49 protein-coding genes and 2 riboswitches (1 of these 51 cut by a window edge) are annotated in these 56203 nt (G+C 64.3%); of the genes, 16 read left to right on the forward strand and 33 right to left on the reverse strand.

Translation table 11 applies throughout. The annotated features are described in order from the left end of the window. Positions 1 to 178: 178 nt before the first annotated feature. The 10 genes from AC1DXX_RS17440 to AC1DXX_RS17485 all read right to left on the reverse strand — a co-directional run bounded on the left by AC1DXX_RS17440 (position 179) and on the right by AC1DXX_RS17485 (position 10861). The gene (locus AC1DXX_RS17440; protein WP_478135463.1) at positions 179 to 928 is read right to left on the reverse strand and encodes an SDR family oxidoreductase; all 750 of its coding nucleotides are present in this window, start codon (positions 926 to 928) and stop codon (positions 179 to 181) included. A gap of 2 nt (positions 929 to 930) precedes the next feature. Beyond that, positions 931 to 1767 (reverse strand): acyl-CoA thioesterase, encoded by an 837-nt coding sequence (locus tag AC1DXX_RS17445; protein WP_478135464.1) that lies wholly within the window; start codon positions 1765 to 1767, stop codon positions 931 to 933. Positions 1768 to 1799: 32 nt separating this feature from the next. Then, positions 1800 to 2696 (reverse strand): alpha/beta hydrolase family protein, encoded by an 897-nt coding sequence (locus AC1DXX_RS17450; protein WP_478135465.1) that lies wholly within the window; start codon positions 2694 to 2696, stop codon positions 1800 to 1802. 130 nt (positions 2697 to 2826) lie between these two features. After that, on the reverse strand, positions 2827 to 4023 hold the full coding sequence (locus tag AC1DXX_RS17455; RefSeq protein ID WP_478135466.1) for an acetyl-CoA C-acyltransferase: 1197 nt from the start codon (positions 4021 to 4023) through the stop codon (positions 2827 to 2829). Next, a complete protein-coding gene (locus AC1DXX_RS17460; protein WP_478135467.1) occupies positions 4020 to 4469 on the reverse strand; it encodes an endonuclease domain-containing protein in 450 nt (149 codons plus the stop codon). The genes AC1DXX_RS17455 and AC1DXX_RS17460 overlap by 4 nt, the downstream gene beginning before the upstream one ends. 13 nt (positions 4470 to 4482) lie before the next feature. Next, positions 4483 to 6894, reverse strand: a complete 2412-nt coding sequence (locus AC1DXX_RS17465) for a 3-hydroxyacyl-CoA dehydrogenase/enoyl-CoA hydratase family protein (protein WP_478135468.1) — start codon at positions 6892 to 6894, stop codon at positions 4483 to 4485. 36 nt (positions 6895 to 6930) lie between these two features. After that, positions 6931 to 7374, reverse strand: a complete 444-nt coding sequence (locus AC1DXX_RS17470; RefSeq protein WP_478135469.1) for a DUF2147 domain-containing protein — start codon at positions 7372 to 7374, stop codon at positions 6931 to 6933. 39 nt (positions 7375 to 7413) lie between these two features. Continuing rightward, on the reverse strand, positions 7414 to 9210 hold the full coding sequence (locus AC1DXX_RS17475) for an acyl-CoA dehydrogenase C-terminal domain-containing protein (RefSeq protein WP_478135470.1): 1797 nt from the start codon (positions 9208 to 9210) through the stop codon (positions 7414 to 7416). 71 nt (positions 9211 to 9281) lie between these two features. Beyond that, positions 9282 to 9974, reverse strand: a complete 693-nt coding sequence (locus AC1DXX_RS17480) for a TetR/AcrR family transcriptional regulator (RefSeq protein WP_478135471.1) — start codon at positions 9972 to 9974, stop codon at positions 9282 to 9284. A 128-nt stretch (positions 9975 to 10102) separates the two neighbouring features. Further along, entirely contained in the window at positions 10103 to 10861 is a 759-nt protein-coding gene (locus AC1DXX_RS17485; RefSeq protein ID WP_478135472.1) for an SDR family oxidoreductase, read from the reverse strand. 131 nt (positions 10862 to 10992) lie between these two features. On the opposite strand from AC1DXX_RS17485, the gene AC1DXX_RS17490 reads away from it, so the two are divergent. Beyond that, entirely contained in the window at positions 10993 to 11880 is an 888-nt protein-coding gene (locus AC1DXX_RS17490) for a LysR substrate-binding domain-containing protein (RefSeq protein ID WP_478135473.1), read from the forward strand. Between the two features lie 17 nt (positions 11881 to 11897). Here the strand turns inward: AC1DXX_RS17490 and AC1DXX_RS17495 are convergent, their stop codons facing one another. The 4 genes from AC1DXX_RS17495 to AC1DXX_RS17510 are packed head-to-tail and all read right to left on the reverse strand — an operon-like array spanning position 11898 to position 15107. Further along, positions 11898 to 12731, reverse strand: a complete 834-nt coding sequence (locus tag AC1DXX_RS17495; protein WP_478135474.1) for a helix-turn-helix domain-containing protein — start codon at positions 12729 to 12731, stop codon at positions 11898 to 11900. A gap of 27 nt (positions 12732 to 12758) precedes the next feature. Continuing rightward, on the reverse strand, positions 12759 to 13607 hold the full coding sequence (locus AC1DXX_RS17500) for a fumarylacetoacetate hydrolase family protein (RefSeq protein ID WP_478135475.1): 849 nt from the start codon (positions 13605 to 13607) through the stop codon (positions 12759 to 12761). Positions 13608 to 13629: 22 nt separating this feature from the next. Further along, positions 13630 to 14376: an SDR family NAD(P)-dependent oxidoreductase gene (locus tag AC1DXX_RS17505; RefSeq protein ID WP_478135476.1), complete on the reverse strand. Its 747-nt coding sequence runs from the start codon at positions 14374 to 14376 to the stop codon at positions 13630 to 13632. Beyond that, on the reverse strand, positions 14373 to 15107 hold the full coding sequence (locus AC1DXX_RS17510; protein WP_478135477.1) for an SDR family oxidoreductase: 735 nt from the start codon (positions 15105 to 15107) through the stop codon (positions 14373 to 14375). Before AC1DXX_RS17510 ends, AC1DXX_RS17505 begins: the two co-directional genes overlap by 4 nt. Before the next feature lie 151 nt (positions 15108 to 15258). On the opposite strand from AC1DXX_RS17510, the gene AC1DXX_RS17515 reads away from it, so the two are divergent. From AC1DXX_RS17515 to AC1DXX_RS17530, 4 genes are read left to right on the forward strand one after another with little or no spacing between them, the layout of a single operon-like run. Next, entirely contained in the window at positions 15259 to 15966 is a 708-nt protein-coding gene (locus tag AC1DXX_RS17515) for a FadR/GntR family transcriptional regulator (protein WP_478135478.1), read from the forward strand. Between the two features lie 24 nt (positions 15967 to 15990). Continuing rightward, the gene (locus tag AC1DXX_RS17520) at positions 15991 to 17517 is read left to right on the forward strand and encodes a UxaA family hydrolase (protein WP_478135479.1); all 1527 of its coding nucleotides are present in this window, start codon (positions 15991 to 15993) and stop codon (positions 17515 to 17517) included. A gap of 17 nt (positions 17518 to 17534) precedes the next feature. Then, positions 17535 to 18467 carry an SMP-30/gluconolactonase/LRE family protein gene (locus AC1DXX_RS17525; RefSeq protein ID WP_478135480.1) on the forward strand — a complete coding sequence of 311 codons (933 nt, stop codon included), beginning with the start codon at positions 17535 to 17537 and terminating at the stop codon, positions 18465 to 18467. 3 nt (positions 18468 to 18470) lie between these two features. Continuing rightward, positions 18471 to 19529, forward strand: coding sequence for a malate/lactate/ureidoglycolate dehydrogenase (locus AC1DXX_RS17530; RefSeq protein WP_478135481.1), 1059 nt, complete (start codon positions 18471 to 18473; stop codon positions 19527 to 19529). Between the two features lie 14 nt (positions 19530 to 19543). On the opposite strand, the gene AC1DXX_RS17535 is transcribed toward AC1DXX_RS17530, so the two are convergent. From AC1DXX_RS17535 to slmA, 4 genes are all read right to left on the reverse strand, one after another. Then, a complete protein-coding gene (locus tag AC1DXX_RS17535; RefSeq protein ID WP_478135482.1) occupies positions 19544 to 20419 on the reverse strand; it encodes a DMT family transporter in 876 nt (291 codons plus the stop codon). Further along, a complete protein-coding gene (locus AC1DXX_RS17540) occupies positions 20412 to 21227 on the reverse strand; it encodes a DUF2182 domain-containing protein (RefSeq protein ID WP_478135483.1) in 816 nt (271 codons plus the stop codon). Before AC1DXX_RS17540 ends, AC1DXX_RS17535 begins: the two co-directional genes overlap by 8 nt. Beyond that, a complete protein-coding gene (locus AC1DXX_RS17545) occupies positions 21224 to 21826 on the reverse strand; it encodes a DUF1326 domain-containing protein (RefSeq protein ID WP_478135484.1) in 603 nt (200 codons plus the stop codon). The genes AC1DXX_RS17540 and AC1DXX_RS17545 overlap by 4 nt, the downstream gene beginning before the upstream one ends. A 226-nt stretch (positions 21827 to 22052) precedes the next feature. Then, positions 22053 to 22700 (reverse strand): nucleoid occlusion factor SlmA, encoded by a 648-nt coding sequence (gene slmA / locus AC1DXX_RS17550; RefSeq protein WP_478135485.1) that lies wholly within the window; start codon positions 22698 to 22700, stop codon positions 22053 to 22055. Positions 22701 to 22821: 121 nt separating this feature from the next. On the opposite strand from slmA, the gene galE reads away from it, so the two are divergent. Next, a complete protein-coding gene (gene galE, locus AC1DXX_RS17555) occupies positions 22822 to 23838 on the forward strand; it encodes a UDP-glucose 4-epimerase GalE (protein WP_478135486.1) in 1017 nt (338 codons plus the stop codon). Between the two features lie 9 nt (positions 23839 to 23847). Here galE and argB read toward each other — a convergent pair whose 3' ends face one another. Together argB and AC1DXX_RS17565 are read right to left on the reverse strand one after the other, a co-directional pair. Continuing rightward, on the reverse strand, positions 23848 to 24741 hold the full coding sequence (argB, locus tag AC1DXX_RS17560) for an acetylglutamate kinase (RefSeq protein ID WP_478135487.1): 894 nt from the start codon (positions 24739 to 24741) through the stop codon (positions 23848 to 23850). A gap of 50 nt (positions 24742 to 24791) precedes the next feature. After that, positions 24792 to 25889 (reverse strand): glycosyltransferase family 4 protein, encoded by a 1098-nt coding sequence (locus AC1DXX_RS17565; RefSeq protein ID WP_478135488.1) that lies wholly within the window; start codon positions 25887 to 25889, stop codon positions 24792 to 24794. 45 nt (positions 25890 to 25934) lie between these two features. On the opposite strand from AC1DXX_RS17565, the gene AC1DXX_RS17570 reads away from it, so the two are divergent. After that, positions 25935 to 26693 carry a glycosyltransferase family 2 protein gene (locus AC1DXX_RS17570; RefSeq protein WP_478135489.1) on the forward strand — a complete coding sequence of 253 codons (759 nt, stop codon included), beginning with the start codon at positions 25935 to 25937 and terminating at the stop codon, positions 26691 to 26693. 67 nt (positions 26694 to 26760) lie between these two features. Next, positions 26761 to 28800: an acyltransferase family protein gene (locus tag AC1DXX_RS17575; RefSeq protein WP_478135490.1), complete on the forward strand. Its 2040-nt coding sequence runs from the start codon at positions 26761 to 26763 to the stop codon at positions 28798 to 28800. On the opposite strand, the gene AC1DXX_RS17580 is transcribed toward AC1DXX_RS17575, so the two are convergent. Genes AC1DXX_RS17580 through AC1DXX_RS17590 form a run of 3 tightly spaced genes read right to left on the reverse strand, consistent with a single transcriptional unit; the run spans position 28797 to position 32660 of the window. Further along, a complete protein-coding gene (locus tag AC1DXX_RS17580) occupies positions 28797 to 29849 on the reverse strand; it encodes a glycosyltransferase family 2 protein (RefSeq protein WP_478135491.1) in 1053 nt (350 codons plus the stop codon). The genes AC1DXX_RS17575 and AC1DXX_RS17580 overlap by 4 nt on opposite strands. A gap of 25 nt (positions 29850 to 29874) precedes the next feature. Continuing rightward, positions 29875 to 30879 carry a glycosyltransferase family 2 protein gene (locus tag AC1DXX_RS17585; protein ID WP_478135492.1) on the reverse strand — a complete coding sequence of 335 codons (1005 nt, stop codon included), beginning with the start codon at positions 30877 to 30879 and terminating at the stop codon, positions 29875 to 29877. After that, positions 30876 to 32660, reverse strand: a complete 1785-nt coding sequence (locus tag AC1DXX_RS17590) for a glycosyltransferase family 2 protein (RefSeq protein ID WP_478135493.1) — start codon at positions 32658 to 32660, stop codon at positions 30876 to 30878. Before AC1DXX_RS17590 ends, AC1DXX_RS17585 begins: the two co-directional genes overlap by 4 nt. A 238-nt stretch (positions 32661 to 32898) precedes the next feature. On the opposite strand from AC1DXX_RS17590, the gene AC1DXX_RS17595 reads away from it, so the two are divergent. The 3 genes from AC1DXX_RS17595 to AC1DXX_RS17605 are packed head-to-tail and all read left to right on the forward strand — an operon-like array spanning position 32899 to position 35825. After that, the gene (locus AC1DXX_RS17595; protein ID WP_478135520.1) at positions 32899 to 34320 is read left to right on the forward strand and encodes a mannose-1-phosphate guanylyltransferase/mannose-6-phosphate isomerase; all 1422 of its coding nucleotides are present in this window, start codon (positions 32899 to 32901) and stop codon (positions 34318 to 34320) included. Further along, on the forward strand, positions 34317 to 35120 hold the full coding sequence (locus tag AC1DXX_RS17600) for an ABC transporter permease (RefSeq protein ID WP_478135494.1): 804 nt from the start codon (positions 34317 to 34319) through the stop codon (positions 35118 to 35120). Before AC1DXX_RS17595 ends, AC1DXX_RS17600 begins: the two co-directional genes overlap by 4 nt. 3 nt (positions 35121 to 35123) lie before the next feature. After that, on the forward strand, positions 35124 to 35825 hold the full coding sequence (locus AC1DXX_RS17605; protein WP_478135495.1) for an ABC transporter ATP-binding protein: 702 nt from the start codon (positions 35124 to 35126) through the stop codon (positions 35823 to 35825). Positions 35826 to 35846: 21 nt separating this feature from the next. On the opposite strand, the gene AC1DXX_RS17610 is transcribed toward AC1DXX_RS17605, so the two are convergent. Beyond that, positions 35847 to 36610 (reverse strand): IS5 family transposase gene (locus tag AC1DXX_RS17610; protein WP_478135496.1). Its coding sequence is split into 2 segments (ribosomal slippage): positions 35847 to 36295 and positions 36295 to 36610, totalling 765 coding nucleotides; the frame shifts between segments, so codons are not numbered across the junction. Positions 36611 to 36813: 203 nt separating this feature from the next. Here AC1DXX_RS17610 and AC1DXX_RS17615 point away from each other — a divergent pair. After that, positions 36814 to 37701, forward strand: coding sequence for a YadA-like family protein (locus AC1DXX_RS17615; RefSeq protein ID WP_478135497.1), 888 nt, complete (start codon positions 36814 to 36816; stop codon positions 37699 to 37701). A gap of 162 nt (positions 37702 to 37863) precedes the next feature. On the opposite strand, the gene AC1DXX_RS17620 is transcribed toward AC1DXX_RS17615, so the two are convergent. Beyond that, the gene (locus tag AC1DXX_RS17620) at positions 37864 to 42693 is read right to left on the reverse strand and encodes an FkbM family methyltransferase (RefSeq protein ID WP_478135498.1); all 4830 of its coding nucleotides are present in this window, start codon (positions 42691 to 42693) and stop codon (positions 37864 to 37866) included. Positions 42694 to 42955: 262 nt separating this feature from the next. On the opposite strand from AC1DXX_RS17620, the gene gmd reads away from it, so the two are divergent. Continuing rightward, on the forward strand, positions 42956 to 43993 hold the full coding sequence (gene gmd / locus AC1DXX_RS17625; RefSeq protein ID WP_478135499.1) for a GDP-mannose 4,6-dehydratase: 1038 nt from the start codon (positions 42956 to 42958) through the stop codon (positions 43991 to 43993). Beyond that, on the forward strand, positions 43990 to 44877 hold the full coding sequence (locus AC1DXX_RS17630) for a GDP-mannose 4,6-dehydratase (RefSeq protein ID WP_478135500.1): 888 nt from the start codon (positions 43990 to 43992) through the stop codon (positions 44875 to 44877). Before gmd ends, AC1DXX_RS17630 begins: the two co-directional genes overlap by 4 nt. Here the strand turns inward: AC1DXX_RS17630 and rfbC are convergent. From rfbC to rfbB, 4 genes are read right to left on the reverse strand one after another with little or no spacing between them, the layout of a single operon-like run. Further along, the gene (gene rfbC / locus AC1DXX_RS17635; RefSeq protein WP_478135501.1) at positions 44870 to 45418 is read right to left on the reverse strand and encodes a dTDP-4-dehydrorhamnose 3,5-epimerase; all 549 of its coding nucleotides are present in this window, start codon (positions 45416 to 45418) and stop codon (positions 44870 to 44872) included. The two genes, AC1DXX_RS17630 and rfbC, sit on opposite strands and share 8 nt — an antisense overlap. Further along, on the reverse strand, positions 45415 to 46305 hold the full coding sequence (gene rfbA, locus AC1DXX_RS17640) for a glucose-1-phosphate thymidylyltransferase RfbA (protein ID WP_478135502.1): 891 nt from the start codon (positions 46303 to 46305) through the stop codon (positions 45415 to 45417). Before rfbA ends, rfbC begins: the two co-directional genes overlap by 4 nt. A 22-nt stretch (positions 46306 to 46327) precedes the next feature. After that, complete coding sequence (rfbD, locus tag AC1DXX_RS17645; RefSeq protein WP_478135503.1) at positions 46328 to 47218, reverse strand: dTDP-4-dehydrorhamnose reductase; 891 nt, start codon at positions 47216 to 47218, stop codon at positions 46328 to 46330. Beyond that, on the reverse strand, positions 47215 to 48294 hold the full coding sequence (gene rfbB, locus AC1DXX_RS17650; protein WP_478135504.1) for a dTDP-glucose 4,6-dehydratase: 1080 nt from the start codon (positions 48292 to 48294) through the stop codon (positions 47215 to 47217). Before rfbB ends, rfbD begins: the two co-directional genes overlap by 4 nt. Positions 48295 to 48409: 115 nt before the next feature. Next, positions 48410 to 48502: riboswitch (glycine riboswitch) on the forward strand. Between the two features lie 11 nt (positions 48503 to 48513). Beyond that, positions 48514 to 48631: riboswitch (glycine riboswitch) on the forward strand. Positions 48632 to 48722: 91 nt separating this feature from the next. On the opposite strand from rfbB, the gene AC1DXX_RS17655 reads away from it, so the two are divergent. Continuing rightward, positions 48723 to 50042 (forward strand): D-amino acid dehydrogenase, encoded by a 1320-nt coding sequence (locus AC1DXX_RS17655; RefSeq protein WP_478135505.1) that lies wholly within the window; start codon positions 48723 to 48725, stop codon positions 50040 to 50042. A 51-nt stretch (positions 50043 to 50093) separates the two neighbouring features. Here AC1DXX_RS17655 and AC1DXX_RS17660 read toward each other — a convergent pair whose 3' ends face one another. From AC1DXX_RS17660 to AC1DXX_RS17675, 4 genes are all read right to left on the reverse strand, one after another. Next, entirely contained in the window at positions 50094 to 51725 is a 1632-nt protein-coding gene (locus tag AC1DXX_RS17660; RefSeq protein ID WP_478135506.1) for a hypothetical protein, read from the reverse strand. Between the two features lie 408 nt (positions 51726 to 52133). Next, entirely contained in the window at positions 52134 to 53414 is a 1281-nt protein-coding gene (locus AC1DXX_RS17665; protein ID WP_478135507.1) for an FIST signal transduction protein, read from the reverse strand. Between the two features lie 46 nt (positions 53415 to 53460). Beyond that, on the reverse strand, positions 53461 to 54198 hold the full coding sequence (locus AC1DXX_RS17670; protein WP_478135508.1) for a PhaM family polyhydroxyalkanoate granule multifunctional regulatory protein: 738 nt from the start codon (positions 54196 to 54198) through the stop codon (positions 53461 to 53463). Positions 54199 to 54289: 91 nt separating this feature from the next. Then, the gene (locus AC1DXX_RS17675; RefSeq protein WP_478135509.1) at positions 54290 to 55708 is read right to left on the reverse strand and encodes an aminotransferase-like domain-containing protein; all 1419 of its coding nucleotides are present in this window, start codon (positions 55706 to 55708) and stop codon (positions 54290 to 54292) included. 110 nt (positions 55709 to 55818) lie between these two features. On the opposite strand from AC1DXX_RS17675, the gene AC1DXX_RS17680 reads away from it, so the two are divergent. Beyond that, positions 55819 to 56203: the 5' portion of a LysE family translocator gene (locus AC1DXX_RS17680; RefSeq protein WP_478135510.1), read on the forward strand. The gene runs 215 nt beyond the window's last position; 385 of the gene's 600 nt are visible here — the first part of the coding sequence; the start codon lies at positions 55819 to 55821; its stop codon lies off the right edge, out of view.

Here is a 56203-nt window from a genome sequence, read left to right on the forward strand (position 1 = left end):
GTGCTGGCCGATCAACCGCTGCGCTGAGCGATCACGCCGATGGTGTGCTCTGCGCAGCGAAATAAAGGAGGAGGCCCGCGGCCCTAGGCCGCGCCGGGGGACATTCGCGGAGCAGAGCACACCGTCGGCGTGAGCGCGCCCTGAACAGCGAACGTCACACACAACACAAGGCTTCATTTCAGAATTTCTCGGACCAGGGACGCAAGTCGAGCTCGTGCGTCCAGGCATCGCGCGGCTGCGAATGCAGCATCCAATAGCTGTCCGCGATGTGCTCGGGGTTCAGGATCCCGTCGCTCTCCTTCAGTGCATAGCGCTCTGGAAAATTGCTGCGGATGAACTCGGTGTCGATCGCGCCGTCGACCACCACATGCGCCACGTGGATGCCCTGCGGCCCGAGCTCGCGCGCCATCGATTGGGCCAATGCGCGCAGTGCCATCTTCGCGCCCGAGAAGGCGCCGAAGCTGGCCGCGCCGCGCAGCGAAGCCGTCGCACCGGTGAAGATGATCGTGCCGCGATGCCCGCCCTTCGGCAGCTCGCGCGCCACCATCCGCCTGGCCACTTCGCGCCCGTTGAGAAAGCCCGAGAAACAGGCCATCTCCCACACCTTGAAGTACTTGCGCGCGGTCTCGGTCAGGATGCTCTCGGGCACGTTGGCGCCGATGTTGAACACCATCACCTCGATCGGGCCGATGGTCGATTCGATCTGCTCGACGAGCGCGACCACTTCCTCTTCCTTGCGCGCATCGCAGGCAAAGGCATGGGCGCGGCCGCCATCGGCCTCGATCTGCGCGACCAGCGGCTGCAGCTTGTCGAGGCTGCGCCGCGTGACGCAGGTGGCATAGCCCTCGCGTGCGAAGCGGCGGGCAATGGCGCCGCCAGTGGCGTCGCCGGCACCGACGATGAGTGCGGCTTTCTGCAAGGCGGTCATGTTCATTCCTTGTAGTAGACGATCTGGTTCGAGGTGGCGAGCAGTACGCCCTTCTCGCTCCACAGATGCGCTGCCTGGTCGAAGAAGCCGTTGAAGAACTGCTGCCCCGCCGCACGGCCCAGCAGGTAGCCCGTGCCGACCTCGGCCAGCTGCGCCGGCCCGGCATGGAAGTAGGTGGTGATCGACACCGTGCCCGCCGGCACGTGCTTGGCGCGGCGCAGCCAGACGCGCGGATAGAACATGTCGCTCATCGCGGCGAGCGAGGCGAAGTCGAGCGGCCGCGCCTGCGCGTCGCGCAGCCAGATCCGGGTTTCGCTGTGCTGCAGGCTGTGGTCCCACTTCGGGGGAATGCCACCGCTGAACGGACGCATCTCGTACTGCTGGATCCAGGCCACGCCGGACGGGCCGATGCTCATGCGATCGACCGTCTCGGGCTTCGGCGCCTCGGGCATCGGCATGTCGCTCTCGCCCCAGGTGTCGCGGCGCGTGGCCGTCAACACGGTGGCCGTGGTCGTCATGTTCGGCGCGCCGCTGGGGCCGGCCTGCGTGATCTGCACCGTCCAATGTTGCGTCGAGCGGTTGGTGCGCACGGCCGTGGCCTGGATGTCGAAGGCGCCGGCTTCGAGCGCGGCCGCGTAGTTGACGGTCAACGCGATCGGCGTGCCGAGCACGTCGGGATGCTGCATCACCGACTGCAGCGCAAGGGCCGCGGTCGTGCCGCCGAACGGGCCGACCATGTTCCAGTAGTCGGGGCTGGTCATGCCGGTGAAGTGCCCCACGCGGATGTCGCTGTGGTGCAGTGCCAGGGCTTTGTCGAAGGGGTGTTGCGTGCTGCTCATGGTGATCGGCAGTGTGCCTCCGGTGGATGGCCTCACGCAGTCGTGTGCGGGACGTTGGCTTGCTGCACCGCAGTAAGCGCGGCCAGCCGGTGCAGCTTGTCGACCGTGCTCGGCCACAGGCTCTGGCTGAATTGTTCGCGGAAGAAACCGAAGTGGCCGATGCGCCGCGCCTGCACGTCGGCCGGCGCGATGCGCTCCACCGCGCTCGGCGCGCCCGCGTAGAAGCTCACGAGGCTCTCGGTGCCGGCCAAGGTCATGAGTTCGTCGTCGGTGATCGACAGCGCGAGCACCGGAAAGCGCACGCGCCCGTAGCTGCGCACGGCCAGCTCGCCTTCGGCGCCGAGGCTGTAGCGCGGGTTCAGGCACCAGCGCCGCCATTGCAGGATCACGCCGCGCGGCAGGTCGCCGACCTTCTTGAGCCGGCGGCCCGGAAAGTAGCCGCACAGCCGCGTGACCAGCGGCACGAGCACGAACCAGAAATAGAGGATGCTGCGCTTGAGCTTTGGCGCGTTCTCCCGCCAATAGCCGCTGCCGGCCGCAATGCTGACGAGGCCGTCGACCTGCTCGGGGCGTTGCAGGAAGCCCGGCAGTTGGGCGCCGAGGCTGTGGCCCAGGAGATAGAGCGGGCCGTCCGGAAGTTCGGCCTTGGCCGCGTCGATGACCGCTTCATAGTCGCGCGCCCAATCGAACAGGTCGGCCTTGAAGCCGCGCAGCGGTGCATCGCCGCGCGAGTCGCCCGAGCCGCGGTAGTCGAAGGTCCAGACGCGCAGGCCCTGCTGGGCCAGCCACTGCGCGAAGGGTTCGTAGAACGACTGGCGCACGCCCATCGCACCGCCGATCACGATGCTGGCGCGCGGCGCGCCGGCGGGCTCGTAGCGGCGCACCGCCAGTTGCATGTCGCCGTCGACTTGCAGAACCTTCTGTTGCATGCCCGTCTCCTCGATACAGTGACAGCCCCTTCGCGAGACACCGCGGAACCGGCTTTGCCGGGCCGCAGGTGTCGCCCCCTGCAACGGGGTTGGCGAAGCGACACGAAGTGCGCGAAGCCTGGGGGTTGGCTCAAACCCTTTCGAAAATCCCGGCGGCCCCTTGGCCCATGCCCACGCACATCGTGACCATGCCGTATTTCAGGTTCTCGCGGCGCAGCGCGTGCACCACAGTGGCCGCGCGGATCGCGCCGGTGGCGCCGAGCGGATGGCCCAGCGCAATCGCGCCGCCCATCGGATTGACCTTCGACGGATCGAGCCCCAGCGTGTTGATCACCGCGAGCGATTGCGCGGCGAAGGCTTCGTTGAGCTCGAACCAGTCGATGTCCTCGTGCTTGAGCCCCGCATAGCGCAGCGCGGCCGGAATGGCTTCGATCGGACCGATGCCCATGATGTGCGGCGGCACGCCCTTGCTCGCGAAGCTCACGAAGCGCGCGAGCGGCGTGAGGCCGTACTGCTTGACCGCCTTCTCGCTCGCGAGGATCAGCGCGCCTGCGCCGTCCGAGGTCTGCGAGCTGTTGCCGGCCGTCACGGTGCCGCGCGCGGCGAACACGGTGCGCAGCTTGGCGAGGCCTTCGAGGCTGGTGTCGGGGCGCGCGCCTTCGTCGAGGTTCACGGTGCGGGTCTTCGCGATCGACTCGCCGGTCTCGAGGTTCGGCGTGCGGTCTGTCACTTCGATGGGCGTGATCTCGTCGGCGAACTTGCCGGCCTGCTGCGCGGCCAGTGCCTTCTGGTGCGAGGCGAGCGCGAACGCGTCCTGCGCCTCGCGGCTCACCTTCCACTGCTGCGCGACCTTCTCGGCCGTGAGGCCCATGCCGTAGGCGATGCCCACGTCGCCTTCGCGCTCGAAGATCGAGGGCGACAGCGAGGGCGAGTTGCCCATCATCGGCACCATGCTCATGCTTTCGACACCGGCCGCGATCATCACGTCGGCCTCGCCGACGCGGATGCGGTCGGCGGCCATCTGCACGGCGGAGAGGCCCGAAGCGCAGAAGCGGTTGACGGTGATGCCGCCGATGCTGGTCGGCAGGCCGGCCAGCACCGCGCCGATGCGCGCGACGTTCAGGCCCTGCTGCGATTCGGGAATCGCGCAGCCGCAGATGATGTCTTCGATGGCCTTGGGGTCTAGACCGGGCACGGCAGCCAGCGCGGCCTTCAACGTGGTCGCGAGCAGGTCGTCGGGGCGGTAGTTGCGGAAATAGCCGCGGTGGGACTTGCCGATGGGGGTGCGGGTGGCGGAGACGATGTAGGCGTCTTGGACTTGTTTCATGGCTTGAGATTCCTGGTGTCTTGTCTTGCCCCCTCTCCCGCTTGCGGGAGAGGGTTGGGGTGAGGGTTGTCTTCCTGCAGCGCCTGCAGGATCCGTTCGCGAACCGCATCCGTCTGCGTCAGCACTTCGTTGTTCCAGAACCGGAGCACGCGATAGCCCTGAGCTTCCATGAAGCGGGAGCGGTTCTCGTCGTACGCGGCAGCTTCCACATGCTGCCCACCGTCCAGTTCGACGATCAACTTCGCTTCAAGGCATGCGAAGTCTGCGAAGTACGGGCCGATGGGACGTTGGCGACGGAACTTGTAATTACTGAGGCGGCGATCTCGCAGGTGATACCAGAGCAGGGACTCGGCGTCGGTCGGGGTTTCTCGAAGGCTGCGTGCCCTCACCCTAACCCTCTCCCGCGAGCGGGAGAGGGGACCGGACGTGTCGAGGTCTTCGCTCATGGTCCTTGCCAGGTCAGTTGCGCACCGGCTTCCCCGTGCTCAGCATCCCCATGATCCGCTCCTGCGTCTTCGGATGCACGATCAGCGAGCAGAACGCCTTGCGCTCCAGCGTCATCAGGTATTCCTCGGTCACGAGCGAGCCCGCGTCCACGTCGCCGCCGGTCACCACGTTCGCGATCAGGCTCGCGATGTGGAAGTCGTGCGCGCTGATGAAGCCGCCGTCGCGCATATTCACCAGCTGGCCCTTGATCGTCGCGGCGCCGCTGCGGCCCGCCACGCGGAAGGTGCGGCGCAGCGGTGCGCGGTAGCCGGCGTCGGCCATCGCCTTGGCCTGTTGCAGCGCCACGTAGAGCAGCTCGTCCTTGTTCGGCACGATCACGTCGCTGTCGAGCAGGTAGCCGAGCTTCTTCGAATCGAGCGCGCCGGTGCCGACCTTGGCCATCGCCGCGGCGGTAAAACCTTCGGTCAGGAACGGAAGCAGATCGGTGCCCGTCGAAGCCGCTGCGTTCTCCGCAGCGCGGCGTGCGATGTAGGTCAGGCCACCCGCGCCGGGGATCAGCCCCACGCCGACTTCGACCAGGCCGATGTAGCTTTCCATCGCCGCCACCCGCTTGGCCGAATACACGGCCAGCTCGCAGCCGCCGCCCAGTGCCATGCCGCGCACGGCGGAGACCACCGGCACGCTCGCGTAGCGGATCTTGAGCATCACGTTCTGCAGCTCTTCCTCCGCGCCCTCGACCGCGCCGATGCCCGCGACCACGAAGGCCGGCAGCATCGCCTGCAGGTCGGCGCCGACCGAGAACATCTCGTCGGGCGACCAGATCACCAGGCCCTTGTATTCGGCCTCGGCCAGGTCGACCGCGGCGCCCAGCGCTTCGGCCACGTCGGGGCTGATGGCGTGCATCTTCGAATGGATGCTCGCGATCAGCACGCCTTCGAATCCTTCCTTGTCGAGCGTCCACACGCGCACGTCGCCTTCATCGCTGATCGTCGTGCCCGCGGTGTTGGCGTCGGCCGCGTTCGCGCCGAGCACGCTCTCGGGGAACAGCTGGCGGTCATGCACCGGCAGCTTGCGCTGCGGAACGAACTGGCCTTGCGACGCGCTCCACGAGCCTTCCGGCGTATGCACGCCGCCGGCCTTGGCCACGGCGCCTTCGAACACCCACTTGGGCAGCGGCACCGTGCTCAGCGCCTTGCCGGCGTCGATGTCTTCCTGGATCCACTTGGCGACCTGCGCCCAGCCGGCTTCCTGCCAGAGCTCGAACGGGCCCTGCTTCATGCCGAAGCCCCAGCGCATCGCGAAGTCGATGTCGCGCGCGCTCTCGGCGATGTCGGCCAGGTGCACCGCGGCATAGTGGAAACCGTCGCGCAGGACGGCCCAGAGGAACTGGCCCTGCGGCCCTTCGCTCTCGCGCAAGAGCTTCAGGCGCTCGCCCGCGGGCTTCTTGAGCATGCGGCCGTACACCTCGTCGGCCTTGGCGCCGGCGGGCACGTAGTCGCCGCTCTTCAGGTCGAAGCGCAGGATGTCGCGGCCGACCTTCTTGAAGAAGCCTGCCTTGGTCTTCTGGCCGAGGTTGCCGAGTTCGAGCAGCTTGGCGAGCACCGGCGGCGTCGCGAAGTTGGCGTAGAACGGATCGGTCTCGGCGTTGAGGTTGTCCTGCAGCGTCTTCACGACATGGGCCATCGTGTCGAGGCCCACCACGTCGGCGGTGCGGAAGGTGCCCGAGCTCGCGCGGCCCAGCTTCTTGCCGGTGAGGTCGTCCACCACGTCGGGCGTGAGCCCGAACTTCTCGACTTCCTTCAGCGTGGCCAGCATGCCGGCGATGCCGACGCGGTTGGCGATGAAGTTCGGTGTGTCGTGCGCACGCACCACGCCCTTGCCGAGCGTGCTGGTGACGAAGGCCTCGAGGTCGTCGAGCACCTGCGGTTGCGTGGTGGGCGTGTTGATCAGCTCCACCAGGAACATGTAGCGCGGCGGGTTGAAGAAATGAATGCCGCAGAAACGCGGCTTCAGTGCTTCGGGCAGGGCCTCGCTGAGCTTGGTGATCGACAGGCCCGAGGTGTTCGAGGCCAGGATCGAATGCTTGGCGACGTGCGGTGCGATCTTCCTGTAGAGATCGAGTTTCCAGTCCATGCGCTCTGCAATGGCTTCGATGACGAGGTCGCACTCTCCGAGCTTCGCGAGGTCGTCGTCGTAGTTGGCCTGCTCGATCAGGCCCGCGTCGGCTACGTCGCCGAGCGGCGCGGGCTTGAGCTTCTTGAGGTTGTCGATGGCGCGCGTGACGATGCCGTTCTTCGGGCCTTCCTTGGCGGCCAGGTCGAACAGCACGACAGGCACGCGCACGTTGACGAGGTGGGCCGCAATCTGCGCACCCATCACGCCGGCGCCGAGCACGGCGACCTTCTTCACTTGAAATCGGGACATGTTGATTGGTATTTCTTGGATTGAAAACGCGGCGGTCTACTGGACACGATTCCAGGTCTGGGTGCGCCAGAAGGGGCCCAGGTAGCCGCGCACTTCGAGCTTCTTGCCGCCGTCAATGGGCGTGAAGCTCGCGCGGTATTCCTTGCCGTTTTCGGGGTCGAGGATCTTTCCGCCTTCCCAGACGTCCTTGCTCTCGGCCTTCTTGCCGCCGCGGATGATGTCGAGGCCCGTGATGGGCTTGCCCTTGCGGTCGTCGCTGCATTCTTCGCAGACCGCGTCGGGCAGGGTGCCCTTCTTCAACGACTTCTCGATGCGCCCGAGCAGCGCGCCGTTCGCCTCGCCGATGCGAATCTCGGCCTTGACCTCGCCGCTCTTGTCGTCGACGTTGCGCCACAGCCCCACCGGGGTGAGGGTTGAGCCTTGGGCCATGGCCGTGACGGAGGTGGCGACGAGGACGATGGCTGCAAGCGTCGATTTCATGAGCGGCTCCAGGTTGGACGATGAAAAAAGACAGTGGCTTTATGCCAGCGCGGCGTCGGTGTCCATCAACACCTTGCTGCCGGCGCGCGCGGTGCGCATCAGCGTCGCGGTTTCGGGGAACAGCTTGGCGAAATAGAAGCGCGCGGTCTGCAGCTTGGCGACGTAGAACGGGTCGGTGTTGCCGGCCGCGATCTCGCGCAGCGCCACCTGGGCCATGCGGGCGAACAGGTAGCCGAACACGAAGTGGCCGGCCACGCGGAGGTAGTCCACCGCGGCGGCGCCCACTTCGTCAGGGTTCTGGAAGCCCTTGAAGCCGATCTCGGTCGTGAACTTGGTGAGTTGGTCGCCCAGCATCGCGATCGGGTTGATGAACTCGGCCATCTTCTCGTTCACGCCTTCTTCTTCCACCAGCCTGGCCACGAGCTTGCCGAACTTCTTGAGCGACGCGCCGTTGTTGCCCAGCACCTTGCGGCCCAGCAGGTCCAGCGACTGGATCGTGTTGGTGCCCTCGTAGATCATGTTGATGCGGTTGTCGCGCACGAACTGCTCCATGCCCCATTCCTTGATGAAGCCATGGCCGCCGAACACCTGCATGCAGGCATTGGTCGCGATGTGGCCGTTGTCGGTGATGAAGGCCTTGACGATGGGGGTCAGCAGCGCAACCAGTTCGCCCGAGTCCTTGCGGACCTTCTCGTCGGGGTGGTTGTGTTCCTTGTCGAGCAGCAGCGTGCAGAAGATCTGCAGCGCGCGGCCGCCTTCGGCGTACGCCTTGGCGGTGAGCAGCATCTTGCGCACGTCGGGGTGCACGATGATCGGGTCGGCTTCCTTGTCCTTGGCCTTCACGCCCGAGAGCGAGCGCATCTGCACGCGGTCTTTCGCGTAGGCCAGTGCGTTCTGATAGGCCACTTCGGTCAGGCCGAGCGACTGGTTGCCCACGCCGAGGCGAGCGGCGTTCATCATCACGAACATCGCGGCCAGGCCCTTGTTGGGTTCGCCCACCAGCGTGCCGGTGGCGCCTTCGATCACGATCTGTGCGGTGGCGTTGCCGTGGATGCCCATCTTGTGCTCGAGGCCGGCGCAGAAGATCGGATTGCGCTCGCCGAGCGAGCCGTCGGCCTTGACCTTGAACTTCGGCACCACGAACAGGCTGATGCCCTTGCTGCCCTTCGGCGCATCGGGCAGGCGGGCCAGCACCAGGTGAATGATGTTGTCCGTCATGTCGTGCTCGCCGGCCGAGATGAAGATCTTGCTGCCGGTAATGCGGTAGGTGCCGTCGGCCTGCGGTTCGGCCTTGGTGCGCAGCAGGCCCAGGTCGGTGCCGCAATGGGGCTCGGTCAGGCACATGGTGCCGGTCCATTCGCCGCTCGTGAGCTTGGGCAGGTAGGTCTTCTTCTGCTCGTCGGTGCCGTGGGCCGCCAGCGCTTCGTACGCGCCGTGCGAGAGGCCGGGGTACATGGTCCAGGCCTGGTTCGCGCTGTTGAGCATCTCGAACAGGCACTGGTTCACCACGAAGGGCAGGCCCTGGCCGCCGAAGGCCGGGTCGCACGACAGCGCGGGCCAGCCGCCCTCGATGTACTTGGCGTAGGCGTCCTTGAAGCCCTTGGGCGTCTTGACCTCGTGCGTCGTCTTGTCGAGCTTGCAGCCCTCTTCGTCGCCGCTGATGTTGAGCGGGAAGGTCACTTCGGCGGCGAACTTGCCGGCCTCTTCGATCACCGCATTGATGGTGTCGGCATCGGTCTCGGCATGGGCCGGCAGCGCCTTGAGTTCTTCGGCGACGTTGAGCACTTCGTGCAGCACGAACTGCATGTCACGCACGGGTGGGTTGTAGGTAGGCATCCGGAACTCTCCTGGTCGAAGCTAGATAAAAAGAAAGAAAAAGGGGAAAAAACGAAAACGGGGCCGCGCGCTCAGCGCACGGGCTTGAGGCGTCGGCCTGCCGGCGCCGCAGCAGCGGCTTCGGCCGCCGGGGCATGGGGCGTGGCGCTGCGCGCAAGGATGTTGTCGAAACCGACGTTGGCGCGGCCGATGGAGCCGGGCACCTGCAGGAAGCGGGCTTCGTAGTGCAGCGCGAGGATCAGGCCGTGGATTTCGAACGCGACCTGGCGCTCGTCGGCATCGGCCCGCAGATGGCCTTCGGTCTGCGATTGCACGATGGCGCGCAGCACGGCCGCCTGCCAGATGCTCACCGACTCGACCAGCGCGTCGCGCACCGGGCCGGGACGGTCGTCGAATTCGGAAGCGCCGCTGATGTAGATGCAGCCCGAGTCGATCTCGGTCGAGGTGCGCTTCATCCAGTTGGCGAACATGGCGCGCAGGCGCGGCAGGCCGCGTGGCGCCTTGAGGGCAGGAAAGAATACTTCCTGCTCGAAACGTGCGTGATACTCGCGCACCACGGAGATCTGCAGTTCCTCGCGCGAGCCGAAGTGGGCGAAGACGCCCGACTTGCTCATCTTGGTGATCTCGGCCACGGCGCCGATCGACAGGCCCTCGAGCCCGATCTGCGCAGCCAGCGCCAGCGCGGCGTCGACGATCACGGCCTTGGTCTGCTGGCCCTTCTGGGCGGCGCGGGCCGGCTTGGCGGGAACGGCATTGACAGGCATCGTGAAGCTCCGAATAAAACGAACGGTCGTTCTATTTTGAGGGAGCTTTGCACCTTTGGCCTCCAATGCCCTTCAGTTTATGAAGGTTAATTGATGCGGAACGGGGGCCGCCGCTGGCCCCCTCCGGGTCAGAACTCCTGCGAGACGGGCCGCAACACCACTTCGTTGATGTCCACGTTCGCGGGCTGCTCCACGGCGTAGACCACGGCGCGCGCCACCGAATCCGCGGGGATCTGGTTGGCGTCGTAGAACGCCTTCACGCCGGCCGCGCTCTCGGCGTCGCTGCTGCCGAGCTTCAGCTCCGAGTCGACCGCACCGGGCGACACGATGGTCACGCGCACGCCGCTGTTGCCCACTTCCACGCGCAAGCCCTCGGAGATGGCGCGCACCGCATGCTTGGTCGCGCTGTAGACCGTGCCGATGGGCGTGAACACCTTCAGCCCCGCGATGGACGCAACGTTGACGATGTGCCCGCTGCCCTGCGCCTGCATGCGCGGCAGCACGGCGGCAATGCCGTAGAGCACGCCCTTGATGTTGACGTCGATGGTGCGGTCCCACTCGTCGACCTTGAGCTTCTCGAGCGGCGACAGCGGCATCACGCCTGCGTTGTTGACCAGCACGTCGATGCGTCCGAAGGCTTCGACCGTCGCGGCCGCGAGCTTGTCGAGATCGGCGCGCCTGGCCACGTCGGTGGCCACGGCAATCGCCTCGCCACCGGCCTCGCGGATTTCGGCGACGACCTTGTCGAGCCGGTCGGTGCGGCGTGCCGCGAGCACCACCTTCGCGCCGCGCGCGGCCAGGTGGCGCGCCGTGGATTCGCCGAGCCCGCTGCTCGCGCCGGTGACGATGGCGACCTTGCCCTTGATGTTGTCTTGAACGGATGTCATGGGGAAATTCCTTTCGGGATGCGTTGAAGAAGTGCATGCAGTGTGGAAAATCCACTCGTTCCCGTAAATGAAACTCTGGCGACTTCAGAATTCGCCAATCAGGAATACTCATCCTCTTGAAAGGCAGCGCCTTGTCCAATCGCTTCGAAGCCCTGCGCGTGTTCTGCACCGCCGCCGGTGCCGCCAACTTCCGTGATGCAGCGGTCAAGCTGTCGGTGTCGGCCCAGGTGGTGACGCGCGCGGTGCGCGAGCTGGAGGAGGATCTGGGCGAGCCGCTGTTCCACCGCAGCACGCGCGGCGTGCAGCTCACCGACTTCGGCCGGCAGCTGGCCGAGCGCGCGCGCCCGGCCGTGAGCGGCGTCGACGAACTCTTTCACCGCACCGACCGCCGCGCGCTCTCGCAGCACGCCGGCACCGTGCGGGTCACCGCGCCGGGCATCTTCGGGCGGCGCTTCATCCCGCAGGCGCTGGCGCCGATGCTGGCCGCGCATCCCGGCCTCACGCTGGACCTGCGCGTGGCGGAAGAGCACACCGACGTGGTCGACCAGCAGATCGACATCGGCGTGCGCGTCGGCCCGCTGCGCGATTCGCGCTTCGTCGCCCGGCCGGTGGGCAAGATGCCGCTGCATGTGGTGGCCGCGCCGGCGCTCATTGCGCGCACGGGCGTGCCGAAGAACCTCGACGCGCTGGCAGCGATGCCGCTCACCTCGCTCATCAACCGCAAGTCGCGGCGGCCCTGGCCCTGGGTCTTCAGCAAGTCGCGGCAGCTCCCGGTGCCCTCACCCGCCTTCGTCACCGATGACTTCGACGCCGAATGCGCGGCCGTGCTCGCGGGACTGGGCTTCGGGCAACTCATCGCGCCGCTGGTCGAACCCTGGCTGGCATCCGGCGCACTGGTGCCCGTGCTGGAAGCCGAGGCGCCCGAGGCGTGGCCGATCTACGTCTACCGCTCGCAGCGCGCGCCGGTGCCGGCGCGCGTGCGGCTGGTGTACGACGAGTTGATCCGCGTGTTGCGCTGAAAGGAAGCGAGGAAGCGCTATGGCGGCAGGCGCAGCGCCCGCTGCCAGGCACCGGGCGTGAAGCCGAACTGGCGCGCGAAGATGCGCGTCATGTGGCTCTGGTCGGAAAAGCCGCTCGCCGCCGCGGCCTGCGCCAGGTCGGCCCCGTTGCGAATGAGATGGCGCGCGCGTTCGGCGCGCTGCAGCACGAGCCACGCGTGCGGCGGCACGCCGTAGGCTTTCTCGAAGCGGCGCAGCACCTGGTAGGTGCTGAGGCCGGTCATCGCCGCGAGTTCGGCGAGCGTGGGTGGGGCGAGCAGTTCGTCGGCGAGGCGTTCGCGCACCCGCTTCACGTCGGCGGCGGCTTCGCGCGATGGCGCGGCGGTGGAGTGGTTGTCGCGCAGCAGGCCGCAGACCTCGGCCAGCGATTCTTCGCATGCGAGTGCCTCGATGCGGCGCGCGTCCGGTGCGGCACGCCAGTCGTCGAGGCGGGTGAACAGGCGACGCAGCGTGTCGCCGAGCCCCGCGTCCTGGATGACGGGGCGCGTCAACGCCACGTCGGAGGCGGCGCCGTCCATCATTGCGGCCATCACGCCGGGGTCGAAGTACACCATGCGCCAGCGGCGCGAAGGGCCGCCGAGCGGGCGCCCGTCATGCACTTCGCCGGGGTTGGTGGTGATCAGGTCGCCCGCATAGGCATCGACCTTGCCGCGGCCGCTGGCCGAGCTTTGGGCGCCGTGGTCGAGCAGGCCGACGCCGTAGGTGGCATGCCAGTGCCGGCCGTAGTGGCGGGCACTCTCCATCACGGTGCCGTGGACCCCCGCCCAGGGCGATCCAAAGACCTGCGAGCGATGGTCCGGCGGCGTCTTCATCCGCCGGATGATCGCAGACGGCGGCCTTCAGAGCTTGAAGGGGATCACTTCCTGGCGCTGCTCGCCCAGGCCTTCGATGCCCAGCGTCATCACGTCGCCCTTCTTGAGGAAGAGCGGCGGCTTCATGCCCATGCCGACGCCGGGCGGCGTGCCGGTGGTGATCACGTCGCCGGGCAGCAGGGTCATGAACTGGCTCACGTAGCTCACGATCTTGGCCACGCTGAAGATCATGGTCTTGGTGCTGCCGGTCTGCACGCGCTGGCCGTTGAGGTCGAGCCACATCGAGAGCTTCTGCGGGTTTTCGATCTCGTCGCGCGTCACCAGCCAGGGGCCGAGCGGGCCGAAGGTGTCGCAACCCTTGCCCTTGTCCCAGGTGCCGCCGCGCTCGATCTGGTATTCGCGCTCGCTGACGTCGTTGATGGTGCAGTAGCCGGCCACGTAATCGAGCGCGCTCTTCTGCGAGACATAGCGTGCGCGCGTGCCGATCACCACGCCGAGCTCGACTTCCCAGTCGGTCTTGACCGAGCCCTTGGGCAGCATCACCGGGTCGTTCGGGCCCTGGATGCAGCTCGTGGCCTTGGTGAACACGACCGGTTCCTTGGGCACCGGCAGGCCGGACTCGGCCGCGTGGTCCGCGTAGTTGAGGCCGATGGCAATGAACTTGCCGACGTTGGCCACCGGGCTGCCGAAGCGGGGCTTGCCCTTGACCAGCGGCAGCTTGTCAAGCTTCACCTTGCGCAGCTTGGCGATGGCGGCATCGCCGAGCTGGTCGGGACCGATGTCCTCGACGATCGCGCTCAGGTCGCGCAGCTTGCCGCTGTCGTCGATGAGGCCGGGTTTTTCCTTGCCGGGGTTGCCGTAGCGGACGAGTTTCATGCTTTCCTTTCAGTGCATTGAATCAATAAGTGGAGCGGCCACCGGAGAGGTCGAAGACCGCGCCGGTGGAAAAAGAACAGTCTTCGGTGCAGAGCCAGCCGACCATCGCGGCCACCTCCTCCACCGTGCCGAAGCGGCCCATCGGGATCTTCGAGAGCATGAAGGCGATGTGCTCGGGCGTCATCTGGTCGAAGATGGCGGTCTTCACCGCCGCGGGCGTCACGCAGTTGACGCGGATGCCGGTGTCGGCCAGTTCCTTGCCCAGCGACTTGGTCAGGCCGATGACGGCCGCCTTGCTCGCGCTGTAGGCGCTGGCGTTCGGGTTGCCCTCCTTGCCAGCGACGGAGGCGATATTGACGATGCGGCCGTAGCCCTGTTTGCGCATCTGCGCCACCACCTCGCGGCAGCAGAGGAACACGCCGTTGATGTTGACTTCCATCACCTGGCGCCAGTCGTCCACCGGGTAGTCCCACAGCTTGACGTTGGGGCCGGTGATGCCGGCGCTGTTGACCAGCGCGTCGATGCGCGGCAGCCGCGCCAGCGTGGCGGCAACGGCCCTGGCGACCGAGGGCTGCTGCGACACATCGACCTTCAGCGCAAAGGCCTTGTCGCCGAGCGACCGGGCGGCTTGCGCGGCCGCGGCCTCGTCGCGGTCCCACAGCGTGACGCTGCCGCCCGAAGCCACCAGCCGCTGCGCGATACCGAAGCCGAGGCCGGTGGCGCCGCCGGTGACCACCGCGTGCCGGCCTGCGAAGTCGAGCTGGTTCATATGGTGATGCCGCCGTCGACCGTGAAGTACTGGCCAGTGGCGAATATCGATTCGTCGCTCGCCAGGAACACCACCACGGGCGCGATCTCCTCGGCCTGCGCGAGCCGGCCCATCGGCTGGCGCGCAATGAAGGCCTTGCGGGCCTCGTCGGGGTCTGCGTTGGCGTTGATGCGGTCGCCGAGCGAAGGCGTGTCGACCGTGCCCGGGCACACGGCATTGCAGCGGATGCCGCGGGCCACGTAGTCGGCCGCCACGCTCTTGGTGAGCCCGAGCACCGCGGCCTTGGTGGTGCCGTAGACGAAGCGGTTGGGCAGGCCCTTCATGCTCGAGCACACGCTCGCCATGTTGATGATGCTGCCGCGCCCCGCCGCCAGCATGCCGGGCAGCACGGCCTGGATGGTCCACATCTGCGCGCGCACGTTGAGCCGGAAGGCAAAGTCGAGGTCGTCGTCGCTGGCCTGCTCGAGGGTGCCGTTGTGCACCACGCCTGCGCAGTTGAAGAGCACGTCGAGCGTGGGCAGCTGCGCGACCAGCGCGCCGATGGCGGCCTTGTCGAGCACGTCGAGCTTCATGGCCGTGACGTTCGCGACGCCGGCATAGCGCTCGAGCAGCTTCTCGTTGACGTCGGTCGCCCAGACCCGGGCGCCTTCCGCGGCGAGCGCGATGGCGCTTGCGTAACCGATGCCCTGGCCGGCTGCGGTGACGAGCGCGGTCTTTCCCTTCAGTCTCATGGTGTCTCCTGCAATTTCATGACGCCGCCTGTAGCGGGGGGTTCGCCGGCGATTCGGGTTTGGCCCGATGGGTGATGCGGGCGATGCATCGTATTCTGAATTGGCCTTACCACTTGTCCAATTCAGGACAACCCTTAACGCCTCCGTCCTCGTGCCGCTCCAGACCGTCGAACCCCAACGCCTCTACCGCCAGATTGCCGACCAGCTCCGCGGGCTGATCACCAAGGGCGAATTCGATGCGGGCGCCCGGATTCCGGCCGAGCGCGACCTGGCCAGGCAACTGGGCGTGAGCCGGCCCTCGGTGCGCGAGGCGCTGATCGCGCTCGAGGTCGAGGGCTGGGTCGAGATCCGCACCGGCTCGGGCGTGTACGTGCTGGACCGCTCGCACCGCACCAGCACGCCGATGGCCGGAACCGAATGGGGCCCGCTGGAAATCATCCGGGCCCGCAGGATCGTCGAAGGCGAGACCGCCGCCATCGCCGCGCAGCACGGCAAGCGCCGCGACGTGGACGCGATGCGCCGCGCGATCCGGATGATGCAGGAGCTGGCCGCACGCAACGAGGTGCCGCACGAAGGCGACCGCGCCTTTCATCTGGCCATCGTCAACGCCTGCGACAACGTGGTGCTGACCGAGACCGTGCAGGGCTTCTGGGAGTCGCGGCACGGTCCGATCTTCGCCCGGATGATCGACTACTTCGAGACCATGGACTCCTGGCAGGCGGCCATCAACGAGCACGAAGCCATCCTCGAGGCCGTCGCCGCGCGCGACCCCGCAGCGGCGCGCGATGCCATGCACCAGCACATGGACAAGTTCCACCAGAGATTCAGCACGAGCTGGCGCCGCGCGAAAGCCTCCTGAAAAACGCCAGCAGAGATCCCCACCATGAACCCCTGCATCCGACTCCACCCCGCCGACGACGTCGTCATCGCGCGCTCCCAGCTGCTCGGCGGCACCGTCGTCGAGAACGTGGCCGTGCGCGGCCTGATCCCGCCGGGCCACAAGATCGCGATGCGCGCCATCGCCCAGGGCGAGCCGGTGCGGCGCTACAACCAGATCATCGGTTTCGCGAGCAAGCCCATCGCTGCCGGCGAGCACGTGCACACGCAGAACCTCGACATGGGGCCCGACAAGGGCGACTTCGAACGCGACTACGCCTTCGGCGCCGACGTGAAGCCGGTACCCGCGAAGCGCGAGGCCACCTTCATGGGCATCCGGCGCGCCGATGGCCGCGTGGCCACGCGCAACTACATCGGCGTGCTCACGAGCGTGAACTGCTCGGCCACGGCCGCGCGCGCGATTGCCGATCACTTCTCGCGCAAGACCCATCCGCAGGCGCTCGCGGCGTTCCCGAACGTCGACGGCGTGATCGCGCTGACCCACGGCACCGGCTGCGGCATGGACACCGAGGGCATGGGCATGCAGATCCTCGAGCGCACGCTCACGGGCTATGCCACGCACGCCAACTTCGCGGCGGTGCTGGTGGTGGGGCTGGGCTGCGAGGCCAACCAGATCAACGCCTGGCTCGCGACCGGCAATCTGGCCGAGGGCGAGAACTTCCGGGTGTTCAACATCCAGGACACGGGCGGCACGCGCAAGACGGTCGAGAAAGGCGTGGCGCTCGTCAACGAGATGCTGCCGCGCGCCAACGCGGTGAAGCGCGAGCCCTGCAGCGCATCGCACATCACCATCGGACTGCAGTGCGGCGGCTCCGACGGCTACTCCGGCATCAGCGCCAACCCGGCGCTGGGCGCGGCGGTGGACCTGCTGGTGGCGCATGGCGGCACGGCCATCCTGAGCGAAACGCCCGAGGTCTACGGCGCCGAGCATCTGCTGACGCGCCGCGCGGTGAAGCGCGAAGTGGGCCAGAAGCTGGTCGACCGCATCAAGTGGTGGGAGCACTACACCGAAATCAACGAAGGCGAGATGAACAACAACCCTTCGCCCGGCAACAAGGCCGGCGGGCTCACCACCATCCTCGAGAAGTCGCTGGGCGCGGTCGCCAAGGGCGGCACCAGCAACCTCGAGGCGGTGTATGAATACGCCGAACCCGTCACGGCGCACGGATTCGTCTACATGGACACGCCCGGCTACGACCCGGTGAGCGCCACGGGCCAGGTGGCCGGCGGCGCGAACCTGATCTGCTTCACCACCGGACGCGGGTCGGCGTATGGCTGCGCGCCCGCCCCCTCGCTCAAGCTCGCGACCAACTCGGCGCTGTGGCGGCGGCAGGAAGAAGACATGGACATCAACTGCGGCGAGATCGTCGACGGCACGGCCTCGGTTGCAGAGATGGGGCAGCGCATCTTCGAGATGGTGCTCGCCACCGCCTCGGGCGCGCAGTCGAAAAGCGAGCAGCACGGCTACGGACAGAACGAGTTCGTGCCATGGCAGGTCGGCGCCGTGATGTAGTTGCAGGAAAAAGCACCATGGCCACCCTCCCCTTCGGCTTCCTGGACGGCACCGGCTTCGAACGGCTGGATCCGCGCTTCAACACCTGCATCCCCGGCCCCGAGCGCGTCGAGCGGCTGTGGACCGGCGCGCGCTGGTGCGAAGGCCCCGCATGGTTCGGCGCGCACCGCACGCTGGTGTGGTCGGACATTCCGAACAACCGCATGCTGCGCCTCGACGAGCGCAACGGCACCGTCAGCGTGTTCCGCGAACCGTCCAACAACACGAACGGCCACACGGTCGACCGCGAAGGCCGGCTCGTGAGCTGCGAGCACCTGACGCGGCGCGTGACGCGCACCGAGCACGACGGATCGATCACCGTGCTGGCCTCGCACTGGCAAGGCAAGCGCCTCAACTCGCCCAACGACGTGGTGGTGCATTCGGACGGCGGCGTGTGGTTCACCGACCCGAGCTACGGCATCCTCTCGGACTACGAGGGCCTGCGCGCCGACAGCGAGATCGGCGCCTGCCATGTCTACCGCATCGACCCGGCAAACGGCGAGGTCGAACGCATGGCCGACGATTTCGTGAAGCCCAACGGGCTCGCGTTCTCGCCCGACGAATCGCTGCTCTACATCGCCGACACCGGCGCCAGCCACGCGGCGGACGGACCGCGGCACATTCGCCGCTTCAAGGTCGCCGGCAATGACCGAAGCCTGAGCGGCGGCGAGGTGTTCGCCGAATGCACCAACGGCTTGTTCGATGGCTTCCGCCTCGACACCGAGGGTCGCATCTGGACCAGCGCAATGGACGGCGTGCACGCCTACCATCCGGACGGCACGCTGCTCGGCAAGATCCTGCTTCCCGAGCGCGTGGCCAATGTCTGCTTCGGCGGGCCCAAGCGCAACCGGCTTTTCATCTGCGCGACGACGTCGCTCTATGCCATCACACTGAACGCGAAGGGAGTCTGATCCATGTCCAGAACACTGCCGGCCGACGGGCTGCAAACCACCGTCGCCCGCATCCTCGAAGCCGCCGGCAGCGCGCCGGCCGAGGCGCAGCAGGTCGCCGCCAACCTCGTGCTGGCCAACCTGAGCGGCCACGATTCGCACGGGGTGGGCATGCTGCCGCGCTATGTCGATGCGGTGGCCGAAGGCGGGCTGAAGCCGAACGCCGCGGTCAAGGTCAATACAGACATCGGCACCATGCTCGCGCTCGACGGCCAGCATGGCTACGGCCAGATCGTCGGCGTCCAGGCGATGGCGCTCGGCATTGCGCGGGCGAAGCAGCACGGCAGCTGCATCTTCACGCTGTCGGCGGCCCACCACCTGGGCCGCATCGGGCATTTCGCCGAAATGGCGACAGCCGAAGGCCTGGTCTCGATGCACTTCGTCAATGTGCTGTCGCGGCCCGTGGTGGCGCCGTGGGGCGGCGGCGACGGACGCTTCGGCACCAACCCGTGCTGCATCGGCATCCCGCTGGCGGGGGCCGAGCCCTTTCTGCTCGACTTCGCAACCAGCCGGGTCGCCCAGGGCAAGATGCGGGTCGCCCATAACAAGGGCGAACGGGTGCCCGACGGCTACCTGATCGACGAGCGCGGCGCGCCGACCAACGACCCCGGCGTGGTGGTGGTGCCGCAAGCCCACGGCCTGTTCGGGGCACTCATGACTTTCGGCGAACACAAGGGCTATGGCATGGCGATGGCCTGCGAACTGCTTGGCGGCGCACTCACCGGTGGAGGGACCTGGCACCGGCCGGCCGACACCGCCCGCACGGTGCTCAACGGCATGCTGACCATCCTGATCGATCCCGCCAAACTGGGAACCCAGGCCAGCTTCGCGCAGGAAGCGACGGCCTTCGTCGACTGGCTGCGCCAGAGCCCGCCGGGCGCGGGTTTCGACCATGTGCAGATCGCCGGCGAGCCAGAGCGCGCTGCGCGCGTGGCGCGCGAGCGCGACGGCATCTGGCTGGACGATGCGACATGGGGGGAAATCGTCGCTGCCGGGGCCAAGGTGGGCGTGGCCGTCGCGTAAGCGCTCCTCGCCGGTCAGGGGCGCGTGTTGCGCGACTTCTGGCTCAGCACGAGCGCGATGCCTCCCAGAATCGCCACCGAGGCGGCGGCCAGCCGCGGCGTGATCGCCTCCGACAGGAGCAGCACGCCGCCGAATGCAGCCAGGAGCGGCACCGACAGCTGCACGGTGGCCGCCTGCATGGCCGAAAGACGGGCCAGCGCCGCATACCAGACGACATAGCCGAGGCCCGAGGTCAATGCGCCGGAAGCCACGGCGAGCGCAACGCCGGTTGCGTCCGCATGGGCGCGGGCCACGAAAACAAGGCTCAGCGCAAGCGCGAGCGGCACGGCCCGCGTGAAGTTGCGCGCGGTGGCGGCCAGCGGGTCGGCCACGCCGCGGCCACGCAAGGAATACACGCCCCACGCCACGCCCGCCACCGCCATCAGCACGGCGCCGACGAGCGGCGGCGCGGCGATGCCGGGGGACACCAGGTACACGAGCCCACCTGCCGCCAGAACGAAGCCGAACCATGCAATGGGCCCGAAGCGCTCGCCGGCGCCCAGGCCCGCGCCCAGCATCGTGAGCTGGACCGCACCGAACAGGATCAGCGCGCCCGTGCCCGCGGGCAGGCTGAGGTAGGCGAAAGAGAAGAACGCGACATAGGCGAACAGCATGACGGCGGCGAGCCAGCCGGCACGGCCGGGCGAAGACGGCTGCGCCCTGAGCCGCACCACGAGGGCCAGCGTGAGCGCCCCGGAAACCAGCCTGATGCTGCCGAAGCTGGCCGGATCGATGCCCCGGTGCTGCAACGCGAGCCTGCACAACAGCGAGTTGGCCGCGAACGCGACCATGGCCGCTGCGGTGAGCGCGATGGTCCGCAGGGTGGACGGGCCACCGCGCGCTTCAGACATGCATCGCCACCATGAAGGCGGCCCAGCCCAGCAACGCGAACCCGAGCGGCGCGCTCAGGCGATGGCCCCAGGGAACGTTCTTTTCTATCGCCATGACGGCCGCAAGCAGAAGCATCCAGCCGAGACTGCCGGTGCCGAGCGCGAACATCAACAACATCAGCGCCCAGCAGCAGCCGACGCAGAACAGCCCGTGGTGCGTGCCCAGCGCGAACGCATGGCTGGCCTGCGCCTGCCCCCGCCAGTGCTCGATGACGAAGCTCAACGGCGTGCGGCACTTCTCCAGGCACCGGTGCTTGAGACGGCTGAACTGGAAGGCTCCGGCCAGCGCAATGGTCGCGGCGCCGATCACCCAGCCGTGCCAGGCCAAGGTCGGCGCGCTGGCGAGCAGGGCCAGCACCGCACTGTGGAGCGCGTGCGCCAGCAGCCCGAAGGCACCCCACACCGTCATGTAGCCCAGCCCCAGCAGCATGAGAAGGCGCCCATGGTCCGGGCGCCCCTCGGTCAACCGGTCGAAGGCGTTGAACAGCGGCAGCGTGGTCGGCAGCATCATGGCCGCCGTCATGAGGATCCATGCAGCGGCGTAGAGCACCATGGGCACGACCACATCGCCGGCGGGAACGACCTGGCACAGGAACGCGGCCGGCCCCGAGGCGGTCCAGTCGCCATGTTCGAGATAGCGCCCGTAAGGGCTGCGCGCCCAGGCCCACAACGCCATCCACGCGAGCGCGATCAACGCGGCAAGAACCGGCAGGAACACGCGACGGTGGCGGGAGACGTTGCGCGGCGGCGAGCCGGCCGCCGGGTTCATGCGTCGAAGACGAAGGTGCTCTGCAGGGCGTTGTGGTTCTTGATGTCGAGGTCGATGCCCAGCGCGGCATTCTTCGACCGGTAGGTCGGGGCCTTGCCGACGAACACCGGCGCGCCCGGAACTGTCGAGAACACGGTGTCGGAAAGGACGGTCAGGCCGCCGGTCGCGCCGCGGTAGGGCTCGAGTTCGGCGTAGTAGTCCTTGCCGATCTCCAGTTCGCCCTTGCCGTCGTTCACGGTGAAGCGGATCGGCGCCCGCTCGACCGACACGACCTGGCCGATGAGCTTCGCCAGGTCGGCGATCGGCCCGCCGGCCTGCCCGGTGTAGACCTTGAGCAGCGCCTCTTCCTGCGCCTTGGAGGCGTTGTCGTCGACGAAGATCGCCGCCGTCCAGTTGCCTTCCAGGATGTTTCCGGGCACATGCGCCACGGCCGCGATGGTGTTGCCACTGACATCGAGGCCGTCGATCGTTCCCTTGTCGATGCGCCACGCGACGATCGTGTCGCAGGTGCCGTTGTCAGGATCCTCGCCGATCCAGCAGGGACACAGGACATTGCAGTTGCATACCTCGAGCAGGCGACCTTCCAGGTGATAGCTCATACGAACCTCCGTTCAGAAGCCACACGAACACGGACTTGTCGCCGCGACTCAGCGGCAAGGGGACATTGATCCTACGCTTGGCAACGAAGCAAGTCGAGCGCGATGCCCGGCCCCGCGCTGTAGCCTGGGTACCCTGCCACGGGTGTGGATCGCCTTCTCGAGCGGCGCGCGGTAGTCCGCATCGGCCTGGCTGCTCCCGATGCGCTATCGCCCCGACAGGGGCGAATCAAACGATCAATGCGATCGTTGCCTCGAGGTGCTCGGACGGTGCGCGGCGGAAACCCGAGCGCGCAAAGCGCTGGAGCTGCCCGACCACGAAGGCCGTGAGTGCCGCGGCGCGGACCTGCGCGTCGACGGTGGGCGTGGCCGACCCTTCGGCACTGGCGGCACCGCGCAGCACCTGGCGCAGCGTGGCTTCGATCTTGTCGAAGAACTGGTTCATGCGCTGCTGGAGCCGCTCGTTCTCGTACACCAGCGCATCGCCGACCATGACGCGCGTCATGCCCGGATTGCGCTCGGCGAACTGGACCAGCAGGGTGAGGATCTTCGCGGCCTGCTGGGCGCCGGTGGCGCCCTCGCGCTCGAGGATCTGGTTCACCAGCGTGAAGACGCTCTGCTCGATGAAATCGATCAGGCCCTCGAACATCTGGGCCTTGCTCGCGAAGTGGCGGTAAAGCGCGGCCTCGCTCACCTCGAGCCGCGCGGCCAGCGCCGCGGTGGTGATCCGCTCGGCACCGGGCTGTTCGAGCATGGCGGCCAGCGCCTGCAGGATTTGCACGCGCCGCTCACCCGGCTTGGGACGCTTGCGCGCAGGGGTGGCTAGCGTGTCCGCCTGGGTCTCAACGCCGGAAGCAGCTGTCTCTTCGTTCTGCATGGGAGCGCGTGCAAAGATGTAATCAATTGATTCTCGCACAGGGTTGCGAGTGAGCGCGCGCAAACGGTTTCAAGTGGGCAAGCTCATACAGAATCGGCATTTTCGGCAAGGCAGGAGTTCTATGACCCAACGCGTTCTGGTGACCGGCGGTGCAGGGTTCATCGGCAGCCACACCTGCGTGGCACTGGCGGCCGCCGGCTATGTGCCCGTGATCCTCGACAACCTCGGCAACAGCGATGTGCGGGTGCTGGAACGCCTGCGCCAGATCACCGGCAGCACGCCGATGCTGATCGAAGGCGATGTGCGCGACAAGGCCCTGCTGGCACACGTATTCGGCCAGGCGCCGTTTGCCGCGGTGATTCACTTTGCCGGCCTCAAGGCGGTCGGCGACTCGGTCGCAGACCCGCTGGCGTACTACGACAACAACGTGCACGGCAGCTTCGTGCTCGCGTCGGCGATGCGGGAAGCGGGGGTGAACACGCTGATCTTCTCGTCCTCCGCCACGGTGTACGGCGAACCGGACCACTCCCCCATCCCGGAAGATGCGCCGCGGCGGCCGGCCAACCCTTACGGGCGCTCCAAGCTGATGGTGGAGGAGGCCCTGGTCGACCTGCACCGTTCGCAGCCCGGCTGGCGCATCGCCTTGCTCCGCTACTTCAATCCGGTGGGAGCCCATGAGAGCGGGCTCATCGGCGAACACCCTCAGGGCAGGCCCAACAACCTGATGCCTTTCGTGTGCCAGGTGGCCGTGGGGCAGCGCGACAAGCTGCAGGTGCATGGCGCCGACTACCCGACGCCGGACGGCACGGGGGTGCGCGACTATGTTCACGTCATGGACCTGGCCGAAGGCCATGTCGCAGCCCTGGCGCACGCCGAGGCCCAGGGGGGGCTGGTGACGCTGAACCTCGGCACCGGCAAGGGGGCCTCGGTGCTGGAGGTGGTGCACGCCTTCGAGCGGGCGAGCGGGCGTCCGCTCCCTTACGAGATCGGCCCGCGCCGGCCCGGCGACGTACCGGCCTATTGGGCCGATCCATCCCTCGCCCACACGACATTGGGCTGGCGAGCGCGCCGCGATCTCGACCAGATGTGCCTGGACAGCTGGCGCTGGCAGCAGGCCAATCCGAACGGGTACGGCTGACGCCGGCGGTCAGCGCGCGCGAATCATCGTGCCGTAGGCCTGGTCGGTCAGGATCTCGAGCAGCATCGCGTGCGGCACCCGGCCGTCGATGATGTGCACCGCGTTGACACCGCTCTTCGCGGCATCGAGCGCGCCCTCGATCTTGGGCAGCATGCCGCCCGAGATCGTGCCGTCGGCGAACAGGTCGTCGATTTCGCGTGCGCTCAGGTTGGTGAGCAGCTTGCCGTCCTTGTCGAGCACGCCGGGCGTGTTGGTCAGGAGCATGAGCTTCTCGGCCTTGAGCACGGTGGCGAGCTTGCCGGCCACGACGTCGGCGTTGATGTTGTAGCTCTCGTTGTCCTCGCCGAAGCCGATGGGGCTGACCACGGGGATGAAGGCGTCGTCCTGCAGCGCCTTGACCACGCTGGGGTCGATGGAAACGATGTCGCCGACCTGGCCCACGTCGTGATGCAGGTTGGGATCGGCACGGTCGGCCAGCTTGAGCTTCTGCGCGCGGATCAGGCCGCCGTCGCGCCCGGTCAGGCCCACGGCCTTGCCGCCGGCCTGGTTGATCAGGCCCACGATGTCCTGCTGCACCTCGCCGGCCAGCACCCATTCGACGACTTCCATGGTCTCGGCGTCGGTCACGCGCATGCCCTGGATGAAGCTGCCCTTCTTGCCCAGGCGGTTGAGCGCCGCCTCGATCTGCGGGCCGCCGCCATGCACCACCACCGGGTTCATGCCGACCAGCTTCAGCAGCACCACGTCTTCGGCAAAGTCGGCCTGCAGGGCCGGATCGGTCATGGCGTTGCCGCCGTACTTGATGACGATGGTCTTGCCGTGGAACTTGCGGATGTACGGCAGCGCCTGGGCCAGGATCTCGGCCTTGTCGCGCGGGGGGATGTTGAGGACGGGGTCGGTCATGGGCGGTCAGGCTCCAAAGCGATGGACGATGGGAACGAAAAGGAATTCTCTCAAGGCCGCAGCCAGCGCGGTACCTTGAACCGAACAATCATCAGGTACGCACCCACGTAAGTCGTGACGAACAGCAGGCAGAACAGCATCAGCACGATGGTGTTGTTCCAGAACAGCACGGCAGGCACCACCGACAGTGCGGCGAACATCCACAGGTACGGCGACGTGCGGTTGTTGCGCGCCAGCAGCTGCCGGGCCTCGTCGTCCGCCAGCGCCACGCGCACGATGCGGCGGAAGATCAACTGGTGGAAATGCAGCGCATCGGCCGTGCCGGGCGACTGGCCCCGGGCCAGCTTGCGGTAGATGGAAAACAGCGTCTCCCACACCGGGTAGATCAGCAGCAGCATCGGGAACCACGGCGAGACGACGCGGTGCCGCTGCACCAGCGTCACGCAGGCCACGGCAATCACCATGCCCCAGACGTACGCGCCGCCGTCGCCGGCAAAGATCTTGCCGCGCGGGTAGTTCCAGACCAGGAAGCCGAAGGTGGCGCCCACCAGGCAGACCACCATCGCCGCCAGCTGGCGGTCGCCCACCTGCAGGGCCACGTGCGAAATCGCCAGGCAGACCAGCACGGCGACGGTGCCTGCGAGGCCGTTGTAGCCGTCGATGATGTTGAAGGCATGCGGCAGCCCGCCGATGGCGAACGCCGCGAACAGCACGGTGGCGTACGGCAGCATCGCCAGCCAGCCGTCGACCGCCTCGATGCCGGTGCGCGAAACGCCCAGCCCCAGCAGCCAGCACACCAGCAGGGCCGAGCCGATGGTGAGGCCCAGCCGGTAGCGCACCCTCACGCGCTGCGTCATGTCTTCGACAATGCCGCCCAGCACCGCCGGCGCGATGCTCAGCAGCGTCAGCACCGAGGTCTTGACCGGCCACGACACGTTGAAGGGGTCGGTGCCGGTGATGCCCGCGGCCAGCCAGGCCGCCCCCATGCCCAGCAGGATGCCCGCACCGCCCAGGCGCGGCACATGGCCCTTGTGGAAGCGCTGGGGCATGTCTGCGCCGTAGAGCCGCGCGTGCCTGCGCGCCCGGCGCATGAAGAACTGGACCGAGAAGGCAGCGACGAAGAAACTGATGACGATCAGAGCAATCATGTGTGGGGGTTGGGGAACCCTAGAATTCCCGAGCGAAATTAGACCATGCCAACGCCCCTCTCCCCCGCCGCCCCCCCGATCACCATTTCCATCGTGAGCCATGGCCAGCTTGCACTGGTGCAGCCGCTGCTCGAGCAGTTGGACCGGTACAGCCACGCGTCGATCGCCAAGATCGTGCTCACGGTGAACATCCCGGAGCCCGATGTGCTCGCGGGGCGAACCTGGGGGTTCGAGGTGGAACGGATCGAGAACGCGGCCCCCCAGGGCTTCGGCGCCAATCACAACCAGGCATTCGCGCATTGCGGCACGCCCTGGTTCCTGGTGCTCAACCCGGACATCCGCTTCGACAGCGACGTGCTGTCGAAGCTGATTGCACAGGCGGCACCTGACGCCGGCCTGATGACCCCGCGCATCCTGGAGCCCGGCAAGACCGCGCCCGAGCCGCATCGCGCCCTGATCACCCCCTTCGAAATCGTCGGCCGCAAGAAGCCGGGCTACGTGCGCCCAGCCGTGCCCGCATGGATTCCGGGCCTGTTCATGCTGTTCCGCAGCGAGGTCTACCGCCAGGTCGGCGGCTTCGACGAGCGCTTCTTCATGTACGGCGAAGACTTCGACATCTGCGCCCGCACCCGGCTCGCGGGCTGGACACTGCAGGTGGGGGAAGACCTGGTCGCGCGGCACGATGCGCAGCGCGAAAGCCATCGCAGCAAGCGCTACCTGTACTGGCATGTGACCAGCCTGCTGAAAGTGTGGCTGTCGAGGTCGTTCTGGCGCTACCGGCGGATGCGGCCGCCCCGCCCCTGAGGAGGGCCCAAAGCGTTTGCGAGGACAATCGGGCGCTAAAAAGCAAGCGCCGCTTTCCACACCAACGATGACGACGACAACGAGCAGCCCGACGTTCCACAACGAACACGCCCACCTGGTTCACCCCAAATACCGCCCGGACATCGACGGGCTGCGCGCCGTGGCGGTGCTGTCGGTTCTCGGCTACCACGCGTTTCCGCAGTGGATCAAGGGTGGCTTCATCGGGGTCGACATCTTCTTCGTCATCTCGGGCTTCCTGATCACCACGATCATCCTGGGCAGCTTCGAGGGCGAAGGCTTCAGCTACCGCGAGTTCTACGCCCGGCGCGTGAAACGGATCTTCCCGGCGCTGGCGCTGGTGCTGGTGGCGAGCTTTGCCTTCGGGTGGTATGCGCTGCTGCCCAACGAATGGGAGCAGCTCGGCAAGCACGTGGCGTCCGGCGCCGGCTTCGTCTCGAACTTCGCGTTCTGGAGCGAGGCCGGCTACTTCGACAACGCGGCCGAGACCAAGCCGCTGCTGCACCTGTGGTCGCTGGCCATCGAGGAGCAGTTCTACATCTTCTGGCCCGTGCTGCTGGGCCTCGCGTGGAAGCGCAAGTGGCGCGTGCTCACGGTGGTGGGCACGGTGGCGGCAATGTCGTTCCTGCTCAATGTCACGACCATCCACAGCCACCGGACAGCGGCGTTCTATTCGCCGCTCTCGCGCTTCTGGGAGCTGATGATCGGCGGCATGCTCGCGTACATGCGGCTGCACCGGCCGCCGCCAAAGCCGGGCTGGGGGCGCCACGCACAGTCCATTGCCGGGCTGGCGCTGATCGTGCTGGGCCTGTGCCTCATCCGCGGCGGCAAGGCTTTTCCGGGCTTCTGGGCGATCCTGCCGACGCTGGGCGCCTTCTTCTGCATCGCGGCCGGGCCGACGGGCGTGCTGAACCGCTATGTGCTTGCCTCGCGGCCGATGGTCTGGGTGGGCCTGATCAGCTACCCCCTGTACCTGTGGCACTGGCCATTGCTGGCCTATGCGCGCATCCTGGAAGGGAAACTGCCGCCCGACGGCATCCGCGCGCTCATGCTGGTCGTCGCGTTCGTGCTTGCTTGGCTGACCTATCGTTTTGTCGAGCGCTACACGCGCAGGACCGAGAACCCGACGGTGACGTCGGCGCTCGTCGCCGTGATGGTCGGCTTCGTGGTGCTCGGCGCGCTGGCAACCTCCCGCTACTACGTCGGCCGCCACAGCGACCCGTACTTCAGCAAGACCGCCGCCGCGGCGAAGGATTGGGGCTATCCGGACGGCCTGAGCCCGATCAAGGTCGATGGCGAGGTACTGCAGCAGATCGGGCATGGCAAGCGCAGGGTGCTGTTCTTCGGCGACAGCCACATCGAGCAGTACGGTCCGCGCGCGCTGGAACTGAACAAGATCGCGCCGGACACGCTGGATTCGCTGTCGTTCGTCACATGGGGCGCGTGCCCGCCGATTCCCAATGTGATCGACGAGCAGAACAACCTTTGCGGGGAACGCCGCGATGGCGGCATGCGCCTCGCGGTGAGCGACAGGTTCGACGCGGTGGTCTTCGGTGGCTGCTGGAACTGCTATTTCTCGGAGACGGGCAAGCCCAATGCCGACAACGCTGCAGCGGACCGCTACTACTACTTCGACGGAAAGACGAAGCGGCGCTTCATGGGCGGCGGCGGTGCGGACTTCGCGCTCAACATGCTCGAGACCGTGATGACGACGCTGTCCAAGCACAAACAGGTCTACCTGCTGCTGGACAACCCCGTCGGCGAAGGCTTCGGCCCCGAGGAATTCGTGAAGGGTGGACGCCTGGGCAGCATGAGCGTCGGGCGCATGTCGCCGACCGCCCCCTGGGCCTCGGCGCAGAAGGCGCTGCACGAGCGCATGCGCCAGATCGCACTGCGCAGCGGAGCGATCGTGATCGACCCGATACCGACGCTGTGCGAAAAAGACTGGTGCACGCGTGCAGACGCCGATGCCACACCGATCTACAAGGACGCAGGCCACCTCCGTGCCGAGTACGTCCGGAAGTTCGCCACCTACATCGACCCCGCAATGACGACGCCGAAACAGCCGGCAGCCGCAACCGGCCGCTAGGCGTACAGGCGCCGCAGGCTTCGCACGCCGGGCAGGCGTGTGACAGCCCCGACGAAGCGCACCACGGCCGGCGGGCAGTGCCCGAGCAGGAACAGCGTGATGCGCAGCCGCAGCTTCTTCTTGCGTCCCACATAGGGATTGGCCAGCACCATGGCACCGTATTCGTTGAGGATCGCGCTCATCTCCTCGCGGTACTGGTCGTCGTTCTTGATCGACTCGATCGCGTGGTTGACGAAGTACGGCTGGAACCTGGGCACCAGGCAATCGCGGAAGTAGTAGCGCCCGCGCTGATGCTCGTCGGGGAACATCTGCGTGAGCTTCTTGAAGTACTTGAAGCGGCTGCGAATCATCCGGATGCCGAAGGACGTGCTCGCGGTGTGGATGCACCAGACGGTGACGGCCTTGTCGATGAAGTAGTTGCTGTAGCCCTTGCGGAAGATGCGCAGGAACAGATCGTCGTCCTCGAAGCCCATGAACTGCGAATCGAAGCCGTCGACGGCTTCGAAGGCCTTGCGGCTCACGAGCGTGGCCGAAGGCAGAACGAACATGTCGTGGCGCAGCAGATCGTTGATGTTGCGCTTCGGATGGGTGGCGTGTTCCTTGATCACGCCCGTGCGGATCACATTGCCGTCGGCATCGGCCTCGTACAGGTCGGCATAGACGAAACCGAACAACCGGTCGTCGCGCGGGATCGAGGACGCCAGGGTCTCGATGTGATTGGGCAGGTAAAAATCGTCCTGGTCGAGAAAACAGATGCAGTCCGAGGTGGAGGCCCTCACGCCAGCGTTGCGCGCCGAGCCCTGCCCGCCGTTTTCCTTGTCGATGATGCGAAACGGATAGCGGGCAGCCAGCGTGTCGAGCGCAGCACGCTCCTCGGGGCGCGAACCGTCGTTGACCACGATCACCTCGGTGGCGGGAACCGATTGCTCGAAGACGCTCTTCACCGAGCGCTCGATGAAATCGGCGCCGTTGTAGAACGGGATGATCACCACGACGCTCGGCCAGGCGGTCGGTTGCGCAGCGAGGGTGGAATCTGGAGAGGCGTTCATTGGATTCATGGTTTGGGGGCTGAGCCTACACAGATTCGAAAAGGTCGCGAACGACGCCGCGCACGCCGCGGCCGAACTTGTCGTAGCGGCCCGTCATGGCTTCGCGGAAGATCGGTATGCAGCGCGCCAGCCGCGACGCGGGCAAGGCAGCGCGAAAGCGTTGGTGCTCGATCTTGCTGCGTACCTTGGCGACGATCTCGGGCGGGACCCGGTCGCCCAGCTGCTGCAGCCGCGCAAGAAGAAGCTCGGCCTTGATGGCCCGCTCGACGTGCGTATTGCCCCTGGAAGCCAGCGCCTTGCGCACCTTTTCCGCGAAAGCGTCGCGCCGCGCGCCGATCTGGTTGGACTCGTGCTGCCGGTACTCGACGAGGGCCTGCTCCAGCAGGTCGACCCGTGCCGTCGTCGATGCGACGATGCCCAGCCACTCGTCGTGCACCCATTCGACCGGCAATGGCAGGGCGTCCGCGAGCAGCGACCGGCGAAAGACGGTGGTCGCACCCGTCACGAGGTTGCGGCGCAGCAGCACGTCGAAGGCGTTGCCGGCATGGACCCGCTCGAGCTCGGACGGCGTGACCTCGAGCGCATGGAACAGCGTCTGGCCAAGGTCGCGGCGCTCCGAGTCCACCAGGCGCGCATCGGTATGCAGCAGCAGCAGGTTGCCGTCCTGCTCGAACCGCGCCACCATCTGCGCAAGCCGGTCGGGCATCCACACGTCGTCCTGGTCGCTGAGCGCAATCAGTTCGCTGCTGCAGGCGCTGATGGCCTGCTCGAAATTCTTGACGACGCGCAAGGCGACCGGATTCTCGAAGACCCGCAGGGCGATGGGCCGGCCCGGACGCTCGATCGCACATTCGGCGACAGTGGCTCGCACCACCTCGACCGAACCGTCGCGCGAGGCATCGTCGGACAACACGATTTCGACCGGCGGCCGGGTCTGCAGGCAAATGCTGCGCACCTGCTCGCGCAGGAAGCGCGCACCGTTGTGGGTGCAGAGTGCGACGGAGACTTCGAGGGGACGGGGAGCGTTCATGGGCGGGTGGGCTGGTCGGCACTGCTGCGCACATTGCGCGGCGGCCACGCCAGATCGAAATCTTCGGCGTCGAGCGTCAGGTTGGGGTTGTAGGCGGGGTCACTGGCGATCAGGCCGGCCCAGCGGCTTTGCATGAAGGCGGATTCGCGCGCAAGGCGATCGCGCGATTCGGCGGCCACTTCGAGCCCACGGCTCGCCGACTCGTGGTGCAGCAGCTCGGCGTAGGGCGTCCAGACGTTGCGGTAGCCGGCCTCTCGCAGGCGCAGGCAGAAATCGACGTCGTTGTAGGCCACGCCGAGTTGCCCTTCATTGAGCCCGCCGACCTGCTCGTAGAGCGATTTGCGCACGATCAGGCAGGCCGCCGTGACCGCCGAGAAGTTCTGCACGAGCTGCGCACGGCCGCCATGGCCCGCGACCGACGCTGGAAGATGCTTGTGCGCGTGCCCCGCCATGCCCCCGATGCCCAGGACGACACCGCCGTGCTGGATGGTCATGTCGGGGTAGAGCAACTTCGCGCCGACCGCCCCCACGCCGGGCTGCAGCGCGAGCGAAACCATCTCGTCGAGCCAGTCGGACGAGAGGACTTCGATGTCGTTGTTGAGCAGGCCGATGAGTTCTCCCCGGGCCTGGGCCACGGCCGCGTTGTTGAGCGCCGAGTAGTTGAAGGGGCGATCGTCGCGAATCACGGTGATGCCCGGCTGCGCGTCAAGCGAGGCAAAGTAGGCCAGCGCCTCGGGGTCGTCCGAGCCGTTGTCGACCAGCAGGATTTCGTAGTTCGGGTAGGCGGTTTCGAGGACGATGCTCTCGATGCACTGGCGGACCAGGCCCACGGCATTGCGGGTCGGGATGATCAGCGAGACCAGCGGCGGCGACGCGGGAAGCGCGTAGCGGACACGATAGCCGCAAGGGACGGCCTCGGCCTTGGCGGCGACGCCGGCACGTTCGAAATGCCGGTCGAGCGCCAGCACGCCCGCACGCCGAGCCGCGGCGCTCGGCGGCGCCCCGTCTCCATGGCAAAGCACCCGCGGAATGTGGCGAATCTGCCCCGCTTCAGCCTGCTCCACGCAACGCAGTGCCAGGTCATGCCCCCAACCCTGCGCCACGTCGGCAGGCAAGCCACCTGCCGCGTCGAACAAGGAAACCTGCACAACGCCCAGCGGCGAAAAGAGATTTCCGGACAGGAACAGGTCGATGTTCCAGTCGGGCTTGAAAGACGGGCAGCAGCGTGTCCCCTGCGCATCGATCCGGTCCTCGTCGGCGTAGATCATCCGGGCCTCGGGATGCTCGACGATTTCCTTCGCAATGCAGAACAACGTGTGTGCGCGAACCGTGCAGCCCGGCTCGAGCCAGACCACCCAATCCCCGGATGGCGTGGCGCCGAGAGCGCCGGCGCAGCCGTGCTTGATCCGTACATCCGCCTCGCCAAGGCCCTGAAGCAAGGCTTTCAGCTGGCTGTCGGCAGCCCCTTCGTGAACGATGTGCAACTCCCATGCCCCATAGATCTGGGACTGGATCGAAGCGACCTTTTCGCGAAGCGAGGCTGCATCGCCGCCCCCGAAAGGAAGCAAGACCGACAACTGCGGCCGCACTGGCCACGCGTCGATCTCGCGACGCATGCCTGCATGGGCATCCGCACCCGGGCTGTCGTACAGCGCGGCCCAGTCCGCATAGCTCCCGCGCTGCACCGGCGCAGGGAGCACCGTGCCGCGAACAACGCGCCGGAAATGCCCGCTGGCCCACCGCAGGGGCGCCGTCAGGCGCCAACTGGTAGATTGCTGCATGGTCCGGACCTGATCTTCCAAGGCCTTCGCCCGCACTTCGAGCAACCCGATTTGCCGCTGCAGCTGCGCATTGCTCGAAGCGCTGTCGGGCCTGCGTCGCCGAAGAAGGGGCTGCGAAGGCGGCAGCGTTGGCTTACTGAACATTGCTAAAGATCACGAAAATTGCGGCTTCCACTCGTTACGGGCCCTCGAATCAAGGGCCGGTAAAATTATCCCCTTCTTCACACCCTATAAAAAAATGCGCGTACTTTCCGTTGTGCTCTCAGGGGGGGCAGGTTCCCGGCTTTGGCCCGCATCGCGCCAGGCGTTCCCCAAGCCTTTCATGAAGTTGGGGGGCTCTTCCTTGCTGCAGCAGGCCATCGAACGAGGCCAGGCGTGCGGCACCGGCGATCTGATGATCGTCACCAACAAGGACCACCTGTTCCTGACGAAGGACGTCCTGCGGGAGATGTCCGATCCACCGGAAGCCACCCTGCTGCTGGAACCCAAGGGCCGCAACACCGGCCCCGCCATCGCCCTTGCCGCACTGCAATGCGTCCAGCAGTTCGGCGGCGACACAGTGATGCTGGTGCTTTCCGCCGATCACCTCGTGCCGGATGTGGAGGCCTTCGTGGCCAGCGCAAGCCAGGCGTTCCGGCTCGCCACGCAGGGCGCGCTGGTGGTTTTCGGCATCAGCCCGACCGGTCCGGATACCGGGTTCGGCTATGTCGAGGTGGCCAAGGTCTCGCGCGACAGCCAGCCGGCCAAGCGCTTTGTCGAAAAGCCCGACCTTCAGACCGCGCAGGAGTATCTGGCGACCGGCCGCTACTACTGGAACAGCGGCATGTTCTGCTTCACGGCCGATGCGATCATTGCGGCCTTCGAAAAACACGCACCCGAGTTGCTGGCCGCAGCACGCCATGCGCTGAAGTCCTCGCAGGCCGCCGCCGACCGTACCATTCAGTTCGACCTGCATGCGTTCGGCCTTCAGCCGGACATCAGCATCGACTACGCGGTCATGGAACCGGCCGACAACGTCTACGTGGTGCCGGCCAAGTTCGGCTGGAGCGACGTGGGCTCCTGGCCTGCGGTCGCCAAGGCGCACACGCCTGACGCGAGCGGCAACACCATGCCTTCGGATGTCGTCGCGATCGACACCACGGGCACCCATGTCCAGGTCGACAGTCATGGCCCCAAGCTGGTCGCCACGCTGGGCGTGCATGATCTGGTGATCGTCGACACACCCGACGCGCTGCTCGTGGCCCACAAGAGCAGCGCGCAGGAGGTGAAACGGGTCGTCGACACGCTGAAAGGCCGTAAGCACGAAGCCGTGCATCTTCCCGCCGTGGTCCACCGCCCATGGGGCACCTACGCCTCGCTCAAGGAAGAAGACGGGTACAAGGTCAAACGCATCACCGTAAAACCGGGAGAATCGCTTTCCTTGCAGTACCACCACCAGCGCGCCGAGCACTGGGTTGTCGTGCAAGGCCGCGGCATCGTGCAGATCGGCGACATCGAACACGTCACCCTGCCGGGCCAGTACCGCTACATCCCATTGAAAGAGAAACACCGCTTGACCAATATCGGCGAAGAAGAACTGGTGCTCATCGAAGTCCAGTGCGGCGGCTACCTGGGCGAGGACGACATCGTCCGCCTGGCAGACACCTACGGACGCGCATGAGCCAAGTTCACTCAAACCTCCATCGCAGTACGTGGTCCGACTGGTGGGAAGGCACTCGCCGAACAGACATATGGTGGACCCTCGCATGGTTCGATATCGTGTTGCGCTACCGGCGCTCGATGCTGGGTCCGATATGGCTTACCTTGAGCATGGGCGCGATGATTGGAGGCATGGGCCCGCTGTACAGCTCGCTCTTTGGAACCGAACTCTCGAAGTTCTTTCCACACCTTGCGCTCGGCATTATCTTCTGGGGATTTTTTTCCGCCGTGGTCACCGACGCGTGCAATGCGTTTGTCGGATCCTCGAATTACCTGAAGCAGGGCTACTTTCCGATCAGCCTGTTTGTTTGGCGGAGCCTTGCACGCAATCTGATCCAGTTTGCGCATCAGATCGTGCTCTACATCCCGGTCGCGCTGTGGGCGGGGGTCTCTCTGTCATGGTCGGCCCTGCTTGTCATTCCCGCCTTCGTCATTGCCGTCATCAATGCTCATGCCCTCGGCTTACTTCTCGGCCTCATTTGCACACGCTTTCGCGATGTCACGCAAATCGTGACGAGCGTGATGCAAATGCTCATGTTTCTGACGCCTGTATTCTGGCTGCCCGAAAGCCTGCCCAACAGAGCTCAGTACGTTCTCTGGAATCCCTTCGCACAAATGCTGGACCTGCTGCGTACCCCGCTGATGGGTGGTGTTGCGGAAGTTCATAGTTGGCTTGGAATACTGGGTTGGACAGTTGCGAGCGTTGTCGCCTCGACACTGCTATTCGCGAAGTACCGCCGCCGCGTCGTTTACTGGCTCTGACCCATGGCTTTTATTTCACTCAAAAACGTCGCTGTCAATTTCCCCATTTATGGCGCTGGTGCAGCATCTCTGAAGAAGACCCTCGCCGCATCCGTGACTGGCGGCCGTTTCGGCAAAGAAACGGGCGTGACGGTGGTGCAGGCACTCAGCGGCATCAACATCGAACTCAAAAGCGGCGACCGACTGGGGCTTATCGGTCACAACGGAGCGGGTAAGTCCACTCTGTTGCGGACACTCGCAGGCGTGTATGAACCGTCTTCCGGGGAGTTTGCTCGTCAGGGGACGGTTGCAAGCCTGATCGATCCGTCGCTGGGTATCGAAATGGATGCTACGGGTATCGAGAACATCATGCTGCGCGGGCTCGTAATGGGCATGAGCAAGAAGGAAGTCGACAGACTCACGCCCGAAATCTGCGAGTTCAGCGGCTTGGGCGAGTACGTCAACATGCCGGTACGAACCTACTCGACCGGCATGATGATGAGACTCGCCTTCTCAATATCAACCAGCGTTCAAGCCGATATTTTGCTGATGGACGAATGGCTGTCAGTGGGAGATGCCGAGTTCACTGAAAAAGCCGAAAAACGCATGCGTGATGTGGTGTCGAAGTCCGGCATTCTCGTACTCGCCTCGCATTCACCGGAACTGATCGCTAAGGAATGCAATCGAGTGATTCATCTGGAACATGGCCGAATTGTTGAGCAGTAGAGAATGCGAGACTAAGGCCTGTTAACACAACCGCAAGCCATCAGCGGTGAGAGCGAAGCTGATGAAGGCGGTGAACATGACGTCCAGCTTCTCGAATCGGGAGAAGATGCGCCGATAGCGCTTGAGCCGACGGAACAAGCGCTCGACTTCATTGCGGCGCTTGTACATGGCGCGGTCGTATTCCCACGGCTCGACGCGAGTGCGCAGTGGCGGGACGACAGGGATAAAGCCGAGGTCGAGCGCAAGCTGCCGAGTCTCGTTGCCTTCATAGGCGCGATCCATGAGCAGATGCAGTGGCCGATTCGGCGCGCCCAAGCGCCTCAACAACTCGCGACCTTCGGGTGCATCGTGCGCTTGACCCGGCGACAACGAGAACGTTACGGCCGTGCGCGCGTCCGCGGCGAGAAGGTGGATCTTGGTGTTCCATCCGCCGCGGGACTTGCCGATAGCTTGCGGACCGTTTTTTTTCGAGCGCCTGTCCCATCGGGATGCACCTTGACGCTGGTGCTGTCCAACGACACGGCTTCGATCTTGATCTGCACCACTTGCGCGAGCTGTAGCTGCGCGAAGGCTCTGTCCAGGACACCAGACTTGGCCCAGCGATTCATGCGCGTGTAGATGGTGTGCCAGTTGCCGAACCGCTTGGGCAGGCCTCGCCACTTGCACCCATGCTCGGCGACGTACAAGATGGCATTGAGTACCTGCAAGTTCGACAAGCTGACATTGCCTCGCTGAATCGGCAAGCAGTCCTCGATCTGCTCAAACTGCGCTCGTGTGATCTCCATGCCACCAATGTCGCTCGAACACGCGGTGCGCGCAATTAGTGTTAACAGGCCCTAGTAAAAGGAAAAGGCTGGGGGCATTCCTTCATCGCCGGGCGCCCGGGCCGGCGAGTTCAACCGCCTGATTGCTTATCGACTTCTTTTCTTCTGGAGCTTGGTCTTGTAAGCTTTCGCAACTCATCACATCAGATGAAGGAGGGGGCGAAATGAGCACGACCGATGGGTTCCACACCGGGACGAATCACGCTTGGACGTTCGTCGGCGGCGGAACAGGACAAGAAAAAGCCCGTTCGAGGACCAAGGCACTGGCAAGCGTCATCTTGGTCCTGGGAGGCATGCAAGGTGGTCTTGTGTGCGCTTCCACTGCCATTGGCGGCGGCTACACCGGCAGTGCGGAGAGCAATATCTGCAGTACTCCCGGATTCTCGACCACGGGTTGGTCATGCATGCAGCCCAATACCACGGGCGGTTGGGCTTTCATCAGCGGCATACCTCGCGTGTATCCTGATACGAGCATGCTGAACGAGTTGGTGGGCACTAATTTGGGCCGCAACGCCATCCTGCTCGGAAACACGGCAACGAAGGCCAGCGGAAACAACAGCATTGCCATCGGGAGCGGTGCTCAAGCCATCTCGAATGACAGCATGGCGCTCGGCGCCAATGCTTCCGCCATCGGAACCAACTCCGTGGCTTTAGGCCAGGGCTCGCTGGCAGCCCGCGACAACAGCGTTTCGGTGGGCAATGCGGCCGCGGGGCTGACACGCAGCATCACCAATGTGGCGCCAGGCATACTGGGCACAGACGCGGTCAATTTGGATCAAATGCGCCAAGCCAACGCTCAGGTGCTTAGCGATGCCAATACTTTCGCAGCGAAAGGCGTTGCCGCAGCGATGGCCGTTCCCACCATGCCTCAACTACCACCCGGTAAGCGATGGGTCGGCGTTGCTACAGGCTACTACGCAGGCCAGAGCGCTCTTGGAATGGGGTTTGGGTACCAAGTCGACGAAAACCTCAATGTAGGGGCCGCAATCTCGACGTCCAGTGGCCGGGGAAGCCGCTCAGGAGTTCGAGTTCAGGCCGGATATGCGTGGTGACGTGATTTGTTTTTCGCGAAGAAAGGTCCAGCGACGGTCGATGTTGAAAAACAAATTGACTCTTTAGTCGCGAAAAATCGTGCGCCAGTGACATCAGTGCATCCGAAGCGTGACTCCCGCCGAAGATTAGTCCACAAGTTTTTACGAAATTTCAGCAAGGAATTACTCTCCGTAAATTCCGCTAGCCCGTATTTCCATTATTCTTTCTGCGACCCGTCGACCCGCGACCTCTAGCGAAAGTGTTTTTTCAGCGCTAACCTTGGCCCTCGCCCCCAATTCGGCCGCCCACGCCGGATCATCGTATAGGCGCCTCATACAACTGGCTGCGTACTCGGTAGAAGGTTCGGCCCAGACAGAATTCGCGTCGTATGGTGGGATCGGCCGCCCGAGTTTCCGCAATTCAAATGGCACCAGCAGACTGTTGGATTCGTCCATGAAGTCAATATTTCCCGAGTAATTGGTTGCAATAACGGGCTTTCCCATCAGCATCGCCTCTGCCATCGTCAACCCCAACCCCTCGCTTCGATGCAAAGAGACATAGGCGTCGCATGCATCCATGAGCGACAGCACTTCATCCGAGCTAAAGACTTGGTCAATGATTTTGATGTTGGCGCCCGCCGCGGCCTCTCGAAGTTCGGCTATCTGCGCTGGATGTCGATCGCCAAATGAGGTTTTAAGAACCAGACTGACTGACTCTGAGGCATTAAATGCCTGCTTGAACGCGCGAATAAGTCCCAAAGGATTCTTTCGCTCCATGACACTCATCATGTGGAAAGTAAACAGGAAAGTAAAATTCTCCTTATCTAACCCAAAATACCCTCGATCTCGAGGCAAATAGTGCCCCAATTTGACTCCCGGGAAAAGCGTGCGAACCGGAATTGAAAGACGTTCTCTCAATCCCTTCGCGACGAATTCCGTTGCCGTCCATACCTCATCCACCTGCTCTGCCGCGGCAATCCAGGAATCTGGAACTGAATCGAATTCCCAATACCAGTATGCAATGCGATACGGCTTGAACGTACGTCGAGCGAGATCAGATCTTCCATGAAAATCACCAAAAAATGGCTCCGGTTGCGTATGGATTAAAGTAACGTCAAAGTCTTCCAAACCATCGAACTTCCATCGAATTGGGTCATCTTTTTTATCCGTGCGAATATCGCGCAAGGAAGTCTGAATCGCCGCGCTCTTCAACGCGCCTTCGAGCGCCTCGACAGAAACGCGAAGACCCGACGGATAACAGAAATGCCCGATGATGTTTACGCCTGGAGCAATCATTTTCGCGACAGTCACCTGCCGGTTCAGATCTGAGCACCATTGTCTTGCATCGGCCGAAATACCTTCGTGCACCTGCAGCCAGTCAATCAGCGCATTCGCATCCTTTTCATTTTGAAATGCTCTCGGATGCAGGACACGCCACTGGTTCCTAGCGTTGTATGCAGACCTCAAATGCTGTTCAGGCGTGAGTTCAAGCGGCCATTGCGACGGGTCCACCCAGGAATCGGTTGCGTTGTAAGTTGCCGAGAACCATGCCGAGAAATCTTGGCTCCCGAACACGGTTAGCGCATCTGGATATAGCGATTGCCATGCAGGGGTAAAGCGATAAGCCTGCACCAATTCGCGCGCAGGATTTTCGGCAGCCGACCAGAACAGCCACCAAATCTCCTCCAGCCGCAAATCACCTTCCGCTCGGCCATGTTTCATGAACCATCGAAAAAGCTCACCCCGCCCTGCAGGCGTCAGGCCATGCGGAATCGCCTGCCGCACATCTTCTCTGAATAAAAATAGCTGCCTCGCTCGCGCAGAAATATCTTCGGAAAATAGCGACTCAATAGCCTCGTTGAAGGATGCTGGCAACTGCATTTTCGCCTTTGCTTCGTCCTGAAGCCAGCGATAGAACGTCCCGTCGGTACCGCCAGAGAGGGCGTTGGGAAATCTCACGCGAAGATCTCGACGGGAGCGGAGCAAATCCAGGCACCAACGGGCCGCCGACCACTTGTCCGAAACCAAGTGAATAGCTTGTGGAACCCAAAGCACCGACCAACGGGGAAGCCCAGCAGTCTGCACGCAGGCTCCCTCGCTGGCGAGATCAAAGACTGGATTCAATGCAAGGATGGAGCCGCGATCCATTATCTGGCCATCGAGGGTTTGTCGGGGATTTAACTCTCCGTTCAACCTCAGCCTGGGGATCGGGTGATTTCCACTCAACTCGGGATGAAGATAGGGATCCTCATCGATTCCCAGCGCCCGGATATCGTCCGCGATCCGGCGCACATCCCTCACAGGATTGCTGTTGCCCCGTGTCGCACCTTCATGATGAACAAGGCAGGCGGAAGGCGCATATGCCGTTCTGTACCCCGCCTGCCACGCTCGCAGACACAAGGCAACGTCGCTCATTGCAATGAAATAAGACTCATCGAACTTTCCGACAAGTTCGAAAACATCGCGGCGAATCAATTGGCATGCGCCCATGATCGCAAGCCAATTTCTTGGATGATCGGGAGTCCCGAAAACGCCCCATGGCTGCCCGCCGGCACTTCTGTACATCAGTGCGCAAAGATGTGGACCGACACCCACCCCACCGTGCTGCAATTCGAGTGAGGGGTAGATCAGCTTTGTCCCGACAACACCAACGCCGGGTCGCATGGCAAACCCCACCATCTCCTTCAACCAGCCGCGCGAAATAACTTCAATGTCGTTATTTAAAAAGAGCAGCATCTCCCCTGTCGCACAAGATGCCCCATAATTGCAAGCAGCAGAGTAGTTGAAAACTTTTTCGAAATTAACAATTTTGACTTCCGAATAGGCGGCCAACTCTTGGTAATAGGAAAGAGTCTCTGGCTCTTTCGAACCGGTATCCACCACCACAATCTCCTTGTCCGGATAATCGGTCCCAAGCAACAGGCCATTCAAGCACATTCGCAAAAGATGAGACTTGTCTTTTGTTGGAATTACGATGGAAACCTTGGGAAATTTTCTCGGCAACCATTCAATGTGCTGAGTCCCATCTCCCTGAGTTCGGGCAATCGATGAAAAACCCTTGATGGCCCAAAATTTTTCGATCACCTTACGATTTTCCGCAGCAGCGACTTCATTTGACAGTGCGCGCCCCCTATCACTGCCTTGCTTGATGTGGCAAAGTACCTTTGGAATTCTTCGAATGTTTTGAGCCAGATCGCTAACGCGCAAATTCAGATCCCATTCGACTGCACTGCCAGATGACACGTCTATGCCACCGACCTCGTCAACAAGGGCACGTCGCAAAAAGGCGAGCCGCCCAAAATAATTGAATGAATACAGCAGGTCTGGCGACCATTCCGGCTTGAAAAGAGGCAATTCTCGAGACTGCGTGCTGGATTGCTGATCCTCGTCGCTGTAGAAAATTTCCGCATCGGGAAAGCGACCCAGTTCCACGGAGAATTCATTCAACGCCGCTGGTGCAAGAATATCGCCGCAGTCCAGAACGACAATGAATTTTCCTTGCGCCAACTTCAACCCCGCCGACAAGCAGGATGCTTTTTCTTTGTTTTCTGCGGTCGCGAGACGAATACGCGAATCGGAATCGACGAGTTGACCAATTCCCGGATTTTCCTCCGCGGCATCGGCTGCTCCACACAGGACGATTTCCCATGCCTGATGGAACTGAGCCTGAATGGACCCAACGGTTCGAAGCAGACTTTCGGAAGAGGCAGTCCCGGTCACCAGAAAAGTTACAGCCGGAAAATCCTCCGCCGGAAAGGGGGATACATCGGACCAGCGTTCGACTTCGAGTATCCATTTCGCATATTCACTCGACTGCGACGCGGCGACATGCGAAGTCACTTCATGCTGTTGACCCGGGCCGAGCCCTGCTATCGCCTTTCTGTCACGAATGAATTTCAGCCGCTGAGGAATCCGGGTGGGCGTTAGAAGCCACCACAGGGCCTTGGCAGCACGCCTCGCATGAGCCCGGGTAGCGCCGGGGATCATTCCAGCCAATTTTCTGATAGGTGCGGTCGAACGCCATATTGTGGAGTTCTGAATTGCTATGTGATGATGCTCGGCCAGAGCGGCCCGGTCATTGGCAGCGGCGACTAATGCGTTCTTTGATTCGTTTGCAATATGCAATTCCGATCTCAATCCGGCTAGTTGGGCCTTCGCCACTTTTTGGACTTCTTCTTCGCGCTGCTCGGCCTCGGCACATCGATTTTCTGCAGTCACCGCTATTTGCCGGGCTTTTACTAGCTGGGCCTCGACAACCTTCAGCTTGTCTGCAGCGAGGCTCAGTTTGGATTCGTAGCTCTGCGCCCGCGCTCTTTCCTCTTCGACGTCCGCCAGAGTGAAATCATCAAAGACATTTGGCGGGAACTTGAACACCTCGATCAGTTCGCCGTGCTCTGCCGCCACATAGTACCGATTGAGCCCATCCGAATAGCAATGAACATACTGCGCCTCCGTCAGCAGTGATTCCCATTGCTGGTGGCTCTCGATCTGAGACAGAGGAAGGGTCGATTCGACAACCACCACCCAGGGCCTGTTTACCTTCCAGTCATTGCCCTCGATTACGGCACGCTCGAGACCTTCTACGTCGATCTTTAAAAAGTGAACCTGCGCACCTGCCGGAATGTTGTTCTTCCAGATCTCCGAAAGCGTCGTGATGTCGACTTCTTCTTGTCGAGCATTCCATCCAGCATCCGTATGTGCCCGAGCAATCTCCTGATCTGCGGTTGACAGGCCTGTATCTTCGATGAAGTTCATTGAGATTCGGCCGACCCGATTTCCCACGGCAACACGAAGGTTTGTTTCAAGCGGTCTCTTTTCGACGATCTGGGAAAAATAAAATGGATTGGGCTCGATGTTGATCCCGTGCCATCCATGCTCGCTGAATGCCTTTGTGACGGAGTGAAGATCGGGAGACCACGCTCCTACGTCGATAAAAAAACCATTCTGAACACCGCCTAGGGCTCGCCAGAGCATTACATCTTCGAAATTTTGAGCGTGAGAGATAAATGGCATGTAGTTTTAATCTGCGCTTGTTTCTAGGCAAACACTGGAGATGCAAGATGAGGGATGGCAGACTATGGATTCTGCCCGCAGTCCGCTTGTTACCACGCGTAGCGCGCCACGCGGAGCCGTCGGCATTCGGCCGCCTCCGCACGGGACGCCGGGGACACCATCATGGGCTTCCTCCTTCTTGCGGCAAAATCGTCCGTTTCCAGCTTGCTAGATTGTCGTGCAACACGCGTCGACACTAGCCTTACCGAAGGGAGAGATCCTCATGAAAAAACACGCGATCGTGACGGGCGTCACCGGCCAAGATGGTGCATATTTAGCTGAACATCTGCTTGCTAAGGGATACGTTGTCTACGGCACCTACCGCCGCACCAGCTCCGTCAACTTCTGGCGCATCGAAGAACTCGGAATTCAAAATCATCCGGATCTTCATTTGGTTGAGTACGACCTCACCGACCTGGGAAGCTCGATCACACTGATCCGCGACGCTGCGCCGGACGAGGTCTACAACCTCGCCGCCCAGAGTTTCGTCGGCGTCAGCTTCAATCAGCCCACCGCCACGGCTCAGATCACCGGTGTGGGCGCGCTGCATCTTCTGGAAGCCATTCGTCTGGTCAACCCGAAGATCCGCTTCTACCAAGCGTCGACATCGGAGATGTTCGGCAAGGTTCAAGCCATCCCTCAGATCGAGGAAACCCCGTTCTATCCCCGCAGTCCCTATGGTGTCGCGAAGCTGTACGCCCATTGGATGACCATCAACTACCGCGAGAGCTACGACATCTTCGGCTGCAGCGGCATCCTCTTCAATCACGAAAGCCCATTGCGCGGCCGAGAGTTCGTCACCCGCAAGATCACCGACAGCGTTGCGAAGATCAAGCTTGGCAAGCTCGACGTGCTGGAGCTCGGAAACCTCGATGCCAAGCGCGACTGGGGGTTCGCCAAGGAGTACGTCGATGGCATGTGGCGCATGCTGCAGGTGGATGAGCCCGATACCTACGTGCTCGCCACCAACCGTACGGAAACCGTGCGCGATTTCGTCAGCATGGCGTTCAAGGGTGCAGGCATCGCCGTCGAGTTCAAGGGAACCGGAGAAGCGGAGTCTGCGGTCAACACAGCAACGGGCAAGACCGTAATGCGCATCAACCCGAAGTTCTATCGTCCTGCCGAGGTGGAGCTTCTGATCGGCAATCCCGCCAAAGCCAAGGCCAAACTTGGCTGGGAGCCCACTACCACGCTGGAACAACTCTGCCAGATGATGGTGGAGGCCGACATTCGACGCAACACACAGGGCTTCTCGTTTTGAAGATCCTGCTTACCGGCGCGGAAGGATTTACCGGCCGCTTGTTTGCCGAGCGCGCAATTGCGGCCGGTCACACAATCAGCGCACTCCAGTCCGATCTGACGCATCGCGATGCGATGCTCAAGGAAGTGCTGGAGGTGGCGCCCGACGCCGTGGTGCACCTGGCGGCCATCAGTTTCGTGGGACACGCGCATGACGCCGCGTTTTACGCTGTGAACGTCGTTGGAACCACCAATCTCTTGGATGCGCTGGTGCAGTTGCCTGTTCGGCCCAAACGTGTGCTTTTGGCCAGCAGCGCCAATATCTACGGCAACGCAACCCAGTCCCCCATCAAGGAAGACCAGGCGCCGGCACCGGTCAACCACTACGGCATGAGCAAACTTGCCATGGAGTTCATGGCGAGGACCTACAGCGACCGACTGAATCTGGTGATTACCCGCCCTTTCAACTACACCGGCCCTGGGCAGGATGCCAATTTCCTGATTCCGAAGCTGGCCGTGCACTTTGCAGCACGCTCACAGTCGATCTCATTGGGCAATCTGGACGTAGAACGCGAGTTCAATGATGTGCAGATGGTCTGTGACGCCTACTTGCTGCTACTCGCTCATGGAGAGCCAGGCGAGGCCTACAACATCTGCTCGGGGCGGCCGCATGCGCTGCGGCAAGTGATCGAGACATTTGCCCGAATGACTTCGCACAATCCCCGCATCGAGGTGAATCCGGCTTTCGTCAGGCCGAATGAAGTGCATCGGCTCTGCGGCGACCCGAGCAAGCTCCAAACATTGCTGGCCAAACAGCATGCATCGCTGGAAGAGCCGGAACTGGAGGAAACGCTGGCGCGAATGCTGCGCGCCGCCAAGGTCACCGCAGCAGACTCAATCAGCTAAAGACTTCGGCCTGGCTAAAACTTGTGCCGGCTTGGTCTTTGCCCGACAGCTGTGGGGCCACGCCGATTGGCGGCCACACGATTCCCAAGTCGGCGTCGTCCCACTTGATCGAGCGCTCATGAGTGGGCGCATAGTAATCCGTCGTCTTGTACAGAAACTCGGCCGTTTCGCTGAGCACGAGAAAGCCGTGGGCAAACCCCGCAGGCACCCAGAGTTGCTTGTGGTTGTCTTCGCTGAGTTCCACACCCACCCATTTGCCAAAGTTCGGCGACGACTTGCGGATGTCCACAGCCACGTCGAATACCGCGCCCTGAACAACACGCACTAACTTCCCTTGGGGCTGCTGAATCTGGTAGTGCAGACCACGCAGCACGCCCTTGGCCGAGCGCGAGTGGTTGTCCTGGACGAACTCGACATGCCGCCCGACAGCCTCATCGAACGCCTTGCTGTTGAAGCTCTCGTAGAAAAACCCCCGTGCATCGCCGAAGACCTTCGGCTCGATGACCAGCACCTCGGGAATCGCGGTGGGTGTTGCCTTCACGAACGCACCTCCTCGGCCAGCAAATGATTCAGGTATTTGCCATAGCCGCTCTTCTCCAGCGGCGCGGCAAGCCTTGCCAGTTGCTCCCGGTCAATGAAACCATGCCGCCAGGCAATCTCTTCCGGACAGGCAATCTTCAACCCTTGCCGGTGCTCCAGTGTCGCGATGAACTGCCCCGCTTCCATCAGGCTCTCGTGCGTGCCGGTGTCCAGCCACGCATAGCCGCGCTGCATGATCTGCACGTTCAGCTGATTGAGACCCAGATAAGCCTGGTTGACCGCCGTGATCTCCAACTCGCCACGCGCGCTGGGCTTCACGGCCTTGGCGATGTCGACCACCTGGTTGTCGTAGAAATAGAGGCCGGTCACGGCATAGCTGCTTTTGGGCTTGGCCGGCTTCTCCTCGATGCTGCTGGCCTTGCCCTTTGCATCGAAGGCCACCACGCCATAGCGCTCGGGGTCGTGCACGTGATAGGCGAACACCGTGGCGCCCGCCGATTTCGAATCGGCATCGGCGAGCAGATGCGCGAAGTCATGGCCGTAGAAGATGTTGTCACCCAGCACCAGCGCGCTCGGCGAATTTCCTACGAATTTGTCGCCGATGATGAAGGCCTGCGCCAGGCCGTCGGGGCTGGGCTGCACCGCGTACTGCAGGTTGATGCCCCACTGGCTGCCGTCGCCCAGCAGTTGCTGAAAACGCGGAGTGTCCTGCGGCGTGCTGATGATCAGGATGTCGCGCATGCCGCCGAGCATCAGCGTGCTGAGCGGGTAATAGATCATCGGCTTGTCGTACACCGGCAGCAGTTGCTTGCTGAGCGCCAGCGTTGCAGGGTGCAGGCGTGTGCCCGAGCCACCGGCCAGGATGATGCCTTTGCGTTGTGTCGTCATTGCTTGTTCTCGTGTAGATCGTTCAGAGCGTTTCGCGCAGCATGCGCGCAACGCCTTCTTGCCAGTGCGGCAGGCGCAGCCCGAAGGTCGTTTGCAGCTTGGTGGTGTCGAGACGCGAGTTGTGCGGCCGCGTGGCCGGCGTCGGGAACGCACTGGTGGGCACGGGATCGACTTTTTCCGGCCCGGCCTTGAGTTCGACGCCCGCGGCCTTGGCCAGCTCGATCACGAAGCGCGCGTAGCCGTGCCAGGTGGTCTCGCCGCCCGCCACCGCGTGATACAGGCCCGCCTTGGCCGGATCTTGCAGGGTGGCGCGAATGGCGTGCGCCGTGACATCGGCCAGCAGCTCGGCGCCGGTGGGCGCACCGAACTGGTCATTGATGACGGTCAGCCGATCGCGCTCCTTGGCAATGCGCAACATGGTCTTCGCGAAGTTGCCGCCGCGTGCGGCATAGACCCAGCTGGTGCGGAAGATCAGGTGCTTGACGCAATGCTGGGCTACCAGCTGCTCGCCTTCGAGCTTGGTGCGGCCGTAGACGCTGAGTGGCCCCGTTGCATCGTCTTCTTTCCAGGGCTTGCTGCCGCTGCCATCGAAGACGTAGTCGGTCGAGTAGTGAACCATCAGCGCGCCGATCTGCTGCGCCGCCTCGGCCACCACGCCGGGCGAGGTGGCGTTGAGCTTGCGGGCGAACTCGGGCTCGCTCTCGGCCTTGTCGACCGCGGTGTGAGCGGCGGCATTGACGATCACGTCGGGCCGCACCTTCAGCACCGTCTCGGCCAGCTGCTCGGGGCGGCTGAAGTCGGCATTGAAATCGGTGCTGTCGAAGTCGAGCGCGACCAGCTCGCCCAGGGGCGCGAGGCTGCGCTGCAGTTCCCAGCCGACCTGTCCGCCCTTGCCCAGCAGCAGCAGCTTCATGCCGTGGCCTTCGCTGGTGCCGCGTCGTACTGCTTCTGGACCCACTCGCGGTAGGCGCCGCTTTGCACGTTGCGCACCCATTCGCTGTTCGCGAGGTACCACTCGACGGTCTTGCGGATGCCGCTGTCGAAGGTCTCGACGGGCTTCCAGCCGAGCTCGCGTTCGAGCTTGCGCGCGTCGATGGCGTAGCGGCGGTCGTGGCCCGGGCGGTCGGTGACGTAGGTGATCTGCTCTTTGTACGGTTGACCGTCCGACCTGGGGCGCAGTTCGTCGAGCAGCGCACACACGGTGTTGACGATCTCGATGTTGGGCTTCTCGTTCCAGCCGCCGACGTTGTAGGTCTCGCCGAGCTGGCCGGTTTCGAGAACCCGGCGGATGGCGCTGCAGTGGTCCTTCACATAGAGCCAGTCGCGCACCTGCATGCCGTCGCCGTACACGGGCAGGGGCTTGCCGGCCAGTGCGTTGACGATCATCAGCGGGATCAGCTTCTCGGGGAAGTGGAAGGGCCCGTAGTTGTTCGAGCAGTTGGTGGTGACCACCGGCAGGCCGTAGGTGTGGTGCCAGGCGCGCACGAGGTGGTCGCTGGCGGCCTTGCTGGCCGAGTACGGACTGTTGGGTTCGTACTTGTGCTCTTCGGTGAAGGCCGGGTCGGTCTTGGAGAGCGAACCGTAGACCTCGTCGGTGGAGACGTGCAGGAAGCGGAACGCCGCCTTGGCATCGGCCGGCAGTGCGCTCCAGTGGCCGCGCACGGATTCGAGCAGGCGGAAGGTGCCGAGCACATTGGTCTGCACGAAGTCTTCGGGGCCGTGGATCGAGCGATCGACGTGCGATTCCGCGGCGAAGTTCACGACGGCGCGCGGCTTGTGCTCGGCCAGCAGGCGGTCGAGCAGCGCGCTGTCGCCGATGTCGCCCTGCACGAAGATGTGCTTCGGGTTGCCCTGGAGCGACGCGAGCGTCTCCAAGTTGCCCGCATACGTGAGCTTGTCGAGGTTCACGACCGGCTCGTCGCTCTGCGCGATCCAGTCGAGTACGAAGTTGGCGCCTATGAAGCCCGCGCCGCCGGTTACCAGGATCATGGGGTCCCCTGTTGTTGTCAGAACGATCGCCCTTCGGCGAGTGAACGGGCGATTATCCCATTGGCCCGCAGGGCCGAAGTCCGGGGTTGGCGCATCTGCGGCCTCCACCTACAATCGCCCCACTGCAGGAGAGCGGGCCACCCCGGTGGCCCTACCGAAGGCGCAAACTCCCATAAACGCTCAGGTCGGCCCGAACAGGGGGTCAGTACTGCATCAAATCAAACGCCGTCTGGAGAGCCATCACCCACCTTGCGTGGCCGTGATGCACCGAAGGAGCAAACCCGTTGCAAGGCGCAATCGGGTGAATCTCTCAGGTACCGAGGACAGGGGGAGCGGCAACTTGGACCGTGGTCGTCCGGTTGCTTGCTATTGATTCAATAGCAAACCACGCCCGCCGTTCAAGCGCTGCAACCTCAAAGGTACTTGAAATGCGCGTGATCGTTCTTGGCGCCGGCCTGCTCGGCGTGACCTCGGCTTACTACCTCCAGCAACTCGGCCACGACGTGACCGTGATCGACCGGCAGGCCACCCCGGCCGCCGAAACCAGCTTTGCGAACGGCGGGCAGATCTCGGTCAGCCACGCCGAACCCTGGGCCAACCCGAGCGCGCCGCTCAAGGTGCTGCAATGGCTGGGCAAGGAAGATGCGCCGCTGCTCTTTCGCATCCGCGCCGACATGCGCCAGTGGCTCTGGGGCCTGCAGTTCTTGCGCGAATGCACGCCGGCGCGCACGAAACACAACATCGAGCAGATCGTCCGCCTGGGCACCTACAGCCGCGAAATGTTGCAGCAGTTGCGCCGAGATACCGGTCTGAGCTACGACCAGCGCACCCAGGGCATCCTGCATTTCTATACGACGCAGAAAGAGTTCGACGGCGCACTCAAGCCCGCCGAGCAGATGCGCGCGCTGGGCTGCGAGCGGCTGGTGATCTCAGCCGACGAGGCCGTGAAGATCGAGCCCGCCCTCGCCCACATCCGCCCGCAACTGGCCGGCGCCACCTACACGGCCGAAGACGAATCCGGGGACGCCAACCGCTTTGCGCGCGAACTCGTGGGCCTCGCCGCCGCGGCCGGCGTGAAGTTCCTCATGAGCCACACGGTGACTGCCCTGCGCGAAGCCGGCGGCAGCATCGACCACGTCGAGGCCACCGACAGCGAAGGCCGCTTCCAGCGCATCCGCGGCGACGCCTTCGTGCTCGCGATGGGCTCGCTCAGCCCGCTCTACGCGGCGCCGCTGGGCATCCGCCTGCCGATCTACCCGGCCAAGGGCTACTCGGTGACGCTGCCCGTCAAGGACGCATCGAAGGCGCACCAGGTCTCGCTGACCGACGACGAGTTCAAGCTCGTGTTCTCGCGCTACACCTCCGAGTCGGGCGACCGCCTTCGCATCGCCGGCACGGCCGAGCTCAACGGCTACGACCGCGACCTGAACCGCGTGCGCTGCGAAGCCATCGTGCGACGCGTGGAAGAACTGTTCCCCGGCGCCGGCGACACCACGCAGGCCCAGTTCTGGACCGGCCTGCGTCCCGCGACGCCGAGCAATGTGCCGATGATCGGCAAGACGAAGCTGCCGAACCTGTACCTCAACACCGGCCACGGCACGCTCGGCTGGACGCACGCCTGCGGCTCGGGCAAGTCGATCGCGCGGATCGTGAGCGGGCTCGCGCCCGAGGTGGATTTCGCGTTCACGGGGATTGCGTCAGCGAGTCTCGCAGGGGCCACTCGCACCTACCCGACGAGTGCATCGTGAGACATTGACTGGTTCAGGCTTGCACACCGCTCGAGCAAGGGGAGGCGGAATTCAATGCGCCGCAATCGCCATTTGAAGGTCGTCGACAGGCTCACGGCTGTCGACGCTCGCAGCTTCGTCCTCGCCGCTATTCAGCGCGTCAGCTCTTAGCAAGTGAAGCCCGAAGCCCAAGCATCGAGCGTCCGTGCTTGGAGATAGATCGCAAGGTCGATGCGCACCCTTCACCAAAAACTCAGCCATCAAGAACGACTTGGCGTGCAATTGGCACGCCTCGAAATCGCGGAAGAACATCAACGATTCGTCTATCTTGATGGGTTGGCAGGTTTCGCCATTGATTCGAACCTCCAGTTCAACCGAAGGGCTTCCCTTCGGTTGATAGAGTGCGCCTATCACGGTGATTCGCACCCGCTCAACGGCATGGAGTTCTGCGGTGTCGAGCATCAGAAGAAAGGATGCTTTTCCCCCTGAGCTCCAGACACCCCAGGTTTCTGGCTCATGCCAGCCAGAAGTCAGCCCCGGTGCATAAGCGCTGTCGCTTCCGAATCGGACATCGCCACCCAACGCCACCCTGGGGGTAGACCGCACTCCGGCAGCGTCGAGTTGCAGTCCCCAACGAACCCCGAAAGCCTGATCTATCAGGCCAGAATTGGCCGTGGATATGACCGCAGCATAGCGTCTCCTCGGCATTAGAAAAAATGGAACGCACGATCGGCTGACCGCATCCCTCATCACAGGAAGCGATGCTATTTCGCTTCCGACAGGGATCCAGTCGCTGCAATCAACCGGGAGATAGGCAGCGTTATTTCTATCCTGCTCAATGATTCTTTCCTTTCGCCGACCGAAATACTCCGCCTCGATCAGCGCACCAGACGAAATTCCGGCGAAGAAATCGACATTTTCGGCGCACAGCATCGCGTATATGTTGCAATCAACTTCGACTGCATTCGGTATGCGCCGGAATAAATCATCGAGCTGCGCCGTATTTTCTTGATAAGGATGCGGCTTGATCGCCAGAACATCCACGGTAGCCGCCAGGCAAGCGACTTTCTCAATCACATCCATCGGACGTACAAGTTGCCCATTGCACACCAGCGCCAGATCAACTTCAGTCTGCCCCAGAAAAACGCCAACCCGTGAATCACGGCAGAACATTGCGCTGTCACCTCGCCGCGAGAAGAGGGCCTTCATTCCAATCACCGCACTTTGAAATGTTTCATTTGGCACTTTGACCCTGGAAAAGACGGTCGCAATTTTTCTATTGTTGGTTCGCACGCCCAGATGAAGATGACGGGAAAATCGCAGCGAATGCACTTCCACATCAATAAATGATGCACCGCAGGAGCGAATATATTGCAATACGGAAGGAGGCATCCCCCATCCGATGACCAAACTCTTCTCGCCAAGTCCCAGTACGTTCAATTCCGGTGCAGGCTTCAGGTCGGCGATGGCAGCACTTGCCCAGCCGTCCTTCGTTCGAGGCAAATTCAGCGAATCCATGATGGATCCGACGGGAATCCGACCTCCGTCCGAAACTGGGTATTCCTCGCGCTGGGGTATTCCCAAGGATTGGCACGAAAAAGAAAAAAGACCGCGAAGAAAGCGTCGATTGGACGGGTGAGATCGAAGTCCGTTTTCTTCGGATCGAAAGAAATCATCCAAAAATATGATTTCATTGAAAGCCAAGCAACTCATCGTGAAACACAGAACCTGGAGGTTCTCCAGCAAGCCATCGAAGCGAAATATTTATACTTAAGTACACAAAATTCTGGGCAGTCGCCAGCCTCGCGGAATCGGCTCGCTCGTCTAGTTATCTTTTGTGACAACTTGATTACATCAAATAATTAACAACTCTGCTTTTGCGTCGCTGGCCCCCCGCAAAAACCCGGCGCGCACGGGCCCTTGGCGTCACCATGCCAAGATCAAAAAAAGGGGGAACATCGCGGCCATCGCGAAGCTGCCAAGCAAGGGCGATCCCGGACCACAACGCGGACGCTGTTAAGCAGAGGCTCTCGACGCGGCAGCGCCGATCAAGCCAGTACCACTACGGCCGCCACGGCCGGGCCCGACGCAAGCAGCAGACGGCTTTGCCCGTCAATCCGCAGTGGTGAACACCGTCAACACGCCGGTATAGCCATACAGATGGTGCCGGGCGATCTCGCCCGCGGCGAAGAAACCGACCAGCGGCACATCGCCCAATGCGTGCCGCACGATCTGCAGCTCGGCGCCCGGTGCACCGAAGTGCGGCCCGCCGCGCCCCGAGCAGCTCACGTACACCGCGCCCGCAATGCGGCGTGCGGGATGCGGCGCCGCTTCGGCCTCGCCCGCCGCGACGGCGCGGGCGGTGGCCAGCGTCTGCTCTTGCGGCTCGAGCTCCTCGCGGATTTCCGCGCAGATGCGCATCAGGTCGGCACGCGCGGCCTGCGCGTTGCGGCGGCAGAAGGTCAGCCGCATGCCGGCCTCGGCCACGTCGGCGATCGCGATGCCGCGGCGCGTGGGGTCCAGGCCGATGATGTGGCGCACCAGCACATCGGCCCCCAGGTCGCCGGTGCGGCGAATGCCGTCGCTGCCCGCGTCGGCGAGGCCCACCAGGGTGGCACGCACGGCGTCGATGGCCTCCTGCGGGCGTTCGAGCGACACCTGCAGGTCGGCCAGCAGCACATCCAGCGCGGGCTCGCCATCGAGCTTGAGCACCAGGTTGCCGTCGGCCTCGGTGATCTCGCGCTCGCGCACCGCACCCGAGCGCAGCGGCTGGCAGCCTTGCGTGACGCGCGACACCAGCCGCACGCCGTCTCCGAACACCACGCCCGACAGACCGCCCGAGAACACGCCGCCCGCCGCGCCGTGCCCGCGGATGTTGCCGTTGCCGCCAACGGCAAACTGCAGCGCACCGCCGCGGCCCGACGAGAGTCCGCCGAACAGGTAGCCGGTGTCGGTGCGGCCGGCCATCTCGCCGATCAGCTCGGTCAGGTCGGGCGTTGCGGGGTCCGCATGGACGAGCGCCGTGTGCGCCTCGAACCCGCTCATCTCCGAACTGCTCAGCGGCGCCACACCCGAGAACACGCGGTACTGGTCGCTCGGCAGCGCGCACAGCATCAGGCTCATGCCGGGCTCGTCGAAATATTCGGCGTTGTTGGCCGAAACCCCGACGCCGACCGTGCCCGACCAGTCGGTCACTTCGGGCAACTCCGCGCTCAGGTGATCGAGGATCTCCTGCGCATCGGCCGCATAGTGGTCGGTGATGTAGAGCAGCCCGAGCGTCGGCGACGACGCGTAGTCGGGCAAGGCCATCTGCGCGCGCAGCTGGGCCAGCACGAGGCCGGCCGCCATGCGCCATTGCGGATGGGTGGCATGACCGGTGGGAAACAACTTCATGATGCGTGCCAACCCGTTCTCTTCAAAAAAGCATGTACGTATGACGTCAGCGCCGGCCGGTGGTTCGCTTGCGCGCAGCGGGCGACGCCTTTTTCTTCGCGGCGGGCGCTGCCGCCTTCTTGGCCGCGGGCTTGCCGGCGGCCGGCTTGCCCATCACCTTGCCGACCGCATCGGCCAGCGGCTGGGCCACGGCGGGCACCTTGAGCTGGGCCGCATCCTGCAGCGCCGAGCTGGCGATCTGCTGGAACTGCTCGGTCAGCGAGCCCCACCATTGCATCGGGTCGACCACGCCGGTCTCGCCCGACGATGCCGCGGCGGCCGAGGCCGGCTTGCTGCGGGGTTTCTTCGGTGCCGGCGTCTCTTCCGGCTCGGCCTCGGCTTCGGGCTCGACCGGCGCAGCCGCCACCGGTGCGGGCGCAGGCGCAGGCGCGGGGGCCGGCGCCACGGCGGCCGCCTGCCTGGTGAACGCGTTGGCGATGTCTTCCATCCGCACATTCATGCCGCGCAGGGTCGACAAGGTCATCTTCTGCACTTCGAGCGCCTGGATCGTGGCCTTGAGCGCATGGCCGTTCTGCTCGAGCCAGTACTGCACCGTCTTGAGTTCCTGGATGCGCTTGTCGACCTCTTCCACGCTCAGCGTGGGGGCCACCCAGCTCGCCAGGCTCGGAATGCCCGGCACCGATCCGGCGCCGGCACCCGCAGCGGCGCCCCCCGCAAGATTCTTCAGAAAGTCGAATCCAGGGACGAATTGACTGAAGGCAAAGGGTTGGCTGGCGTTGCTCATGCAGGGGGTCTCCGGGTTGGGTTTTCTTGTGTTCCCAGCTTACTCCAAGCCTTTGGCGTTTGGCCCGGACCGCCCCGCCTGTTACCTGCCGTCAAAGCTCGCTGCGGACCCTGCTGAAAACCTTCCAGAACGTGGCGTCCTGCGAAGTGGCGAAATTGATCCGCATCATCGTGCTCGGCGGCCGGCGCGCGTGGAACAGCGAACCCGGCGCGAGCAGATAGCCCTGATCGAGCATGCGCTGGGTCAGCGCATCGGTATCGACGCCGGTATCGACCCAGCCGAACAGCCCGGCCGGCTCCGACGCGAAGGTGCAGCCATGCGACATCGCCAGCTTGACCGCCCGGCCGCGCGCGCCGTCGAGCCGGATGCGCACGCGCTCGGAATGGCGGCGCAGCTGGCCTTGATCGATGCACCACGACAACGCCCGCTCGAACAGCGTGGGCGAGGTCAGCGTGGCCAGCAGCTTGGTTTCGAGCAGCCGCTCCTTCAGCGCGGGCGGGGCAGCCAGGAAGCCGATGCGCCAGTTGGGCGCCAGGATCTTCGCGAAGCCGCTCACGTAGATCGTGCGCTGCAGCCCGTCGAGCGCGCTCAGCCGCGTGGCGTGCTCGGGCGCGAGGTGGCTGTAGGTGTCGTCCTCGACGATGTGGAAGTCGTGCTCGTTGGCCAGCTTGAGCACGCGGTGCGCGCTGCCCGGCGTGAGGCTGTAGCCGGTCGGGTTGTGCAGCACACTCACGCTGACGAAGAGCTTGGGGCTGTGCAGCTTGCAGTACTGCGCCATCACCTCGAGGTCGGGCCCGTCGGCGCGCCGTGGCACCGGCAGGATGCGCATGCCCAGCGCCTCGAGCCGCGCGAACTCCAGCGCCCAGCCCGGCTCCTCGACCATCACCGGGTCGCCCGCGCGCAGCAGCGTGCGGCTCACGATGTCCAGCGCATGGGTGGCGCCGATCGTGGTGATGATCTGGTCGGGCGCGGCAGGCACGTTGATGCCCACGAGCTTTTGCGAAAGGCTGCGGCGCAGGCTCATGTCGCCGGCCGGCTCGCCGTACTGCAGCGACAGTTCCTGCAACACGGCTGTACTGGTCATGCGCCGCACCGCGGTCGGCATGAAGGTCGACGACATCCAGTCCGGCGGAAACACGCCCATGCCCGGTTGGGGCTTGTCGCTCGGGCGGTGGAACATGCTGCGGATCAGCGAGCTGGCGTCGGCCGGCACACGCGAGGCCATCATCTGCATGACCATCGGCGCCGCGTTGGGCGGCGTGCGGCTCTCCTGCGCGGGGGCCGAATCCCGCACGTAGAAACCGCGCTGCCGGCGGGCTTCGACCAGGCCCTGCGCCAGCAGCTGGTCGTAGGCGGCAACGACCGTGTAGGGGCTCACGCCCTGCTGCCGCGCGCATTCGCGCACCGACGGCAGGCGGGCGCCGGGCGGCAGCAGGCGGGTGCGGATGCGCTCGGCCAGGCGGTCGGCCAGTTGCCCCGTCAGCGACTGGGTGGAGGTTCGTGTCAGCATGCGGTCGCTCCGTGAGGGGCGCTGTGTCGAAGGAATGGCCAATACAGATGCCTTGTTTGTTCGACCATCTGTACTGGAACTGTAATGGTCTCAAGTTTAGAGTGTGTGCCATGAACTGGCAAGAATTCACCGCGCTGCTGGTGCTGGCCACGGCGATGAGTTTTTCGCCCGGGCCCAACACCACGCTGTCCACCGCCCTCGCGGCCAACGGCGGCCTGCCGCGCGCCATGCGCTTCGTGGTCGCGGTGCCGATCGGCTGGACCTTGCTGCTGGTGCTTTGCGCGGCCGGCGTCGGCGCGCTGGTGGTGGCGGTGCCGCCGCTGCGCCTGGCCATCAAGGCCCTCGGCATCGCCTACTTGTTGTGGCTGGCCTACAAGCTCAGCGGCAGCGGCACGCTCGGCCGTGCCGACAGCGCCAGCCTCACCGTCGGCTTCGGCCAGGGCGTGATGCTGCAGTTCGTCAACATCAAGGCCTGGCTGCTCGCGCTCACGCTGG

The sequence above is a fragment of the Variovorax sp. P4_B10 genome (assembly GCF_056402375.1).

Excerpts from the sequence above, each read along its gene's own strand:
- AC1DXX_RS17440 (WP_478135463.1), bottom strand. The coding sequence starts at position 928 with ATGACCGCCTTGCAGAAAGCCGCACTCATCGTCGGTGCCGGCGACGCC.
- AC1DXX_RS17445 (WP_478135464.1), bottom strand. The coding sequence starts at position 1,767 with ATGAGCAGCACGCAACACCCCTTCGACAAAGCCCTGGCACTGCACCAC.
- AC1DXX_RS17450 (WP_478135465.1), bottom strand. The coding sequence starts at position 2,696 with ATGCAACAGAAGGTTCTGCAAGTCGACGGCGACATGCAACTGGCGGTG.
- AC1DXX_RS17455 (WP_478135466.1), bottom strand. The coding sequence starts at position 4,023 with ATGAAACAAGTCCAAGACGCCTACATCGTCTCCGCCACCCGCACCCCC.
- AC1DXX_RS17460 (WP_478135467.1), bottom strand. The coding sequence starts at position 4,469 with ATGAGCGAAGACCTCGACACGTCCGGTCCCCTCTCCCGCTCGCGGGAG.
- AC1DXX_RS17465 (WP_478135468.1), bottom strand. The coding sequence starts at position 6,894 with ATGTCCCGATTTCAAGTGAAGAAGGTCGCCGTGCTCGGCGCCGGCGTG.
- AC1DXX_RS17470 (WP_478135469.1), bottom strand. The coding sequence starts at position 7,374 with ATGAAATCGACGCTTGCAGCCATCGTCCTCGTCGCCACCTCCGTCACG.
- AC1DXX_RS17475 (WP_478135470.1), bottom strand. The coding sequence starts at position 9,210 with ATGCCTACCTACAACCCACCCGTGCGTGACATGCAGTTCGTGCTGCAC.
- AC1DXX_RS17480 (WP_478135471.1), bottom strand. The coding sequence starts at position 9,974 with ATGCCTGTCAATGCCGTTCCCGCCAAGCCGGCCCGCGCCGCCCAGAAG.
- AC1DXX_RS17485 (WP_478135472.1), bottom strand. The coding sequence starts at position 10,861 with ATGACATCCGTTCAAGACAACATCAAGGGCAAGGTCGCCATCGTCACC.
- AC1DXX_RS17495 (WP_478135474.1), bottom strand. The coding sequence starts at position 12,731 with ATGAAGACGCCGCCGGACCATCGCTCGCAGGTCTTTGGATCGCCCTGG.
- AC1DXX_RS17500 (WP_478135475.1), bottom strand. The coding sequence starts at position 13,607 with ATGAAACTCGTCCGCTACGGCAACCCCGGCAAGGAAAAACCCGGCCTC.
- AC1DXX_RS17505 (WP_478135476.1), bottom strand. The coding sequence starts at position 14,376 with ATGAACCAGCTCGACTTCGCAGGCCGGCACGCGGTGGTCACCGGCGGC.
- AC1DXX_RS17510 (WP_478135477.1), bottom strand. The coding sequence starts at position 15,107 with ATGAGACTGAAGGGAAAGACCGCGCTCGTCACCGCAGCCGGCCAGGGC.
- AC1DXX_RS17520 (WP_478135479.1), top strand. The coding sequence starts at position 15,991 with ATGAACCCCTGCATCCGACTCCACCCCGCCGACGACGTCGTCATCGCG.
- AC1DXX_RS17525 (WP_478135480.1), top strand. The coding sequence starts at position 17,535 with ATGGCCACCCTCCCCTTCGGCTTCCTGGACGGCACCGGCTTCGAACGG.
- AC1DXX_RS17530 (WP_478135481.1), top strand. The coding sequence starts at position 18,471 with ATGTCCAGAACACTGCCGGCCGACGGGCTGCAAACCACCGTCGCCCGC.
- AC1DXX_RS17535 (WP_478135482.1), bottom strand. The coding sequence starts at position 20,419 with ATGTCTGAAGCGCGCGGTGGCCCGTCCACCCTGCGGACCATCGCGCTC.
- AC1DXX_RS17540 (WP_478135483.1), bottom strand. The coding sequence starts at position 21,227 with ATGAACCCGGCGGCCGGCTCGCCGCCGCGCAACGTCTCCCGCCACCGT.
- AC1DXX_RS17545 (WP_478135484.1), bottom strand. The coding sequence starts at position 21,826 with ATGAGCTATCACCTGGAAGGTCGCCTGCTCGAGGTATGCAACTGCAAT.
- slmA (WP_478135485.1), bottom strand. The coding sequence starts at position 22,700 with ATGCAGAACGAAGAGACAGCTGCTTCCGGCGTTGAGACCCAGGCGGAC.
- galE (WP_478135486.1), top strand. The coding sequence starts at position 22,822 with ATGACCCAACGCGTTCTGGTGACCGGCGGTGCAGGGTTCATCGGCAGC.
- argB (WP_478135487.1), bottom strand. The coding sequence starts at position 24,741 with ATGACCGACCCCGTCCTCAACATCCCCCCGCGCGACAAGGCCGAGATC.
- AC1DXX_RS17565 (WP_478135488.1), bottom strand. The coding sequence starts at position 25,889 with ATGATTGCTCTGATCGTCATCAGTTTCTTCGTCGCTGCCTTCTCGGTC.
- AC1DXX_RS17570 (WP_478135489.1), top strand. The coding sequence starts at position 25,935 with ATGCCAACGCCCCTCTCCCCCGCCGCCCCCCCGATCACCATTTCCATC.
- AC1DXX_RS17575 (WP_478135490.1), top strand. The coding sequence starts at position 26,761 with ATGACGACGACAACGAGCAGCCCGACGTTCCACAACGAACACGCCCAC.
- AC1DXX_RS17580 (WP_478135491.1), bottom strand. The coding sequence starts at position 29,849 with ATGAACGCCTCTCCAGATTCCACCCTCGCTGCGCAACCGACCGCCTGG.
- AC1DXX_RS17585 (WP_478135492.1), bottom strand. The coding sequence starts at position 30,879 with ATGAACGCTCCCCGTCCCCTCGAAGTCTCCGTCGCACTCTGCACCCAC.
- AC1DXX_RS17590 (WP_478135493.1), bottom strand. The coding sequence starts at position 32,660 with ATGCAGCAATCTACCAGTTGGCGCCTGACGGCGCCCCTGCGGTGGGCC.
- AC1DXX_RS17595 (WP_478135520.1), top strand. The coding sequence starts at position 32,899 with ATGCGCGTACTTTCCGTTGTGCTCTCAGGGGGGGCAGGTTCCCGGCTT.
- AC1DXX_RS17600 (WP_478135494.1), top strand. The coding sequence starts at position 34,317 with ATGAGCCAAGTTCACTCAAACCTCCATCGCAGTACGTGGTCCGACTGG.
- AC1DXX_RS17605 (WP_478135495.1), top strand. The coding sequence starts at position 35,124 with ATGGCTTTTATTTCACTCAAAAACGTCGCTGTCAATTTCCCCATTTAT.
- AC1DXX_RS17615 (WP_478135497.1), top strand. The coding sequence starts at position 36,814 with ATGAGCACGACCGATGGGTTCCACACCGGGACGAATCACGCTTGGACG.
- AC1DXX_RS17620 (WP_478135498.1), bottom strand. The coding sequence starts at position 42,693 with ATGCCATTTATCTCTCACGCTCAAAATTTCGAAGATGTAATGCTCTGG.
- gmd (WP_478135499.1), top strand. The coding sequence starts at position 42,956 with ATGAAAAAACACGCGATCGTGACGGGCGTCACCGGCCAAGATGGTGCA.
- rfbA (WP_478135502.1), bottom strand. The coding sequence starts at position 46,305 with ATGACGACACAACGCAAAGGCATCATCCTGGCCGGTGGCTCGGGCACA.
- rfbD (WP_478135503.1), bottom strand. The coding sequence starts at position 47,218 with ATGAAGCTGCTGCTGCTGGGCAAGGGCGGACAGGTCGGCTGGGAACTG.
- rfbB (WP_478135504.1), bottom strand. The coding sequence starts at position 48,294 with ATGATCCTGGTAACCGGCGGCGCGGGCTTCATAGGCGCCAACTTCGTA.
- AC1DXX_RS17655 (WP_478135505.1), top strand. The coding sequence starts at position 48,723 with ATGCGCGTGATCGTTCTTGGCGCCGGCCTGCTCGGCGTGACCTCGGCT.
- AC1DXX_RS17665 (WP_478135507.1), bottom strand. The coding sequence starts at position 53,414 with ATGAAGTTGTTTCCCACCGGTCATGCCACCCATCCGCAATGGCGCATG.
- AC1DXX_RS17670 (WP_478135508.1), bottom strand. The coding sequence starts at position 54,198 with ATGAGCAACGCCAGCCAACCCTTTGCCTTCAGTCAATTCGTCCCTGGA.
- AC1DXX_RS17675 (WP_478135509.1), bottom strand. The coding sequence starts at position 55,708 with ATGCTGACACGAACCTCCACCCAGTCGCTGACGGGGCAACTGGCCGAC.